Source organism: Microbacterium sp. CH-015, assembly GCF_049707015.1.
Lineage (GTDB): Bacteria > Actinomycetota > Actinomycetes > Actinomycetales > Microbacteriaceae > Microbacterium > Microbacterium aurum.
In genome coordinates this window covers 56,071-104,423 of the sequence record NZ_JBNAFJ010000009.1, presented here as the reverse complement: position 1 = coordinate 104,423, position 48,353 = coordinate 56,071, and the positions used below count along the sequence as shown (strand labels likewise).

36 protein-coding genes and 1 pseudogene (1 of these 37 running past the window's edge) are annotated in these 48,353 nt (G+C 72.1%); 23 read left to right on the top strand and 14 right to left on the bottom strand.

Going from position 1 to position 48,353, the window contains the following annotated elements:
- Positions 1-284 precede the first annotated feature (284 nt).
- Complete coding sequence (locus tag ACPYN4_RS13005) at positions 285-1,319, bottom strand: hypothetical protein (RefSeq protein WP_424446580.1); 1,035 nt, start codon at positions 1,317-1,319, stop codon at positions 285-287.
- A 145-nt stretch (positions 1,320-1,464) separates the two neighbouring features.
- On the opposite strand from ACPYN4_RS13005, the gene ACPYN4_RS13000 reads away from it, so the two are divergent.
- The 15 genes and pseudogenes from ACPYN4_RS13000 (at position 1,465) to ACPYN4_RS12930 (ending at position 28,459) form a co-directional block, all read left to right on the top strand.
- Positions 1,465-1,806 carry a hypothetical protein gene (locus ACPYN4_RS13000; RefSeq protein ID WP_287272061.1) on the top strand — a complete coding sequence of 114 codons (342 nt, stop codon included), beginning with the start codon at positions 1,465-1,467 and terminating at the stop codon, positions 1,804-1,806.
- Between the two features lie 152 nt (positions 1,807-1,958).
- Positions 1,959-4,052, top strand: a complete 2,094-nt coding sequence (recQ, locus tag ACPYN4_RS12995; protein ID WP_424446579.1) for a DNA helicase RecQ — start codon at positions 1,959-1,961, stop codon at positions 4,050-4,052.
- Between the two features lie 102 nt (positions 4,053-4,154).
- Positions 4,155-5,707: pseudogene (locus ACPYN4_RS12990) on the top strand (glycoside hydrolase family 3 protein); the annotation flags it as partial.
- A 313-nt stretch (positions 5,708-6,020) separates the two neighbouring features.
- On the top strand, positions 6,021-8,126 hold the full coding sequence (locus ACPYN4_RS12985) for an acyl-CoA dehydrogenase (protein ID WP_287272057.1): 2,106 nt from the start codon (positions 6,021-6,023) through the stop codon (positions 8,124-8,126).
- Positions 8,127-8,162: 36 nt separating this feature from the next.
- Positions 8,163-8,744, top strand: coding sequence for a DNA-3-methyladenine glycosylase I (locus ACPYN4_RS12980; RefSeq protein WP_287272055.1), 582 nt, complete (start codon positions 8,163-8,165; stop codon positions 8,742-8,744).
- 133 nt (positions 8,745-8,877) lie between these two features.
- Positions 8,878-11,235 (top strand): ATP-binding cassette domain-containing protein, encoded by a 2,358-nt coding sequence (locus ACPYN4_RS12975; protein WP_424446578.1) that lies wholly within the window; start codon positions 8,878-8,880, stop codon positions 11,233-11,235.
- 274 nt (positions 11,236-11,509) lie between these two features.
- Positions 11,510-17,608: an Ig-like domain-containing protein gene (locus ACPYN4_RS12970; protein ID WP_424446576.1), complete on the top strand. Its 6,099-nt coding sequence runs from the start codon at positions 11,510-11,512 to the stop codon at positions 17,606-17,608.
- Positions 17,609-17,648: 40 nt separating this feature from the next.
- Complete coding sequence (locus tag ACPYN4_RS12965) at positions 17,649-18,620, top strand: AAA family ATPase (RefSeq protein ID WP_239281977.1); 972 nt, start codon at positions 17,649-17,651, stop codon at positions 18,618-18,620.
- 56 nt (positions 18,621-18,676) lie between these two features.
- Complete coding sequence (locus ACPYN4_RS12960; protein ID WP_424446575.1) at positions 18,677-19,999, top strand: DUF58 domain-containing protein; 1,323 nt, start codon at positions 18,677-18,679, stop codon at positions 19,997-19,999.
- Positions 19,996-22,395, top strand: coding sequence for a transglutaminaseTgpA domain-containing protein (locus tag ACPYN4_RS12955; protein ID WP_424446574.1), 2,400 nt, complete (start codon positions 19,996-19,998; stop codon positions 22,393-22,395). Before ACPYN4_RS12960 ends, ACPYN4_RS12955 begins: the two co-directional genes overlap by 4 nt.
- Positions 22,392-23,597, top strand: a complete 1,206-nt coding sequence (locus tag ACPYN4_RS12950; RefSeq protein ID WP_424446573.1) for an RDD family protein — start codon at positions 22,392-22,394, stop codon at positions 23,595-23,597. The genes ACPYN4_RS12955 and ACPYN4_RS12950 overlap by 4 nt, the downstream gene beginning before the upstream one ends.
- Positions 23,594-24,424, top strand: a complete 831-nt coding sequence (locus tag ACPYN4_RS12945; RefSeq protein ID WP_239281983.1) for a PP2C family protein-serine/threonine phosphatase — start codon at positions 23,594-23,596, stop codon at positions 24,422-24,424. The genes ACPYN4_RS12950 and ACPYN4_RS12945 overlap by 4 nt, the downstream gene beginning before the upstream one ends.
- Positions 24,421-25,956 (top strand): FHA domain-containing protein, encoded by a 1,536-nt coding sequence (locus ACPYN4_RS12940; protein WP_424446572.1) that lies wholly within the window; start codon positions 24,421-24,423, stop codon positions 25,954-25,956. Before ACPYN4_RS12945 ends, ACPYN4_RS12940 begins: the two co-directional genes overlap by 4 nt.
- On the top strand, positions 25,953-27,680 hold the full coding sequence (locus ACPYN4_RS12935) for a serine/threonine-protein kinase (RefSeq protein ID WP_424446571.1): 1,728 nt from the start codon (positions 25,953-25,955) through the stop codon (positions 27,678-27,680). The genes ACPYN4_RS12940 and ACPYN4_RS12935 overlap by 4 nt, the downstream gene beginning before the upstream one ends.
- Positions 27,677-28,459: a hypothetical protein gene (locus ACPYN4_RS12930; RefSeq protein WP_424446570.1), complete on the top strand. Its 783-nt coding sequence runs from the start codon at positions 27,677-27,679 to the stop codon at positions 28,457-28,459. Before ACPYN4_RS12935 ends, ACPYN4_RS12930 begins: the two co-directional genes overlap by 4 nt.
- A 200-nt stretch (positions 28,460-28,659) precedes the next feature.
- On the opposite strand, the gene ACPYN4_RS12925 is transcribed toward ACPYN4_RS12930, so the two are convergent.
- Genes ACPYN4_RS12925 through ACPYN4_RS12915 form a run of 3 tightly spaced genes read right to left on the bottom strand, consistent with a single transcriptional unit; the run spans position 28,660 to position 31,902 of the window.
- Complete coding sequence (locus ACPYN4_RS12925) at positions 28,660-29,109, bottom strand: dehydrogenase (RefSeq protein ID WP_424446569.1); 450 nt, start codon at positions 29,107-29,109, stop codon at positions 28,660-28,662.
- Between the two features lie 32 nt (positions 29,110-29,141).
- Positions 29,142-30,893: a cation:proton antiporter gene (locus tag ACPYN4_RS12920; RefSeq protein ID WP_239281077.1), complete on the bottom strand. Its 1,752-nt coding sequence runs from the start codon at positions 30,891-30,893 to the stop codon at positions 29,142-29,144.
- A gap of 4 nt (positions 30,894-30,897) precedes the next feature.
- A complete protein-coding gene (locus tag ACPYN4_RS12915) occupies positions 30,898-31,902 on the bottom strand; it encodes a malate dehydrogenase (RefSeq protein WP_239281078.1) in 1,005 nt (334 codons plus the stop codon).
- A gap of 46 nt (positions 31,903-31,948) precedes the next feature.
- On the opposite strand from ACPYN4_RS12915, the gene ypfJ reads away from it, so the two are divergent.
- The 3 genes from ypfJ (at position 31,949) to ACPYN4_RS12900 (ending at position 35,669) form a co-directional block, all read left to right on the top strand.
- On the top strand, positions 31,949-32,815 hold the full coding sequence (gene ypfJ / locus ACPYN4_RS12910) for a KPN_02809 family neutral zinc metallopeptidase (RefSeq protein WP_239281079.1): 867 nt from the start codon (positions 31,949-31,951) through the stop codon (positions 32,813-32,815).
- Positions 32,812-33,798, top strand: coding sequence for a prolyl aminopeptidase (gene pip, locus ACPYN4_RS12905; RefSeq protein WP_239281080.1), 987 nt, complete (start codon positions 32,812-32,814; stop codon positions 33,796-33,798). The genes ypfJ and pip overlap by 4 nt, the downstream gene beginning before the upstream one ends.
- 305 nt (positions 33,799-34,103) lie before the next feature.
- The gene (locus ACPYN4_RS12900) at positions 34,104-35,669 is read left to right on the top strand and encodes a DEAD/DEAH box helicase (protein ID WP_239281081.1); all 1,566 of its coding nucleotides are present in this window, start codon (positions 34,104-34,106) and stop codon (positions 35,667-35,669) included.
- A 91-nt stretch (positions 35,670-35,760) separates the two neighbouring features.
- On the opposite strand, the gene ACPYN4_RS12895 is transcribed toward ACPYN4_RS12900, so the two are convergent.
- From ACPYN4_RS12895 to ACPYN4_RS12870, 6 genes are all read right to left on the bottom strand, one after another.
- Entirely contained in the window at positions 35,761-37,422 is a 1,662-nt protein-coding gene (locus ACPYN4_RS12895) for a GMC family oxidoreductase (protein WP_287272081.1), read from the bottom strand.
- A complete protein-coding gene (locus tag ACPYN4_RS12890) occupies positions 37,415-39,190 on the bottom strand; it encodes an aldehyde dehydrogenase family protein (protein ID WP_424446568.1) in 1,776 nt (591 codons plus the stop codon). Before ACPYN4_RS12890 ends, ACPYN4_RS12895 begins: the two co-directional genes overlap by 8 nt.
- 66 nt (positions 39,191-39,256) lie before the next feature.
- A complete protein-coding gene (locus ACPYN4_RS12885; protein ID WP_424446566.1) occupies positions 39,257-40,720 on the bottom strand; it encodes an MFS transporter in 1,464 nt (487 codons plus the stop codon).
- A 37-nt stretch (positions 40,721-40,757) separates the two neighbouring features.
- Entirely contained in the window at positions 40,758-41,015 is a 258-nt protein-coding gene (locus ACPYN4_RS12880) for a glutaredoxin family protein (protein ID WP_239281085.1), read from the bottom strand.
- The gene (locus tag ACPYN4_RS12875) at positions 41,012-42,145 is read right to left on the bottom strand and encodes a glycosyltransferase (RefSeq protein ID WP_239281086.1); all 1,134 of its coding nucleotides are present in this window, start codon (positions 42,143-42,145) and stop codon (positions 41,012-41,014) included. Before ACPYN4_RS12875 ends, ACPYN4_RS12880 begins: the two co-directional genes overlap by 4 nt.
- 81 nt (positions 42,146-42,226) lie before the next feature.
- Positions 42,227-43,477 (bottom strand): hypothetical protein, encoded by a 1,251-nt coding sequence (locus tag ACPYN4_RS12870; protein ID WP_287272173.1) that lies wholly within the window; start codon positions 43,475-43,477, stop codon positions 42,227-42,229.
- A 146-nt stretch (positions 43,478-43,623) separates the two neighbouring features.
- Between ACPYN4_RS12870 and ACPYN4_RS12865 the strand changes: the two genes are divergently transcribed.
- From ACPYN4_RS12865 to ACPYN4_RS12855, 3 genes are read left to right on the top strand one after another with little or no spacing between them, the layout of a single operon-like run.
- On the top strand, positions 43,624-44,781 hold the full coding sequence (locus ACPYN4_RS12865; protein WP_424446565.1) for a carboxylate-amine ligase: 1,158 nt from the start codon (positions 43,624-43,626) through the stop codon (positions 44,779-44,781).
- Position 44,782: 1 nt separating this feature from the next.
- Positions 44,783-45,088: a hypothetical protein gene (locus ACPYN4_RS12860; RefSeq protein WP_239281089.1), complete on the top strand. Its 306-nt coding sequence runs from the start codon at positions 44,783-44,785 to the stop codon at positions 45,086-45,088.
- A complete protein-coding gene (locus tag ACPYN4_RS12855; protein ID WP_239281090.1) occupies positions 45,085-45,357 on the top strand; it encodes a DUF72 domain-containing protein in 273 nt (90 codons plus the stop codon). The genes ACPYN4_RS12860 and ACPYN4_RS12855 overlap by 4 nt, the downstream gene beginning before the upstream one ends.
- On the opposite strand, the gene ACPYN4_RS12850 is transcribed toward ACPYN4_RS12855, so the two are convergent.
- Positions 45,352-45,675: a TraR/DksA family transcriptional regulator gene (locus ACPYN4_RS12850; RefSeq protein WP_239281091.1), complete on the bottom strand. Its 324-nt coding sequence runs from the start codon at positions 45,673-45,675 to the stop codon at positions 45,352-45,354. The two genes, ACPYN4_RS12855 and ACPYN4_RS12850, sit on opposite strands and share 6 nt — an antisense overlap.
- A 78-nt stretch (positions 45,676-45,753) precedes the next feature.
- The gene (locus ACPYN4_RS12845) at positions 45,754-45,927 is read right to left on the bottom strand and encodes a hypothetical protein (RefSeq protein ID WP_239281092.1); all 174 of its coding nucleotides are present in this window, start codon (positions 45,925-45,927) and stop codon (positions 45,754-45,756) included.
- A 130-nt stretch (positions 45,928-46,057) separates the two neighbouring features.
- On the opposite strand from ACPYN4_RS12845, the gene ACPYN4_RS12840 reads away from it, so the two are divergent.
- Positions 46,058-46,183: a hypothetical protein gene (locus ACPYN4_RS12840; protein WP_275445176.1), complete on the top strand. Its 126-nt coding sequence runs from the start codon at positions 46,058-46,060 to the stop codon at positions 46,181-46,183.
- A 36-nt stretch (positions 46,184-46,219) separates the two neighbouring features.
- Here the strand turns inward: ACPYN4_RS12840 and ACPYN4_RS12835 are convergent, their stop codons facing one another.
- Positions 46,220-46,564: a hypothetical protein gene (locus tag ACPYN4_RS12835; RefSeq protein WP_239281093.1), complete on the bottom strand. Its 345-nt coding sequence runs from the start codon at positions 46,562-46,564 to the stop codon at positions 46,220-46,222.
- 97 nt (positions 46,565-46,661) lie between these two features.
- Between ACPYN4_RS12835 and ACPYN4_RS12830 the strand changes: the two genes are divergently transcribed.
- A complete protein-coding gene (locus ACPYN4_RS12830) occupies positions 46,662-47,342 on the top strand; it encodes a phosphatase PAP2 family protein (protein ID WP_239281094.1) in 681 nt (226 codons plus the stop codon).
- An 819-nt stretch (positions 47,343-48,161) separates the two neighbouring features.
- Here ACPYN4_RS12830 and msrB read toward each other — a convergent pair.
- A protein-coding gene (gene msrB, locus ACPYN4_RS12825) for a peptide-methionine (R)-S-oxide reductase MsrB (protein WP_239281095.1) crosses the window boundary here: on the bottom strand, positions 48,162-48,353 show its 3' portion. 255 nt of this gene lie beyond the right edge of the window; 192 of the gene's 447 nt are visible here — the last part of the coding sequence; its start codon lies off the right edge, out of view; its stop codon occupies positions 48,162-48,164.

The following is a 48,353-nucleotide window of genomic DNA, read 5'->3' as shown; positions in this document are numbered from 1 at the left end:
CCCCATCTCCACTGGCGCGGATGACCCCACCTGCCTCACCGATCTGCCTCTCACGTAGAGGGCCCGAGGAAGCGACCGCGCCTCCCGGGTCGCCCGCTACGTGGTGGAGGCGCGGGAGACGTCACGCCGATCGTCGTCGCTGCGCGAATGAACGGCGCCTCGCCTCGCCCGCACGATCACCTCACGCCCGCAACACCCCCTGACTGCGCATCGCCCGGATACGGATCCCGTCATGGACGTGGGTGAAACAGTCTGCGTCGACCTGTCGACCCGTCAACCCGCAGCTAGCCGTCGAGGTCGGTTGACGGTTCGGTCTTGGGCGTGAGTGGTGAGACTCGTGTTGCCGACCTGGCGTCGGTCATCTCGAGCCCCGCAGTCGTCAGAACACCCTTGATCGCCACGGTCGCGGCCCCGGGTGAGGCGACAGTTCGCACCTCCAAGGTGATTGCGTCGCCCGACGTCGCGCCCGCGCCCGCGTAGATCACCGTGCCGCCCGGATCATGCACTGTCACTCGAATGCCGCCCGCGCCGTCGGGGCGGGTGAATACGAGAAGACCCACCGAGCACGTGACGTGAAAGGGATCGAGCACGCCGACGATCGCCAGAAGTGACGGGCCCTGGAGCAACGTGCTCGGGCCGGCGAGGAGCACGTTGGAATCCAGCGCGAGCAGCATGTCGACGCCCGCACAGGTCATGGTCTTCGTCGCTGCTTGCGTCAGTGCGAGGAGATAGGTCTGTGGGGTGAACATGCCTGAGAGGATCGCGAAGTCCGGGTCGGTCGCCGGGGAGATCTCGATGACGCGGGCATCTTCCCCCAGGGCGAGGTCGAGGATTCGATCTGGCGTGGGGTCGGCGAGTTCATATCCGGTGAGGCCTGCGCGGCAAGCGATGACGGACTGCGCGAACGCAGCCTGCGGCTGAGCATCGGGAACGGTCGCCAGGGCCGCAGTTGCGAGCGCCGGCAGCGCCGCACTGCGCCCGACTTGCTGAAGCGTCAGCCACGCCGCACGAGCGACAACCTCGTCTTGAGCGACCGCCGTTGCGAGCGCGAGCGGTATCGCTGCCTCATCGGCGGGCACAATCGCATCGAGCGCCGCAGCTGCTCGCCCCGGGTCGCCGGCGGCAAGAACGGCCGCTGCGGGGGCGAGAGCTTCGACCGGAACCACCTGCGCGAGTATCTCGATCGCCCGCACGCAGTCGGCGCGGCCAGGGTCCGCGGCCCGCGCCCGCAAGTCATCGAGGTCGTCGAGGTCGAAAGCCAAGAGGGCCGCCGGGATTGCCTCTTTCGCTGCGACCAGCCTGTCGATCCGTTCGGTCACGGGTCTCCTCCTCAGGGCCTGATCGAGCAGTGTGCGAGCATCGCGGATGCCTGTGCAGGAGAGATCCCCACATTCGCCTCGGAGGAGCATCCCCTACCGTGCAGCGCGCACATGCCGATCCGCAGCGTCCTGCGATGATTACCGCGTGAGCCTGCAGCACCACCTGAGCGTGATGCTCGGCGATTGGTTTGCCGTGGAGGGAATGGACGCCGCCGGCTTCGTCATAAGGCCGACCGCGGGTGCTCCCGTTCGAATCCTCGCAACGGAGGCAAGCCTCAGCGAGTACGCCGCTAGAAACGCAGCCGATGGACTGCTGGCGCTCGGTGACGTGGGAGACGACAGCTCCGGCGTCCTGGCAGCGCTCGCTCTTCTTTCGGTGCACATCATGGAGACGATCGAGGCTCAAGATGGCGACGCCGTGACGCTTCTCTCCGTGGCGAACGGTGTGCTGTCAGTGCGGCGCATGCGCAGCGTGGCCCCGGAGTAGGACTCGCCGCTGCCCCCGTACGGTCCCACACCGGCCGAGCAGTCCCTGTGGGCGGCAGGGTCGATGGCGCTGTGGATCTCGTTCGCCGCCCGGATCGCCGCGAAGAGCCTCTCGCCACTGCCCGTGTCCGCTGCCCCGGTTAGCCTGGGAGAGTGACTGATCGGGGAGTGCGCGACGCGGTGTTCGACGACCCGTACGGTGACGTCCCGTGGGATGTCGACGAGCTGACTCCGCCCGACGAGTTCGACGCCCCTCCACCGCCGGATCCCGTTTTCGACGGGTATGGCGGGGCGCTCGCACGCGCGACTCGCAGCGCCTCACAGGACGCGGCGGCTCCCTCGTATCGCCCGACCGCTCCCTCCCCGGCATCCGCTCCTCGCGCGAGCGCCACCGCGAGCGCACCCGTGACCCCGCGCGCCGAGCACACCGGCAAAGACCCGCGGGCCGTGCTCAAGGAGGTCTTCGGATACGACGACTTCCGCGGCGACCAGGCGGACATCGTCGCCCACGTCATCGCCGGCGGCGACGCCGTCGTGCTCATGCCCACGGGCGGCGGCAAGTCGATCACCTACCAGGTGCCCGCGCTCGTCCGACCTGGCACCGGCCTCGTCATCAGCCCGCTCATCGCCCTCATGCATGATCAGGTCGACGCCCTCATCGCCAACGGCGTGCGCGCGGCCTACCTCAACTCCACCCAGAGCCCGACCGAGCGCGCGGGCGTCGAGCAGGCCTTCCTCGCGGGCGAGCTCGACCTGCTCTACGTCGCCCCCGAACGCCTGAGCGGCGCAGCGACCACGCAGCTGCTGCAGCGCGGGCGGCTGAGCGTCATCGCGATCGACGAAGCCCACTGCGTCAGCCAGTGGGGCCACGACTTCCGCCCCGACTACCTGGCGCTCGGCGACCTCGCCGAGCGCTTCCCCGACGTCCCCCGCATGGCGCTCACCGCGACCGCCACCCGCGCCACTCATCAGGAGCTCACCGAGCGGCTGCGCCTGCCCGCCGCCCGCCATTTCGTCGCGAGCTTCGACCGCCCCAACATCCAGTACCGCATCGTCCCCAAGGTCGACCCCCGTCGCCAGCTGCTCGACTTCGTGCGCGCGCAGCCGGCCGCCAGTGCGGGCATCGTCTACGCGCTCAGCCGCAAATCGGTCGAGCAGACCGCCGAGTACCTCCGCACGCAAGGCGTCGACGCGCTGCCGTACCACGCGGGATTGGATGCCGCCATCCGCGCACGCAATCAGAGTCGGTTCCTGCGCGAAGACGGCGTCGTCATGGTCGCCACGATCGCGTTCGGCATGGGCATCGACAAGCCCGACGTCCGCTTCGTCGCGCACATCGACCTGCCGAAGTCCGTCGAGGGCTACTACCAGGAGACCGGCCGCGCCGGCCGCGACGGCGAGCCCGCGGTGGCGTGGATGGCCTACGGCCTCGGCGACGTCGTGCAGCAGCGCCGCCTCATCGACCAGTCACCCGGCGACCGCGCCTACAAGATGCGGCTGGGCCAGCACCTCGACGCGATGCTCGCGCTCTGCGAGACCGTGTCGTGCCGCCGGCAGAACCTGCTGAACTACTTCGGCCAGGAATCCGGCCCCTGCGGCAACTGCGACACCTGCCTCGACACCCCCGACACGTGGGACGGCCTCGTTCCCGCGCAGAAGCTGCTGTCGACGATCGTGCGCCTGCAGCGCGAGCGCGGACAGGCGTTCGGCGCAGGGCACCTCATCGACATCCTCCGCGGCGCGTCGACCGACCGCATCCGCCAACAGGGACACGACAAGGTCGCCACCTACGGGCTCGGCGCCGACCTCAGCGACCAGGACTGGCGCAGCGTCATCCGCCAGCTGCTCGCCCGCGGCGTCATCGTCGCGCAGGGCGAATACGGCGTGCTCGCCGTCGGCGAGGAGGGCGCGGCCGTGCTCCGCGGCGAGGCCGCCGTGCCCCTCCGGCGCGACGTCCTCGGCCGAGGCGGCGCGACACGTGCGAAGGCCTCGCGGCGCGCTCAGGGAGCGACGGATGCCGTGGCCGACGCCGACCGCGACCTGTTCGAGGCGCTGCGGGCGTGGCGTGCCGGCGTCGCCAAGGAGCAGGGGGTTCCCGCCTACATCGTGTTCGGCGACGCGACGCTGCGCGCGCTGGCCGAGCGACGCCCGGCATCCGTCACCGACCTCGAGGGCATCACCGGGATCGGCGCGAAGAAGCGCGACGCCTACGGCGACGCCGTGCTGCAGGTCGTCGCCGCGCACTGAGCGTGCGCGGCCGTCTGACCGGCTCCGGCCCCGGCTGCCTCCGACGTCCCCATCGCTAGAAAACCAAGCATCGCGAACTTCGGCATCGCCTCGAACGAGGACTATGTCGTCGGTCGCCACATGAGCCACTTCAACCTGCTGATGGTCCCCGGCGACGCGACCCTCATCGCGCGCTGGCACAACCGGTTGCAGGAACTCGCGGCATCCACACGTCTCGGCATCCCCGTGACGATCTCCACCGACCCCCGCCACGGCTTCAGCGAGAACCCCGGCGCGGCACTGCTCGCCGGTCCGTTCTCGCAATGGCCCGAGCCGCTCGGCCTCGCCGCCACCGCCGACCCCGAACTCGTCGAACGGTTCGCCGACATCGCCCGCCGCGAGTACACAGCGGTCGGCATCCGCGTCGCTCTGCATCCGCAGGTCGACCTCGCGACCGAGCCGCGCTGGGCGCGGCAGCTGCAGACCTTCGGCGAAGACGCGGACCTCTCGGGCGCGCTCGGCGCCGCCTACGTCCGCGGATTCCAGGGCGAGAGCTTCGGACCCGAGTCGGTCAGCACCATGACGAAGCACTTCCCCGGCGGGAGGACCCCCACTTCGACTACGGCCGCGAGCAGGTCTACCCCGGCGGCCAGTTCGAACTGCACCTGAGGCCCTTCGAGGCCGTGTTCGCGGCGGGCGGCCGCCGGATCATGCCGTACTGCGGGATGCCGGTCGGCACCGAGTACGAGGAGGTCGGCTTCGGCTTCAACAAGGGTGTCCTCACGGGCCTGCTGCGCGAGCGCTACGGCTTCGACGGGATCGTCTGCACCGACTGGGGACACATCACCGATCAGCCCATCATGGGCACCGACTTCGCCGCTCGGGCATGGGGCGTCGAAGACCTCACCCCCGCCGAGCGCATGGTGAAGGTGTTGGATGCCGGGGCCGACCAGTTCGGCGGCGAGCATGACCCCTCCCTCCTCATCGGACTCGTCCGCGACGGCCTCGTGTCCGAGGAGCGCCTCGACGTGTCGGCGCGGCGCCTGCTGCGTGAGAAGTTCGCGCTGGGCCTTTTCGAGAACCCCTACGTCGATGAGGCGGCTGCCGCGTCGATCGTCGGCGCGTCCGAGCATCGCGCCGCCGGCCTCGACGCGCAGCGGGCGTCGATCACCGTGCTGTCGAACGCCGGCGCGCTGCCGTTCGCGCGCGGCGCGAAGCTCTACGTCGAGGGCATCGACGCCGAGGTCGCTGCAACGTACGGCCGGGTCGTCGCGACCCCGGCGGAGGCCGACCTCGCCCTCCTGCGGATCGCGGCGCCGTACGAGCAGCGCTCATCGATGTTCGAGAACTTCTTCCACGCCGGGTCGCTGGAGTTCCCGGACGAGACCCTCGCCCACATCCGCGAGGTCGCGGCATCCGTGCCGACCGTCGTCGACGTGTTCCTCGACCGGCCCGCGATCCTCGGCCCGATCGTCGAGGTGGCCGCCGCCGCCACCGGCAACTGGGGCGCGCACCCGACGGCCCTCCTCGACGTCCTGAGCGGCGCGGCGCCAGCGCGGGGGAAGCTGCCGTCCGACATCCCTAGCTCGATGGCCGCCGTCGAGGCGTCGCGCCCCGACGTGCCGTTCGACACCGCCGACCCGCTGTTCCGGTTCGGCCACGGCCTCTCGCTGTAGCGGGCACCGCGGCATGATGTCGCGAAAGCAGGCTGGATCGACTCCCGCGGGCCGCTGACGGTCGGCAGGATGCGTTTCAGCCTGCTTTTGCGACGTCGGCGGCGCGAGACACCGCCGCGACCGGCGCCCGACCGAGCGCCCCAGCTGCCCCGCGATGACACTGAGTCTCACCCTTCGTGGGTGTGGGTCTCACACAGGAGGGATGCCGTGGCGCGCGCGGTCGTTGTGGACGCTGCGCAACGGGTTTGCGGAGACGTTGTGGCACTCCTACCGTCGACAGTGACTCTCCCTGTCCGCTGTCGAAAGGCCCGCCATGACCGACGCCGCCGTCCGTCCCAAGAAGCCCGCCACCAGCAAGCGCACTCCCGCCGGTGGCGCACCGACCGCCGCGCACTCCGCCGACGAGGCGCACGAAGCCCGCATCCACCTCGACACCGTCACCGACCTGCTGCTCGGGACATGGGGCGAGACCCGCCGCGAGGCCCGCGAGATGATCAAGGACCCCGCGTTCTGGCGCATCGAGGGTCAGCCCATGCCGGAACACCGTGACCGCGTGCTCGGCCAGCTGCGACTCCTCGTCGAGCGGGGCGGCTCGCGCCGCGCGTTCCCGAAGGAGTACGGCGGCCTGGAGAACAACGGCGCCAACCTCGCCGGGTTCATGGAACTCGTGCTCGCCGATCCGAGCCTGCAGATCAAGTCCGGCGTGCAGTGGGGACTGTTCGGCTCCGCGATCCACCAGCTCGGGACGAAGAAGCACCACGACGCGTGGCTGCGCGACGTGATCGACCTCGAACTGCCGGGCGCGTTCGCGATGACCGAGACGGGGCACGGCTCGGATGTCGCGGCCATCGGCACCACCGCGACCTACGACCCCGCCACCGAGGAGTTCGTCATCCACACGCCGTTCCGCGGCGCCTGGAAGGACTACCTCGGCAACGCCGCGCTCCACGGCAAGGCCGCGACCGTCTTCGCGCAGCTCATCACCGGCGGCGTGAACTACGGCGTGCACTGCTTCTTCGTGCCGATCCGCGATGACGAGGGGAACTTCCTCCCGGGTGTCGGCGGTGAGGACGACGGCGTCAAGGGCGGCCTCAACGGCATCGACAACGGTCGGCTGCACTTCGACCACGTCCGCATCCCGCGGTTCAACCTGCTCAACCGCTACGGCGACGTCGCCGCCGACGGCACGTACTCGTCCGAGATCCCGAGCCCCGGCCGCCGCTTCTTCACGATGCTCGGCGCCCTCGTGCAGGGGCGCGTGTCGCTGGACGGCGCGGCGACCACCGGCACGGCGCTCGCCCTCCACATCGCCGTCACCTACGCGAACCAGCGTCGCCAGTTCGACTCCGGGGCCGGCACCGACGAGGTCGTGCTGCTCGACTATGGAAAGCACCAACGCCGCCTCCTGCCGCGGCTCGCGCAGGTGTACGCCCAGTTCTTCGCCGGCGACGAGCTGCTGCGCACGTTCGACGGCGTCTTCAGCGGCCGCGCCGACACCCCCGCCGAGCGCGAGAATCTCGAGACCCTCGCCGCGGCCCTGAAGCCCCTGTCGACCTGGAACGCCCTCGACACCATCCAGGAGTGCCGTGAGGCGTGCGGCGGCGCCGGCTTCCTCGCCGAGAACCGGCTCGTCGGCCTCCACCACGACCTCGACGTCTATGTCACGTTCGAGGGGGACAACAACGTGCTGCTGCAGCTGGTCGGCAAGCGGCTGCTCAGCGACTACGCGAAGCAGTTCAAGGGGGCGGATGCCGCGAAGCTCGCCTCCTTCGCCGCTCGCCAGACCGCGGGCAGGGTGTTCCACGGCGCGGGCCTCCGCCAGTTCGGTCAGGCCGTCGCCGACCTGGGCTCGACCGCGCGCTCGGTCGAACTGGGACTGCGCGCCGAGCAGCAGCACGACCTGCTCGCCGATCGTGTGCAGCAGATGATCGCCGACATCGCCGGGCGGCTGCGCCCGGCATCCAAGGCCTCTCCGGCCGAGGCCGCCGAGATCTTCAACGCGAACCAGGCCGAGCTCATCGAGGCGGCCCGGGCTCACGCGGAGCTGCTGCAGTGGGAGGCGTTCACCGACGGGATCGCCCGCGTCGACGACGAGGGCACGGCGCAGGTGCTCACCTGGCTGCGCGACCTCTTCGGGCTGTCGCTCATCGAGAAGCACCTCGCCTGGCACCTCATCAACGGACGGCTCTCGACCCAGCGCGCCGCGTCGGTGTCGAAGTACATCGACCGGCTCTGCCGCCGCCTGCGCCCCCACGCGCAGGATCTCGTCGACGCGTTCGCCTTCGCGCCCGAGCACGTCCGGGCGCCCATCGCCTCGGGCGCCGAGCGCGCGCGGCAGGACGAGGCGCGGGCGCACTACGCCGACCTTGCGGCATCCGGTTCTGCGCCCGTGTCGGAGAAGTCGCTCAAGAAGAAGTGACGCGGGCGCGTCGGCGCCCGTGGATACGCTGGCCGGGTGAACGACCTGCGCATCGGCCCCGACGGACTGTCCCGCTGCGGCTGGGTCGGTGACGACGCGGAGTACCGCAGGTATCACGATGAGGAGTGGGGTCGGCCGCTGCACGGCGACCGCGCCCTGTTCGAGAAGATGAGCCTCGAGGGGTTTCAGGCCGGACTGTCATGGATCACGATCCTGCGCAAGCGCCCGCGCTTCCGTGAGGTGTTCGCCGGGTTCGAGCCCGCTGCCGTCGCCGCGTTCGAGGACGCGGACGTGGAACGGCTGATGGCGGATGCCGGCATCATCCGCAACCGCGCGAAGATCCTCGCCACGATCGGCAACGCTCGCCTGGTCGTGGCGATGGCGCCGGGGGAGCTCGACGCGCTGATGTGGTCGTTCGCCCCCGCGCCGCGGGCCGAGGCCGACCGGCCGCGGGCCTTCGCCGACGTGCCGGCGGTGACCGCGGCATCCGACGCCCTATCGAAGGCGCTCCGGAAGGCGGGCTTCCGCTTCGTGGGATCCACGACGATGTACGCGCTCATGCAGTCGGCCGGGATGGTCGACGATCACCTCGTCGGCTGCCATCGCGCGCGGGCCTAACTCAGTCTGCCGCCCGCGCGCGGCGGCGCGCGGGCGCATGATTCCGCGGCGGCTCCCGCTGCCGCAGCGCGGGCGGACAGAGTTACGCACGCGTGACCCCCGAGACCGCGGCCGGGCAGGGCAGACTGTCGCCATGGCACCCGAACCGCAGCCCGCGCACATCGCCGACTCGCACGAGGTCATCCGCGTCATCGGCGCTCGCGAGAACAACCTGCAGGGCATCGACGTCGAGATCCCCAAACGCCGGCTGACGGTGTTCACGGGGGTCAGCGGCTCCGGCAAGTCCAGCCTCGTGTTCGGGACGATCGCGAACGAGTCGCAGCGCCTCATCAACGAGACCTACCCGACGTTCGTCCAGCAGTTCATGGGGCAGCTGAGCCGCCCCGACGTCGACGCGCTCGAGAACATCAGCCCCGCGATCGTCGTCGACCAGGAGCGGATGGGATCCAACGCCCGCTCGACGGTCGGCACCGCGACCGACGTGCACGCGATGCTGCGACTCCTCTTCAGCCGCATCGGCGTTCCCCACGTCGGCTCGCCGCAGGCGTTCTCCTTCAACGTGCCGTCGGTCTCCGGCGCCGGCGCGGTCACGTTCGAGAAGAGCGGCCAGAAGGTCAAGGAGCGCCGCTCGTTCGAGATCACCGGCGGCATGTGCCCCGCGTGCGAGGGGCTCGGCCAGGTCAGCGACATCGACCTCGATGAGCTCCTCGACCGGTCGCTGTCGCTCGCGGCGGGCGCCATCCGCGTCCCGGGGTACAACCCGGACGGCTGGATGGTGAAGGGCTTCACCGAATCGGGGTTCCTCGACCCCGACAAGCCCATCGCCGACTACACCGAGGCCGAACTGCACGACTTCCTCCACAAAGAGCAGACCAAGGTCAAGATCGCCGGCATCAACATGACCTACGAGGGACTCATCCCCAAGGTCACGAAGTCGATGCTGCAGAAGGACCGCGACAGCCTGCAGCCCCACATCCGCGCCTTCGTCGACCGCGCCGTCAAGTTCATGCCCTGCCCGGCATGCGGGGGAACGCGCCTGAACGACGGCGCGCGCTCGTCGAAGATCGCCGGAGTGAGCATTGCGGATGCCGCGGCGATGCAGATCACCGACCTCGCCGCCTGGGTCGCCACGATCGACGACCCGGCCGTGGCGCCCCTTGTCGCCGGCCTCACCCAGGCGCTCGACTCCTTCGTCGACATCGGACTCGGCTATCTCTCGCTCGACCGCTCCAGCGGGACGCTCTCGGGCGGCGAGGCCCAGCGCACCAAGATGATCCGCCACCTGGGATCGAGCCTCACGGACATGACCTACGTGTTCGACGAGCCGTCCACGGGTCTGCACCCGCACGACATCCAGCGCATGAACGACCTGCTGCTCCTGCTGCGGGACAAAGGAAACACCGTCCTCGTCGTGGAGCACAAACCCGAGGTCATCGCGATCGCCGACCACGTCATCGACCTCGGGCCCGGCGCCGGCCGTCACGGCGGGCGCATCATGTACGAGGGCGACGTCGCCGGGCTCCGCGCCTCCGACACGGTCACCGGCCGCCATGTCGACCACCGTGCGCAACTCAAGCCCGCCACCCGCACCCGCACGGGCGCGATCGAGATCCGCGGTGCGAACCTCCACAACCTCAAAGACGTCGACGTCGATGTGCCCCTCGGCATCCTGACCGTCATCACGGGCGTCGCCGGATCCGGCAAATCGTCGCTGATCCACGGCAGCCTGCCCCCGAGCGCCGAGGTCGTGGTCGTCGATCAGACCCCCATCAAGGGGTCGCGCCGGTCCAGTCCCGCGACGTACACCGGCATCCTCGACGACATCCGCAAGGCGTTCGCGAAGGCGAACGGCGTGAAGCCGGCGCTGTTCAGCGCAAACTCCGAGGGCGCGTGCCCGGCCTGCCGGGGGCTCGGTGTCATCATCACGAACCTCGGCTTCACCCAGAGCGTCGAGACCCGGTGCGAGCTGTGCGAGGGCTCCGGGTTCAGCGACGACGTGCTCGAGTACACCCTCGACGGCCGCACCATCGCCGAGGTGCTCGCGATGAGCGCCGACGAGGCGGCGGCGTTCCTGGGGAAGGGCCCCGCCCACACGACGCTCCTCCGCATGATCGACGTCGGGCTCGGCTACATCACGCTCGGCCAGGCGCTGAACACCCTCTCCGGCGGCGAGCGGCAACGCCTCAAGCTCGCGATCTCGATGGCGAAGACGGGCGCCGTCTACGTCCTCGACGAGCCGACGACGGGCCTGCACCTCGCGGACGTCGACAACCTTCTGGCGCTCCTGGACCGGCTGGTGGATGCCGGCAACTCCGTCATCGTGATCGAGCACCATCAGGCGGTCATGGCTCACGCCGACTGGATCATCGACGTCGGCCCCGGTGCCGGCCGCGACGGCGGCACCGTCGTGTTCGAGGGGACCCCTGCCGACCTGGTGTCTGAGGGTGAGACGCTCACGGCCCAGCATCTCGCCCGGTACGTGGACGCCTGAGCGGTCCGGTCCCGCCTCGCTCACCCCGCCGAACCCTCCCTCCCGGGACGAACCCTTATCTCCGGCACGCTCTGGGAGTGAGGGGTCGGTCCAGGGGCGAGGGTTCGCGCAGGGGGGCGGATGCCGGGGGATGGGCAGTTCTCCCCATGCCCGGCGTTTCGGTGCGCGCGGGAGTGTGACGTAGGCTAACGGCGTCTGCACGAGTGTGCGCCTGCTTCAGCACCAGGTCCCGACGCCACGCAACAACCGAGTCCGGAGGGGGAGCCGAGCCTCAATGAAGTCCTTTGCGTGGCTTCGCGCGCGTCCGCGCGCCCTCGCCTCGGCCGCTGTCGTCACCGCTGTGGCGCTCACCGTCGGCTACTTCGCCTACGCCTACGAGGGCAAGCCCACCACCGAGGTCGACCTCAACGACGGCGGCGTGTGGGTCACGAAGCAGTCGAGCCTGCTCGTCGGACACTTCAACCACTCCTCCCGCGTCCTCGACGGCGGACTGCGCACCGGCTCCGCGGATTACGACCTGCTGCAGAGCGGCTCGCGCGTGCTGGTCGTCGACGGCACGGCATCCTCCATCTCGGCGATCGACCCGGCGCGCGTCATCATGTCCGACTCCGCCGACATCGCCCCCGGCTCCGAGATCGCGATGGGGTCGGGCACCGTCGCCGTCCTGGAGCCGTCCGGGTCGCTGTGGGCGAGCCCGTTCACTGCGGTCAGCGGCATCGGCGCCGAGGGCAGCGAACCGGTCGCCGACGTGGGCGAGAACGCCCAGGTGGCGGTCGGTGTCGACGGCACGGTCTACGCGGTCTCCGCCGAAGACGGCGCCCTGCGCTCCTACGGCCCCGGCGACGAGGGCGCGACGGTCGAGAAGTCCTCGCGCACCCTCGAGGGCGTCGCGAAGGACCACGAGCTGTCGATCACCGTCGTCGGCACGATCGCGTTCGTGCTCGATCACGACACGAACACGCTCTACGGCAGCGACGGCTCGCGGGTCGAGGTCCCCGCCGATGCCGTGCTGCAGGAGCCCTCCGGCACGGCGGATGCCGTGACGCTCGCGACCCCGACGGCGCTCGTGCGCGTGCCGCTCGGCGGCGGTGACCCGGTGACGACGGATGCCGGCGGCGCCAAGGGCACGGCCGCGCAGCCCGTCTACGTCGCCGGGTGCGCCTACGGCGCATGGTCGGGGTCCGGCCGCTACGTGCGCGACTGCCCGGGCGAGGCGGACGACGTCGTGCAGGAGGTGCCCGGCATCGAGCCGACGAGCATCCTGCGCTTCCGGGTCAACCGCGACGTGGTCGTCCTCAACGACGTGTTCGGCGGGGCAGCGTGGATGGCGTCGGACTCGATGCAGCGCGTCGACAACTGGCAGGACATCACGCCGCCGGAGGGCGAGGGCGAAGAGGAGGAGGAGACCACCGAGGAGACGGTGCAGACCACCCTCCCCGAGCGCACCGACCAGAACACGCCTCCCGTCGCGCAGGACGATGAATACGGCATCCGTCCCGGCCGCACGACGGTGCTCCCGGTGCTCGACAACGACACGGACGCCGACGGCGACGTCCTCGTCGCGGCGGTCTCGCAGGTCCCGGGCTTCGGCACGGTCGAGCCGATCCACAACGGCGCCGCCCTCCAGATCACGACGCCCGACGACGCCACCGGGTCCACGAGCTTCCGGTACACCGTGCAGGACGGCCGCGGCGGCGAGGCCACGGCATCCGTCACCCTCACCGTCCACCCGTTCGACGTGAACTCCGCGCCGGTGCAGAAGCGCACGACTCCCATCACCGTCGAGTCGGGAGGCACGGCCTCGTACAACGTGCTGCCGGACTGGATCGACCCCGACGGCGACGACATCTTCCTGCTCGACGTGGTCGCCGATGGCGGTGACGAGGCCGACTTCACCTCTGACGGGCAGATCACCTACCGCGCGATCGGCGGCGTGCAGGGGCGCAAGGACGTGCCGATCGTCGTCTCCGACGGCACCGATCGCGGCGCCGGCGTCGCCCGCTACGACATCCGCCCGCTCGGCACGACCGTGCCCATCACCAACGCCGACCACGTCGTCACCCGCGTCGGGCGCTCGGTGACCGTCGCGCCGCTGACCAACGACACCAGCTCGGGCAGCGAGCAGCTGCGCCTGACCCGCGTCGACGAGGTGCCCGGCGCCACCATCACGCCCGACTTCGCCGACAAGACCTTCACCTTCACGGCGGCCGCCCCCGGGACCTACTACGCCCAGTACCTCGTCTCCGCGGGGCCGAACTCGGTGCCCGGTCTCGTGCGCGTGGACGTGCTGCCGGAGTCCAACGAGGATCTGCCCCCGGTCGCGGTGCGCGACGTCGCCCTGCTGCCGAGCGGCGGCGAGGTGCTCGTGAACGTGCTCTCCAACGACACCGACCCCGCGGGCGGCATCCTCGTCGTGCAGTCGGTCACGGTCGACTCCGGCACGGGCGTCGCCGCGGCGGTCCTCGGTCACGAGACCATCCGCATCACCGACCTCGCGTCGATCGACACGCAGGTGCGGGTCGGCTACACGATCTCCAACGGCTCGCAGTCCGCCGACGGCGAGATCGTCGTGATCCCGGTGCCCGCCCCCGCGCGACTGCGGCCGCCGGTGGCCAACGACGACCAGGTCGTCGTCCGCGCCGGTGACACGGTCACGATCCCGGTGCTCGAGAACGACTACCACCCCAACGGCGACACCATCCATGTCGAGCCGGACCTCGTGCCGCCGCTCATCGACGCCGCCGACGGCGAGGCGTTCGTGTCGGAGGACACCATCCGCTTCCGCGCCGGCGACGAGCCGAAGACCGTCTACGCGACGTACCAGGCCGTGGATTCCACGGGCCAGCACGATGCCGCCTACGTCACGATCCAGATCCTCCCGCGCAACGACGAGGCCAACTCCGCCCCGCGCCCGCGCGACCTCACCGCCCGGACGCTCAGCGCGTCTCGCGTCGAGATCCCGGTGCCGCTGGACGGCATCGACGAGGACGGCGACTCCGTCGAGCTCGTCGGCATCGCCGACGCTCCGAAGAAGGGCCGCATCGCCGAGACGACGTCGAACAGCTTCACCTACGAGGCCTACGACGACGCGATCGGCTCCGACACCTTCACCTATCGCGTCCGCGACCGGCTGGGCAAGGAGGGCACCGCGACGATCCAGGTGGGCATCGCCCCGGCCGCCTCGACCAACCAGGCGCCCTACGCGGTGCGGGATGCCGTGGTCATGCGCCCCGGGCGCGAAGTGGCGCTGCCGGTGCTCGCGAACGACACCGACCCCGACGGCGACGAGGTCGGCTTCGCCCCCGACGACGCCGTCACGGTGCCCGACGGTGTCCCCGGCCTGAAGGCGAAGACGAGCGGCAAGTACCTGCTGATCACCTCGCCCGACGAGGAGATGAACACCTCGGTCCAGTACGCGATCACCGACGAGCGCGGACTGCGCGCGACCACGAGCGTGCAGATCACCGTCGACGAGGACGTGCCGCTGGAGCGCCCCATCGCCCGAGACGACCGTGTCCGCGCCGAAGACGTGCAGGACGATGGCACCGCCGACGTCGCCGTGCTCGACAACGACGACGACCCCGACGGCACCAAGAGCGCCCTCACCGTCACGCTCGGCGCCGGCGGCGACGGCGCCCGGGTCCTCCGCGACGGCACGGTGCGCGTGACGCTCGGCGAGACCGCGCAGCTGATCACCTACACCGTCACCGACGAGGACGACCAGTCGGCATCCGCCTTCATCCGCGTTCCCGCCCTCAGCGAGCTGCCGCCGAGCCTCATCTCCACCAACGCCGTCGAGGTCAAGAGCGGCGAGACGATCGAGCTGCCGCTGAAGGACTACGTGCGCGCCGCGGGAGGAAAGGACGTCGTCATCACCGAGGCCGCCAAGGTCACGGCCGCGCACGCGAACGGCGACCAGCTGTTCACCGACCAGCGCACGCTCGTCTACACCTCCGCCGACCGCTACTTCGGCACCGATGCGCTGACGTTCGAGGTGACCGACGGCGACGGGCCGGACGATCCCGCCGGCCGCAAGGCCACGCTCACGATCCCGATCACGGTGCTGCCGCCCGACAACCAGTCGCCGACGATGGTGGGCGCCTCGATGAACGTCGCGCCGGGCGAGGAGGCGTCGGCGCTCGACCTCGCCGCGCTCGCGACCGACCCCGACCCCGAGGACCAGGGCAACCTGACGTTCGAGCTGAAGGGCTCGACCCCCCAGGGGCTCACGGCCGATGTCGACGGTACGACGCTGCGGGTCTCCGCCGCGGCGAACACGGCGAAGGGCACACGGGCGCTGCTGACGGTCACCGCCGACGACGGCGAGACCGAGCCGGCCGAGGCGACGATCTCGGTCGAGGTCACGGCATCCACCCGCCAGCTCGCGAGCGCGAACGACGACGTCATCGAACAGTCCGACCAGGGCTCGACCGAGTCGGTCGCCGTGCTCGCCAACGACGTCAACCCGTTCCCCGACAAGCCCCTCACGCTCGACAGCGCCGTGCTCGAGACCGGTGAGGCCCAGGTGACGCTGAAGGGCGACCGCGTCGAGGTCACGAGCAACAAGACCTACGTCGGCACCGTCGTGGTGCGCTACCGGGTGATGGATGCCACGGAGGACGCCGACCGCGCCGTCGAAGGCCGCATCCGCATCACGGTGCAGGGGCGCCCCGACGCGCCCGGCAAGCCCGTCGTGTCGAGCGTGCAGAGCCGCACCGTCGTGCTGTCGTGGACGCCACCCATCGACAACGGCTCGCCGATCACCGGCTACACGGTGACCTCGACGACCGGCGGCTACATGAAGCAGTGCGCCTCGACGACGTGCACCCTCGATGGGCTCACGAACAACGTCGAGTACAACTTCACGGTCATCGCGACCAACAAGGTCGGCGCCTCCGACCCGTCGGTGCCGTCGGAGACGGCGCGCCCCGACGTGCGCCCCGACACACCGGCCCCGCCGACCCTGAAGTTCGGCGACCGCAGCCTCACCGTCACCTGGGTGCCGCCGCGCACCGAGGGGTCGCCCGTCGAGTCGTACACGCTGGAGATCTCGCCGGCGCCGCCGTCGGGCATCGTGCAGAAGACGGGTGTCACCGGGACGAGCCTCACGTGGGACGGCCTGGAGAACGGCTCGTCGTACCAGGTGCGAGTGCGCGCCCACAACCGCGCGCCCGACCCCAGCGAGTTCAGCCCGTGGTCGGCAGCGATGGTCCCCGCGGCGCCTCCCGCGGCCCCCAACGCCCCGACGACGGCGCTCGTCGACCCGGTCGGCAACCAGGCGCAGATCCAGGTGAAGTGGAATCAGCCCGCGAACAACGGCGACGCCATCGCGGGGTACGAACTGCGCGTCAAGCAGGGCTCGACCGTCGTGAAGACCGTGCCGGTAGCGGCCGGGCAGACCAGCCAGAACGTCGTGGTCGACACGTCGACGACGAACTACACGTTCGATGTGCGGGCGGAGAACAAGGCGGGCTGGGGTGCGTACAGTGCGACGTCCGCGCCGCGCCGCGGCGTCACGGCGCCGGGTGCTCCGACGGGTGTCGCCGCGACGGCGGGCAACAACTCCGTCGGCGTGACGTGGACGGCGGGCGCCGCCAACGGCGCGACCGCCGGCGAGATCCAGTACCAGTACTCCGTCGAAGGCGGCGCCTGGAGCGGCAACTGGGCGTCGGGCGGCACGAACGGCTCGGGCACGATCTCGGGCAGCCAGGTCGCCAACAACGGCAGCTACTCGGTGCGCGTGCGCGCCGTCTCCACGGTCGACGGCTCGCAGTTCGCCAGCGGCGCCTCGAACACGTCGAACAAGGTGGCGCCGTACGGGCCGATCGGCAACCCGAAGGCCTCGGCCTCGGGCGGCAACCGCACGATCACGATGAGCTGGAGCTCGCCCGCCCGCAACGGTCGCGACATCACGACGCAGATCAACACCGACGACGGTCGGGGCTGGCGCACCGTCGCGGCGAGCGGCAGCGAGAGCTACAGCGTCGGCTACAGCGTGACCCGCACGATCTCGGTGCGGACGACCGCCGAGGGCCAGACGACGACGGCCTCGGCCTCGGCCACGAGCGACCCGAAGCCGGCGCCGCGGATCTGGGTGACCCGGGGCAGCTTCGAGAACGCCGGCTGCGTGAACGGCTGCTACCACTTCGTCGTCAACTGGCAGAACGCGGAAGACCTCGGCACGAAGGACGTCCGCTGCCAGGCCTCGACCGGGCGTGTCGGCTCGTACGACAACCCGGTCAACTTCAGCGGCGGCAGCGGCTCGCAGGAGCTCACCTGCTACCTCGGAGCCGACGGCTACGACGTGTGGGTGGATGTCCTGGGCTGGGGCAGCTCCGTCGACACCGAGAAACGCAACTGGCCACGCAACTAGTGCGCCGCCCATCGACCCCCGAGAACGAGGAAACCCCGACATGAGCATGACCCCGGAACAGGCGGCGTGGTTCCGCGACACCTTCACGCGCCTCGTCGACAACGTCGACCAGGCGCTGCTCGGCAAGCGCGAGGTGGTGGGCCTCGTGCTCTCGGCGATGCTCGCCGAAGGCCATGTGCTGCTGGAGGACGCGCCGGGCACCGGCAAGACGAGCCTCGCCAAGGCGATCGCGGCGAGCGTGCAGGGCACGAGCACCCGCATCCAGTTCACGCCCGACCTGCTGCCCTCCGACGTCACCGGCGTCACGATCTACGACCAGCAGAACCACCGGTTCGAGTTCCACCGCGGCCCGGTGTTCGCCTCGATCGTGCTGGCCGACGAGATCAACCGTGCCTCGCCGAAGACGCAGTCGGCCCTGCTGGAGGTCATGGAGGAGTCCCGCGTCACCGTGGACGGCGTCGCGCACGAGGTGGGCAGGCCCTTCCTCGTCATCGCGACGCAGAACCCCATCGAGCAGTCCGGCACGTACAAGCTGCCCGAGGCGCAGCTGGACCGCTTCATGCTGAAGACCTCGATCGGCTATCCGTCGCTCGCCGTGGCCGAGCGGATCCTCGCGGGCGCCGTCGACCGCAACCCCTCGGCGAGCCTGTCGCCGGTCATCACGACCGGTGCCGTCGCCGACATGGCCGACCTCGCGGCATCCGTCCACATCGATCCCGCGGTCGCGCGCTACGCGGCGCAGCTCGTCGAGGCCACCCGCGCGTCGGAGGCCACGCGTCTCGGGGTCTCGGTGCGCGGCGCGATCTCGATGATGCGGGTCGCGAAGGTGTACGCCGCCTCGCAGGGCCGCCACTTCGTGATCCCGGACGACATCAAGACCCTCGCCGTCCCGGTGTGGGCGCACCGTCTCGTGCTCGACCCCGAGGCGGAGTTCTCCGGCACCACCGCCGAGACCGTCGTCCAGCGTGCGCTCACGGCGGTCGAGGCGCCGCTCGCGCGGGCCGCGAGCTGATGACCCAGGCGCCGGAGACCCTGGCCCCGTCGCGCCGTGCGCGACGGGATGCCGGCGTGTCCGGCGCACCCGTCGCACCGGAGCCGCAGCCGGCGGACGAGGTCGCCGAAGAGGCGACGGATGTCGGGACGACCCTCGTCGCGCCGCGCGAGGCGACCCGCGGTGAGAAGTGGCGGGAGCGCGTCGAGTCGGCATGGCGGTCCACCGCCCGCGTCGGCCGTGCCGTCGCCGAGGTCATCCGCCCGCTCGGCTGGGTGCTGATCGTCGCGACCGTCGTGGTCTGGTGGCTCGCGCTCGCGTTCGGCTGGGAGGAGTTCCTCGTCGCCGCCGCCGTGCTGTCGGCCGTCATCGTGCTGTGCATCGCGTTCCTGTTCGGGCGCACGAGCTACGACATCGAGCTCGATCTCACCCGCACGCACGTCGTCGTCGGCGAACGGGCGGTCGGCGGTCTCACGCTCGTCAACAACACCTCCCGCACGATCCTGCCGTCGGAGGTCGTGCTGCCCGTCGGCGCCGGCCGCGGCGTCTTCCAGGTGCCGCGTCTCGCGCCCGCGCAGGAGCACGAAGAGGTCTTCGCGATCCCGACCTCGCGCCGTGGCGTGCTGTCGGTGGGGCCGGTCAGCGTCCGCCGGGGCGATCCGCTCGGCCTCTTCGAGCGCACCAACGACCGGCGACAAGCCGTGGACCTGTACGTGCATCCGCGCACGACGAGCCTCGACGGGCTCTCGCTCGGGCACCTGCGCGACCTCGAGGGCCTGCCGGCGCAGCACCTCTCCCGCGACGACGTGTCGTTCCACGCCCTGCGGGAATACCAGCCGGGCGATGACCTCCGCCACGTGCACTGGAAGTCGACGGCCCGGGTCGGCGAGGTCATGGTCCGCCAGTACGAGGAGACCCGTCGCTCGCACTTCGTCGTCGGCCTGTCGACGCACCCCGACGAGTACCGCGACCCGGAGGAGTTCGAGGTCGCGATCTCCGCCGCGGCGTCGGTGGGTCTGCGGGCGCTGCGCGACTCCCGCATCCTCGATGCGCGCACGCAGCACGGTCCCGTCCGCTCGATCACGGCGCGGCGCTTCCTCGACGAGCTGTCGATGCTCGAACATTCACGTCCGCGCTCCGGCGGCGTCGTCGCGCTCGCCGGGTCGATCGCCGCGCACGCCCCGCAGGCGGCGGTCGTCGTGCTCGTGACCGGATCGAAGACGGATGCCGCCGACCTGCGCCTCGCGTGCTCGCGGCTGCCGCTGGGCGTGCGCGCCCTCGCGATCGTCGCGGACGCCCGCGTGGACGCGCCGGCCCTCAAGCGCATCGGCGAGGCCGACGTCGTCACGATCGGCGACCTCGACCAGCTGCCGCGCGCCGTGCGGAAGGTGCTGTCGTGAGAGTCGCCGCCCGGTCCTCCCGCTCGACCCGCATCGTGCTGGTCGACCTGGCCGCCGCCGCGCTGATGCTGCTCGTGTCGGTCATCGGCTTCGCGCCCACGTTCGACTCGCCCCAGTACCTCGTGGCCGCCCTGGGCGGCCTCGCGCTGGGTCTCGCGCTGGCGTGGGTGGGCGCTCGTCAGCGGTGGGGGATCCTGAGCCTCGCCGGTGCGACGGTGGGCGCGTACATCGTGTTCGGCGGCGCGCTCGCGCTGCCCCACACCGCGCTCCTCGGCATCGTCCCCACCCTCGACACCCTTCAGCAGCTGGCGCTCGGCACCGTCACGTCCTGGAAGCAGCTGCTGACGACGGTGCCGCCGGTCGCGGCATCCGACGGTCACCTCATCGTCCCCTTCATCCTCACCCTCGTCGGAGGCGTGCTGACCGGCTCGCTCGCGCTGCGCGCGCGCCACGCCGCCTGGGCGCTGCTGCCGGCGGCCGTCGTGCTGGTGGCGACGATCCTGCTGGGTGTCGCGCAGCCGGCGGCGCCGATCGTGCAGGGCGTCCTCCTCGCCGTCGTCGCCATCGTCTGGCTCGCGCTGCGTCGCGCGTGGGAGCACGATCGCGCCGCCGTCCGCGTCGAGTCGGCAGGGGCGTCGGATGCCGAGTCGGTGAGGAGCTCCCGCACGCGCCGCCTCGTGGCCGCCGGTGCCGTGCTGGCCGTCGCGACCGGCGTCGGCGTCACGACCGCCGCCGTCGCCGCGCCGCCGGTGCCGCGCTACATCCTGCGCGACTTCGTCGTGCCGCCGTTCGACATCACGCAGTATCCGAGCCCGCTGCAGAGTTTCCGCGGCTACGTCCGCGACGACGCCGACACGACCCTGTTCACCGTGACCGGGCTCCCCGAGGACGGCCGAGTGCGGCTGGCGACGATGGACGCGTACGACGGCATCGTCTACAACGTCTCCGACGACGGCGCCGGCTCCTCCAGCGCCTTCACCCCCATCCGCTCGAACATGTCGCCGGCCGCGGAGGGCACGCCCGCCACGGTGCGTGTGGAGATCGGCGAGCTCGCCGGCGTGTGGGTGCCCGATGTCGGGTCGGTCCGCTCGTTCGCCTTCGACGGTCCGCGCGCCGCGGAGCTGGCCCGCACGACGCACTTCAACGACGCGACCGGCACCGCCGTGGCCCCCGGCGGTCTCGCCGCCGGCGACGCGTACACGATGACCACCGTCGTGCCCGAGCAGCCGTCCGACGCGGCACTGGCCGACGTGCCGTTCGCCGCGCTGAAGATGCCCAAGCAGACCGGCATCCCGGAGAAGATCGCCGATCTCGCGTCGAAGGCGGTCGCCGACGCCGAGACGCCCATCGAGCGGGCGCGGGCGCTGGAGAGCTGGCTGCACACCGACGGGTTCTTCAGCCACGGTCTCGCCGACGACGTCCTCTCGCTCTCGGGGCACGGGGCGAGCCGCATCACGACGCTCTTCGGCGGCGACCAGATGATCGGCGACGACGAGCAGTACGCCGTCGCGATGGCGCTCATGGCGACCCAGCTCGGCATGCCGGCGCGCGTCGTGATGGGGTGGCACCCGGGTGAGGACGGCCAGGCCGGCGCCGTCTTCACGGCCACCGGCGACAATCTGCACGCCTGGGTCGAGATCGCGTTCGAGAACGTCGGCTGGGTCACCTTCGACCCGACGCCCGACGAGGACAACCAGCCCAACGACCAGACCACCAAGCCGCGGGCCAACCCGAAGCCGCAGGTGCTGCAGCCGCCGCCGCCCGCGCAGGAGCCCGCCGACCTGCCGCCCGCGATCGCGGAGGACCGCGAGCAGGAGGACGACGAAGCCGCCGGCATCGACTGGCTCGGCCCGGTGCTGCTGTACGGCGGGATGAGCCTGGGCGTGCTGCTGCTGCTTGCCGCCCCCTTCATCGTGATGGGCGTCGTCAAGGGCGCGCGCCGCGCCCGCCGACGCAGCGCCGCACGCACCGCCGACCGCATCTCGGGCGGCTGGGACGAGCTCGTCGACTCGGCCGTCGACCTGCGTGCCCCCGTCGTCGCCGGGGCGACCCGCAGCGAGAGCGCCGCCGTCGTGGGGGCGGCATTCGCCCAGCCGCGGGTCACCGAGCTCGCCAGCCGCGCCGATCTCGACGTCTACGGCCCCGGCGATCCCGCGCCCGAGGACGTGGAGGCGTTCTGGCGCGAGGTGGACGATATCGTCGGTGAGATGAGAGGGTCTACGTCGCTGTGGCAGCGCCTGCGCGCGCGGCTGAGCCTGCGGTCGCTGCGTCGCGGCGGCACGGCGAGTCGCCCGGCCGACCTGTGGCGCGCGGCCGCCAGCGGCATCGGCGGCGCGGTGGGCGGATTGCGCACGCGCGCGCAGGGGGCGTGGGCGGCGCGGAAGGGCCGCCGATGAGCGCGCCGGATCTCGCACGCCGCCCGGCCCTGCTTGGCCGGCGCATCGGGGCGTACCTCATCGACGGTGCGGTGGCCCTCATCGTGCTGCTGGTGGCGGCCGCCGTGCTCGGCGGCATCTCGCTGGGCACCGAGGGCGGATTCCCGCTCATCGCCGCCAGCATCGGCGCCTACGTCATCGCGATCGGCTGGTTCCTCGTCTCTTCGCTCATGCAGGGCGGCGGGGGATCGATCGGCATGCGCGCGCTCGGCCTGCGGCTCGTGCGCGAGACCGACGACGCCCCGCTCGGCTTCGGCCGCGCCCTGCTGCGCAACGTCATCTGGGGCCTCGGCTCCGCCATCATCGTGGGCATGTTCTCGCCGCTGTTCGACCCGACGCCCTGGCGTCGCGGCTGGCACGATCAGGTCTCCGGCGCCGTCATGACCGACATCGCCGGTCACGGCGCGGCGGTCGCGGCGCCGGCGACGACGGCGAGCGGAGCGGAAACGACGACGGATGCCGGGGCCACCCCGCGCACCGGCATCCCCGGTCCCCTGGGGGCGCCCGCCTCGTACCCGGCGCCGTACCCCGCCCGGGCGATCGCAGCGGATGCCGCGGCCGAGCCCGACGAGCGCACCGTCATCAGTCCCGCCACGGCCGCCGCCGCACCCCCGGCCGGTGTCATCTCGTTCGTGCCGGGCGTCACCTCGCCGGGACGGCCGGCGACGGTGCCCGGTGCGGCAGGGTCCGTCGTCCCGACGGTGTCGGCTCCCGCCGCGACACCCCCGGCGGCGCCTGTCCCGCCGGCTCCCGCCCCGGCATCCGCCCGGCACCCCTCGGTCCTGCCGGATCTCGTCGACCAGACGCGCTTGTCCACGGGCGAGAAGGTCCTCGCGCGACTGGCGTGGGACGACGGCGCGACGCAGGCCGTCTACGGTCGCACGCTGTTCGGCCGCAACCCCGTGCCCGAAACCGGCGCCATGGTCTGTCCGATCCGCGACGAGACGCTGTCGCTGTCCAAGACGCACTTCGAGCTCCTCCCCGCGCCCGACGGCGACGTCGATCCGGCGCTGTGGGTCATCGACCGTCACTCCACGAACGGCGTCGTCGTGCGCCGCGGCGCCGAGCGTCGGCCGGCCGTGCCGGGTGAGCCCACCCGGGTGCGGATGGGCGATGTGCTCGAATTCGGCGACCGGCAGGTGCGGATCGAGGTCGCCCCATGATCGATGCGCCCATCCACGTGCGCGCTGCCGCCGCCTCGCACACCGGGCTCCGGCGCCGCGTCAATGAGGACTCCTTCCTCGCCGACGCCCCGCTGTTCCTCGTCGCCGACGGCATGGGCGGACACGACGCGGGGGACCGGGCCAGCGCTGCGGTCGTCGCGGAGTTCGCGCAGCTCGTGGGGGCGCCGAGCCTCGGCATCGACCAGGTGCGCGCGGCGCTGCGCCGGTCGCGCGCCCGCGTCGAGGCGATTGCGAGCGACGGGCGGGCCGCCGGCACGACCCTCACCGGTGTCGCCATCGCGGAGGTCGGCGGCGTCGGATACTGGCTCACGGTCAACGTGGGCGACTCCCGCACGTACCGCTTCGCGAACGGCCTGCTGGAGCAGATCAGCGTCGACCACTCCGTCGTGCAGGAACTGCTCGACGCGGGGCTCCTCTCCGGAGAGGATGCCGTCACCGACAGTCGGCGCAACGAGATCACCCGGGCGATCGGGGCGGGCAGCGACGGGCAGGCGGACTACTGGATGGTCCCCGCCGAGCCCGGCGACCGCATCCTGGTGTGCTCCGACGGTCTGTCCGGCGAGCTGTCGGCCGCGCGACTGCGCGACATCCTCGCCGACGAGGCCGACCCGGCCGATGCGGCCACCCGGCTGATCCACGAGGCGCTCGTGCACGGCGGCCGCGACAACATCACGGCGGTCGTCGTCGACGCGCTCGCCGTCACCGGCTACGACGACGTGTTCGACACGGCCCCCGCTGGTGCACGCCGCGGCGACGCCGACAGCGACACCCGGCCGCGCGCCGGGACGAGGGGAGACGGTCGATGACCGAGCGAACGCTGGTGCGCTACCGCCCGGCCGCGACCGGATGGTGGGTCGCCGCCGAGAACGGCGCGGTCGCGGTGCTCGCCCCGGCGGTGTCGGCGGGGACAGCGACGGCGGTGTGGCGCAAGGTCGGCGGAGGTGGCATCGGCGCGGTGATCGAAGCCCTCACCGGAGCGTTCGGCACGTCGCTCAGCGCGATCCCGCCGTTCGCGCTGGCCGTCGCCGAAGCCGGCGGCGTGCGCGTCGCGGTCCGCGGCGCCGTCGAGGTGGTCGTCGAGGGCGACGGCGGAGCCGAGTCGGTCTCCGGCGAAGGCGTCGCGACGTGGACGGAGCGGTTCCTTCCCGGCGCGACGCGCATCACGATCGTCCCTGAGCCCGCGGCCGACGCGGGCGGGGACGCGGGCGTGGGCGGGGGCGCCGACGCGGCCGATGAGAACGTGCCGCTGCGCTCCGGCGTCGTCCGCGCCGTCATGATCGTCGCGGACCTGCCCGCGGTGGTGGGCGGCGCGGCCGCGGCGGTGCCGGCGCCCGCGGCGGTGCCCGCGGCGGCGGGGGAGGCCGGGGCGGCGGCGGTTTCGGTGCCTGCGACGGCGACGGCGGCGGCCTCGGAGGCGGTGCCCGCCGCGGGGGAGGCCCGGGCGGCGGCGGTTTTGCCTGCGACGGCGGCGGCCTCGGAGGCGGTGCCTGCGGCGGCGGATGCCGAAGAGTCGACGGATGCCGGTGCGCCGGGGGACGGCGAGGAAGCGGGGGCGGCGGCGCCGAGCGAGACCGCGACGGAGACCGTCAGCCACACGCAGGATGCCGCCGACACTCTCCTGCCGATGGCGACCCAACCGCCGAGCGACGTCGACGAGCGCATGCTGTGGGGCGAGACCGTCGCCCGGCCGTCCGCGGTCCTGCCCGACGCCGGCGGTGACCACGGCGATCAGGTCGCCCTCGACGAGGGCGACCACGACGGCGAGACCATCGCGGCATCGGGCCGCCCCCGCGGTCTGCCGCCGGCACCCGTGTTCGCACCGGCCGCACCCCCGCTTGCCACGCCCGCACCGGCATCCGCGTCCGCGCCCGCACCTGCCGCGGTCGCGCTGGGCGACCACGACGGCGAGACCATCGCGGTCGCGGACATGCGGGCGATGCGCGCCGCCGAGCCCGACCGTTACGAGTCCACCGACAGCGTCCCCGCCCGGCATCCTGCACGCGGCCGCATCCGGCTGTCGACCGGGCGGGTCGTCGAACTCGAACGCCCCGTCATCATCGGCCGCCGCCCCAAGTCGACGCGGACCTCGGGATCCGACCTGCCGACCCTCGTCGCCGTCGACAGCCCGGAGCAGGACATCTCGCGCAGTCACGTCGAGATCCGCGCCGAGGGTGAGCATGTGCTCGTCACCGACCTCGACACGACGAACGGCACAGTGCTGCTGCGCGGCGGCCAAGAGCCGGTGCGGCTGCATCCGGGTGAGCCGACCATGGTGATCACCGGTGACGTGCTCGACCTCGGCGACGGCGTCACGGTCGCCTTCGAGGATCTGCCGTGAGCGCCGCGAAGCGTCCGCCCGCGCCGCCGCCGGCACTCGCGGGTTTCACGTACCTCGACGTTCTCGGGTCCGGCGGGTTCGCCGACGTCTACCTCTACGAGCAGCACCTGCCACGGCGTCGCGTCGCGGTGAAGGTCATGCTCGAGGGACGCATGGCGGGAGGCGCGGCAGAGCAGTTCACCGCCGAGGCGAACGTGATGGCGTTGCTGTCGACGCACCCGGCGATCGTCACGATCTACCAGGCGGGGGTCTCCGACGACGGCCGTCCGTACCTCGTCATGGAGTACTGCCCGCGCCCGAATCTGCAGGTGCGCTCGCGCGCCGCGGCGTTCTCGGTGGCCGAAGCGCTCCGCGTCGGCGTGCAGGTCGCGGCGGCCGTCGAGACGGCGCACCGCGCCGGCATCCTGCATCGCGACATCAAACCGGCCAACATTCTCGTCACGGAATACAACCGTCCGGCGCTCACCGACTTCGGCATCGCGAAGAAGGCGGATGCCGTGGAGTCGTCCGCCGGCATGTCGATCCCGTGGTCGCCGCCGGAGTCGTTCACCGACCAGCCGGAGTCGGGCGTCGCGACCGACGTCTACGCCCTCGGCGCGACGGTGTACACCCTGCTGGCCGGCCGGTCGCCGTTCGAGCAGCCCGGCGGCCGCAACGGCGGCGCCGATCTCATCCAGCGGATCGAGAGTCAGCCGGTGCCGCGCCTGGAGCGCGCCGACGCCCCGGCGTCGCTGCAGGCGGTGCTCGAGCGAGCGATGGCCAAGCGCCCCGGCGACCGCTTCGAGTCCGCCGTCGCGTTCGCCCGCGCCCTGCAGCGCGTGCAGATCGAGCTCGCGCACTCCGTCACCCCGATCGACATCCTCGACGACGCGCCCGAAGAGGACACGCAGGACCCGGATGCCGACGGCGAGCTCACCCGCGTCCGCGGCATCGTCTCCATCGAACCGCAGACCGGTCCGGCCGCAGGCCCCACCCGGCGGCGCGACCACCCCGATGCCCACGCCGCCGCGACGGCATCGTGGGCGCCGCCCGTGACCGACGCCGGCGACACGGCCGACCCGACGGTCCTGCGCGGTCCGGTCTCGATCGTGCCGGAGGCGACCGTCGCGGACACCGGGTTCGCTCCGGCATCCGCCCCCGGGGACGCGATCGACGCCGGGACGGTCCGCCGCCAGCCGACGGCCCCGCCCGCGCCGGCGACCCCGGGCTCCCCGGGTGGCCCGGGTGGCCCGGCATCCGCCGCGCCCGTCGCCCCGGCAGCACCCGACGGCACCGCCGCCGGAGCGCCCGCCGGTGGACCGGCCGCGCCGCGGTCACGTCGCGGCCTATGGATCGGCGGCGGCATCGCCGCGGCGATCGTGGTGATCGGCGGCATCGCGCTCGGCGCGAGCCTCATCGCCCCGGCGGTGCAGGAGCCGGTCGAGAGCCCCACGGCATCCGTCGCCCCGCAAGACCCCATCGGCGACGTCGTGCCGGCCGTCGCCGATCTCACCGGCTCGGTGCAGGGCGCCGATGCCGTGTTCACCTGGACGAACCCCGATCCGCAGGAAGGTGACGCCTACCTCTGGCACGTCGTCACGCTCACCGGCAACGGGCAGGACGAGCGCGTCGAGGCGACGACGGTCACCCTGCCCGCCGACCCCGGCGGCACCACCTGCATCGAGGTCACCCTGCTTCGTTCGACCGGGCGCGCCGGCCCGGTGACCCGGGAGTGCACATCGTGACCGACGTCGAAGACACCGTTCCCCCCGCAGGCGTCGCCGAGCCCGGTCCCGGCCAGGCCGACGTGACCGTCGAGTTCGCCGGCGAGTACGTCACGGTCCCCTCCGGCACCCGGTTCACGATCGGTCGCGAGGGCGACCTCGCGATCGACGACAACCGGTTCCTGCATCGTCACTTCCTCTCCCTCGAGCAGGCCGGCGGGCTGTGGTGGCTGATCAACATCGGCGCGCGACTGTCGGCGACCGTCACCGACACCGAGGGGCGCGTGCAGGCGCAGCTCGCGCCGGGCGCGCGGCTGCCGATCGTCTTCGGCGTGACGACGGTGGTCTTCTCCGCCGGCGCGACGACCTACGAGTTGTCGGTGCACTCCGCGCAGCCGGCGTTCCGCGAGACGCCGCGCCAGGTCGACGACGGCGGGCTGTCCACCATCGGGGCGGTGCCGCTGACGCCGAGTCAGAAGCTGCTCATCGTGGCGCTCGCCGAGCCGGTGCTGCGGCGCGAGGGCACCGGCATGAGCGAGCTGCCGACCTCGGCCGCGGCGGCGCAGCGCCTGGGGTGGAGCATCACCCGCTTCAACCGCAAGCTCGACAACGTCTGCGACAAGCTCGACCGTCAGGGCGTGCCGGGGCTCCGCGGCGGCGTCACGTCGTCGGCGACCAACCGCCGCGTGCGCCTGGTGGAGCACGCCGTGTCCTCGCGCCTGGTGACCCGCAACGACCTCGTGATGCTCGACGATCCGGAGCGCTACGCCTCCGAGACCCCCGCCGCCTCCCGCCCCTGACCCCGCGCCCCTGCCCTCGCCCCGCCCCGCGCCTCTCGCCCCGCGCCTCTCTTCTTCGAGTGCGCCCCTTCCCGCCGAGAGGGCCCGGTGCAGACCGTCCATAACGGGCGCACTGGGCGAAAATGGGCCCGGTCGGCGAGACCCGCGCAGCGCGCCAGCCGCGCAACCCGCGAGCCCGCGCACCCCAGCGCCGCAACCCGTCAGCCGCGGGAGTGGCCGAGGACCTTCACGATGATGCCGCGGCGGCGCAGCTCCGCGATCGCGTGCGTCTCCTCGTCCACGGTGCGCCCGAGCGCGTGCTTGTCGGCGACGACCACGACGTCCCCCGCGGTCAGGCGTCCGAACGGGCGCGTGAGGCGCTCCGACCACGTCTCGCCGGTCTCGGGGGCCGGATGCCGGAACCCCTCGATCGGCACCCCGAACCCCGCGAGGGCGTCGCGCTGCGCTGACACCGGCGGCAGATCGTCGCGCGCGACGACGAGGCCGACCAGGCGCGACCCGGCGGGGCGAGCCGCCCACCAGTCGTTCTCCGACACGATGACCGGGACGGCCTCGGTCGTCGCCGGCAACGCGACCGATTCGGCGTAGTCGGCCGGCGTGCGGCCCCCGGCATCCGCCGCGGGGGACGCCGAGACTGGTCCGTCGGTCATGAAAGCTCCTTCGCCCGGGATCCCATTCTCACCTACGCGTCGTCATCGTCGCGCAGGCGCAGCTCGAGGCTCAGCTGGTCGGCGTCGAGCTCGGCCATGCGGTGGCGCAGCGCCGCTGTGCTGAAGGTGCCGCCGGCGGAGACGGCGATGAGGCGCGTGCGCATCACCTCGATGATCGCGAGCTGCCGTTCGAGCAGTTCCCGCGCATGCGCGCTCCAGTCCTCGCTGTGCGGCTCGGCGTAACGCAGCCCCGTCCGCTGCAGCAGTTCAGCGTCGAAGGGCGTCCCGTCGGGCCGCGCGAGGTGCGCCCCCGTCGCGACGGCCGCGGCCGCCGCGGTGCGCAGCTCGTCATCGAGCCGCTCGCGCTCGTCGCTGTCGGACGCCTCGGCGGGCTCGCTCAGCCGCAGCTTGCGCACGACCCACGGGAGCGTGAAGCCCTGCAGCATGAGACTGACCAGCGCGACGACGAAGGCGATGTAGATGAGCTCGGGACGCGATTCGACCGTCCGCGGGATGGTCTGCGCGGCCGCGAGGGTGACGACCCCGCGCATCCCCGCCCACACGATGACGGTCCCGTGCTTCCATCCGAGTGGCGACGACTGGTAGTAGTCGAGGTCGGCGAGGGCCCGCGACACGCGCCCCCGCATCGAGGTGAGCCGGCGCTCGGCCTGCTGCGGACTGGGCGTCTTGCGCAGGCGTCCGCGGGGTGCCGGGCGCTCCGGCCACCCCTCTTCCGCGATCTGATCGAGACGCGCATCGAAGCTCTCCAGCCGGGAGCGGTCGGCGCGCTGTCCGCGCCGTCGCCCCGCCCACAGCAGGAACGCGACGTAGCCGGTGCGCACCAGCAGGATGATGCCCAGCGCCCCGAACGCGAGCACGGTCGGCAGCCCGATGCCCTCGTGGCGCTCGATGACGGCGTCGACGATCTGATCGAGCTCGAGCCCCATGATGAGGAAGATCCCGCCTTCGAGCACGAGCTCGACGGTGCGCCAGTTGACCTCGTCCGACAGGCGCTGCTCGGGGGTGAACCAGCGCTGCGCGCCTTGACCGGCGACGAGCCCCGCGACGACGGCGGCGACCAGGCCCGACCCGTTCAGGTGCTCGACGGGAAGGTACGCCAGGAACGGCACCGTGAAGCCGATGGCGGTGGATGCCGGGGAGTTGCGCACCCACGAGCGCAGCCGCATCGCGAGCCAGCCGATGACGGCCCCGATGGTGACGGCGATGAACACCGCCCACGCGAACGCGCCGACCGCGGAGCCGAACGAGAACACCCCGGCGGCGACAGCCAGCAGGGCCGTCCGCAGCAGCACGAGGGCGGTCGCATCGTTCAGCAGGCTCTCGCCCTCGAGCATCGTCACGACGCGCGGCGCGATGCCGAGGCGTTTCGCGATCCCTGTCGCCACGGCATCCGTCGGGCTGAGGATCGCACCGAGCGCGATGCCGAGCGCGAACCCCACTCCCGGCAGCAGCAGCGAGAAGAAGAGGCCGAGCACGAGGGAGGTCACGACGACGAGCACGACGGCGAGCCCCGCGATCGGTGTGAAGTCGCGCCGGAACTCGATCGCGGGCAGGCGCACCGCCGCGGCGTACAGCAGCGGCGGGAGAATTCCGACGAGGATCCACTCCGGGTCGATCTCGGGGACGTCGATGAACGGCATGAGCCCGATCGCGAGTCCCAGCGCCACGAGCAGCAGCGGGCCGGCGACGCCGAGCCGCTGCGCCAGCGTCGTGACGACGGCGACCGCGACCACGCCGATGAGGATGACCAGCAGCAGGTCCATCGGGTCAGATCACGCCCAACTCGCGCACGGCGTCGCGCTCCGCGAGGAGCTCGGCGACCGACGCGTCGATGCGGGCGCGGGCACGGGCGTCGATCTCCAGCCCGTCGACGATGCGGTATCCGCCGCCGTCGCTCGTCACCGGGAACGACGAGTACACGCCCTCCGCGACGCCGTACTCGCCGTGCGAGAGCACGGCGGCGCTCGTCCAGCCCGACCCCGTGCCGAGCACGCTGTCGCGGACGTGGGCGATGGCCGCGTTCGCCGCTGACGCCGCGGATGACGAGCCGCGGACGGCGATGATCTCCGCGCCGCGCTTCGCGACCCGGGGGACGAACTCGTCGTCGAGCCAGGATGCCGCGGCATCCGCCCCGCCGAAACGCTCGGCGAGCGCGTCGGGCACCGGCCGTCCGTCGACGGTCGCGTGCGACACGTCGGGGAACTGCGTGGCGGAGTGGTTGCCCCAGATCGTGACGTTCTGAATGCCGGCGCTTCCGGCGCCGAGGGCGGCGGAGAGCTGCCCGACGGCGCGGTCGTGGTCGAGGCGTGTGAGGGCGGCGAAGCGGTCGCCCGGGATGTCGGGGGCCGCCGCCGCGGCGATCAACGCGTTCGTGTTGGCGGGATTGCCGACCACGACGACGCGGATGTCGTCTGCGGCATGCGCGTTCAGCGCGGCGCCCTGCGGGCCGAAGATGCCGGCGTTGGCGGCGAGCAGATCGGCGCGCTCCATGCCCGCGGTGCGCGGGCGCGCGCCGACGAGCATCGCGATGTTCGCGCCGTCGAAGGCGGTGGCCGCGTCGTCGGTGATCTCGACGGACTGCAGCAGCGGGAACGCGCAGTCCTGCAGTTCGAGAGCGGCGCCCTCGGCCGCCTTCAGCCCCTGCGGGATCTCCAGCAGGCGCAGCCGCACCGGACGATCGGCTCCGAGCATGTCGCCGGCGGCGATGCGGAACAGCAGCGCGTAGCCGATCTGGCCGCCCGCGCCGGTGACGGTGACTGTCGTGGCATCCATGGATCCGAGCCTACGGCTGTGCTGTCACAGGCGGTACGGTGAGCGCATGACATTCAACAGCAACGCCGACGTGAGCGGGAGCGGCGCGAAGCGGCGCGGCCCCGGCGGCGGAGCGGTCGCCGGCGGCGTCGGCGGGCTCGGCGCGATCGCCGTCATCCTCTTGCAGCTGTTCACGGGCGGCGACTTCTCGAGCCTGCTGGGCGGCTTCGGCGGCCAGGCCTCGCCGGCGCAGGAGACGGAGATCTCGGACTGCGAGACGGGCGCCGACGCCAACGCCAGCGACGCCTGCCGGCTCGCCGCCGGCTCGAAGGCCATCAACAGCTTCTGGGCGTCGGTCGTCCAGGGCTACCGCCCGCCGCAGCTGATCATCGTCGACGGCTCGACCCCGACCTCGTGCGGCACCGCCTCCAACGCGACCGGCCCGTTCTACTGCCCGCCGGAGGAGACGGTCTACATCGATCCGACGTTCTTCGACGTGCTCGCACAGCAGTTCGGCGACGAGGCGGGGCCGCTCGCGCAACTGTACGTGCTGGCCCACGAATACGGCCACCACATCCAGCAGATCACCGGAACCTTCGACCAGTACCCGAACAACGGCACCGGACCGACGAGCAACGGCGTGCGCACCGAGCTGCAGGCCGACTGCTTCGCCGGGGCCTGGGTCGCCAACGCCGCCCAGCAGACCGATGCGAAGGGCGTCCCGTTCCTGCAGGCGCCGACGGAGGACCAGATCCGCGATGCGCTGGATGCCGCGGCCGCCGTCGGCGACGATCACATCCAGGCGCAGTCCGGTCAGGTGAACCCGGAGAGCTGGACGCACGGCTCCAGCGAGCAGCGGCAGCGCTGGTTCGCGACCGGCTACAAGAGCGGTGTGTATGCCTGCGACACCTTCGCAGTGGGGAGCAACCTGTGAGCTCATCCTCCGGACCGGCGCACCTCGACGGCATCCTCTATCCCGAGATCGAACCGTACGAGACCGGCTTCCTCCTCGCCGGCGACGGGCAGCGGGTGTACTGGGAGCAGTCTGGCAACCCCGACGGCAAGCCGGTGGTGTTCCTGCATGGCGGACCGGGCGGGGGCACGTCGCCGTGGCAGCGGCGGTTCTTCGACCCGGAGCGCTACCGGATCGTGCTGTTCGACCAGCGCGGCTGCGGCCGCTCGACGCCGCACATGAGCGCGCCCGACGCCGACTTGCGCTTCAACACGACGTGGCATCTCGTCGCCGACATCGAGCTGCTGCGGCGCAACCTCGGGATCGAGCGGTGGCAGGTGTTCGGCGGGTCATGGGGCTCGACCCTGGCCCTCGCGTACGCGCAGACCCACCCCGAGGCCGTCACCGAGCTCGTGCTGCGCGGCATCTTCACGCTGCGCCGCCACGAGCTGGAGTGGTTCTACGAGGGCGGCGCGTCGGCGCTGTACCCCGACCTCTGGGAGAGCTACCTGGCCCCCATCCCGGTGCTCGAGCGCTCGCGTCTCATCGAGGCGTATCACCGCCGGCTGTCCGACCCCGATCCGGCGGTGCATGAGCCCGCGGCGGTCGCCTGGACGACGTGGGAGGCCTCGACGCTCACCCTGCTGCCCGACCCGGAGCTCGTCGCCTCGATGGCCGAGCCCACGGCCGCGGTCGCGTTCGCCCGCATCGAGAACCACTACTTCATGCACGGCGGGTGGCTCCGCGAGGGGCAGCTCATCGAGGACGTGGGGGCGATCCGCGGCATCCCGGCGGTCATCGTGCAGGGCCGCTACGACGTGTGCACCCCGATCATGACCGCGTGGGACCTGCACCGGGCGTGGCCGGAGGCCGAGTTCGTCGTCGTGCCCGACGCCTCGCACTCGGCGACCGAGCCCGGGATCGCCCGCGCGCTGCGCGCGGCGACCGACCGCTTCGCCTCCTGACCGCCGCTTCGCCCCCAGGTCCCGCCGAACCCTCACGTCCCGGCCGACCCCTCATCTCTGTGCGCGCGTGGACGTGAGGGTTCGGCGCAGGGGTGAGGGTTCGGCGACCTGGGAACGCCGTGCCTGCGCGCGGCACGCTAGACTGGACGGACTTGCCGCACCGAATCCGGTGCGCTCGCGTCGTAGAGCGCTTCCCTCGCCGCCCGGCCCCGTCCGGATGATCGGCTGACATTCCTTGTACGGCGACCCTGTGCGCATACGCGCAGAGGCCACCGATCCGGGCGCACCTGCCCAGAAATCCCCTCATGTCTGACATCACCTTCGGCGCGCTCGGCGTGCCCGCCCCCCTGCTCGACGTCCTCGCGAAGGACGGCAAGGCCACGGCCTTCCCGATCCAGGTCGACACCCTGCCTGACACGCTCGCCGGCCGCGACGTGCTCGGCCGCGGCAAGACCGGATCGGGCAAGACGCTCGCCTTCTCCATCCCCATGGCTGCGCGCCTCGGCGGCGCTCTTGCCGGCGGGTCGCGCCGCGCCGGCCGCATCCTCGGCCTCGTGCTCGCCCCGACCCGCGAGCTCGCGACGCAGATCAACGCGACCCTCGAGCCGCTCGCCGCGGCGTATGGCCTCAAGACCACCACGATCTTCGGCGGCGTCAACCAGAACCGCCAGGTCGCGGCCCTGAAGGACGGCGTCGACATCGTCGTCGCGTGCCCGGGGCGGCTGGAAGACCTCATGAAGCAGGGCTTCGTGAAGCTGGATGCCGTGGAGATCACCGTCATCGACGAGGCCGACCACATGGCCGACCTCGGCTTCCTCCCGTCGGTCACGCGCATCCTCGACAAGACTCCGCAGGGCGGTCAGCGCCTGCTGTTCAGCGCCACGCTGGACAACGGCGTCGACAAGCTCGTGGGCCGCTTCCTGCAGAACGAGGTGCTGCATTCCGTCGACGAGGCCAACTCTCCCGTCGCCGCGATGACCCACCACGTCTTCCACGTCGCGGGAGCCGACGAGAAGAAGGAACTCGTCCGCACGCTCGCGTCGGGCACGAGCCGCCGCATCCTCTTCATGCGCACGAAGCACCACGCCAAGAAGCTCGCCCAGCAGCTGACGGCGCAGGGGATTCCCGCGGTCGATCTGCACGGCAACCTGTCGCAGCCGGCACGCGACCGCAACCTCGCCGCGTTCAGCTCGGGCGCCGCGAAGGTGCTCGTCGCGACCGATGTCGCCGCCCGCGGTGTGCACGTCGACGACGTCGAGCTCGTCATCCACGTCGACCCGCCCATGGAGCACAAGGCGTACCTGCACCGCTCGGGCCGCACCGCGCGTGCCGGCGCCGAGGGCTCGGTCGTGACGATCGTCATGCCCGGCCAGGAGAAGGACGTCAAGGACCTGCTCCGCAAGGCCGCCATCTCGGTGGCCCCGGTGCGGGTGTCGGCGACCTCGTCCGAGGTGACCGAGCTCGTCGGCGAGGTCGCCGCGTACGTGACGCCCGCGCCCAAGGTCGAGCAGCCCGCTCGCGGTCAGGGCGGCGGCCGCAGCCAGGGAGCGAACGCCCAGCGCAAGCGCGCCGCGCGCGAGGGCCAGGGTGCCGCCCGCGGCGGTCAGGGCGCCGGCCGCGGCGGTCCGTCCGCGCAGCGCGCCGACCGCTCGGGTCGCCCCGCCGCCGCTCGCGACCAGGTGCGCCACGACGGCTCCGGCCGTCCCGCCGCCGACCGCACGCACGGCTCGGGTCGCGCCGCGGCGCAGCCCGCCGCGGGCAACGCCCGCACCACCGGCCGCCGCGCCTCCCACGGCGGCGCGTCCGGCGGCAAGCTCATGGTCGGCTCGGTCGTCCGCACCAACGGCGGAGGCCAGCGCCGCGGGCGCTGACCTCAGCGCCGCGGGCGCTGACCCCGGCTCCGCGGGGGCGCTGCCCCCGCCTGCCGGGGCCACCGCCTGCCCGGGCCCCCGCGGGACCTCGTCAGCGACCCCGCAGAAGGTCGGCCGTGCGCTCGCCGATGACGATCGCGGGCGCGTTGGTGTGGCCGCGGATGACCGTCGGCATGACCGACGCGTCGGCGACCCGCAGCCCCGCCACGCCCCGTACGCGCAGCTCGGGGTCGACGACGGATGCCGCGTCCTCTCCCATGCGCGCGGTCCCGACCGGGTGGTACAGGGTGTGGGAGTAGCGCCGCAGCGACAGCTCGATCCGCTCCTCGGGCGTCATGTCCTCGCCGCCGGCGGGCTGCACCCAGCCGCCGGTGGTGACGGACCGAAGGGCGTCGGTGGCGATCAGCCGCTCGCACTCCGCGAGTCCTGCCCGCAGCGTCGCCGCGTCGATGCCGTCGGGGTCGGTGAGGTAGCCGGGGTCGATGACCGCGGGCTCCGCCGGATCGGCGGAGGCCAGCCGGATCGTGCCGCGGCTGCGCGGCCGCAGCAGGATCGCCCCGACGGTGATGCCCTCCGCGGGCAGCGGCACGAGACCCTCGCCGACGTACGGGGCCGCCGCGAAGATGATCTCGATGTCCGGAAGGCCGGCGGCGGCGCCGACGCGGTCGGCGACCTCCGTGCGCGCGAACCCGTACGCCTCGGCGACGTTCGAGGTCAGCATGCCCCGTCGCGACGACAGGTAGCGGGCGAGCTGCGCCGGCTTCTCGGCGCCGTACAGCGTGCCGCCGCGGGCGGCGGGCGCGAGGCCGGCGACGAGATGATCCTGCAGGTTCTCTCCGACGCCCGGGGCGTCGACCCGCACCGCGATGCCGTGCGCGGCGAGGTGCGCCGCGGGGCCGATGCCGCTCAGCATGAGCAGCTGCGGGGTGTTGATCGCCCCGCCGCACAGGATCACCTCGCGCCGCGCCCGCACGTGCCGCGTGAGGCCCGCGAGGTCGACGTACACCCCGGTCGCCCGCGGCTGGAAGCCTTCGCCTGCGTCGGGGTCGGCGAAGGTGACCCGCCGCACGAGGGCGTCGGTGAGCACTCGCAGGTTGCGCCGCCGCGCCGCGGGGCGCAGGTACGCGTCGGCCGTCGATGCCCGGGCGCCGCGGTGCTGCGTCACCATCGTCTGGGAGAATCCCTGCCCCGCGGGCAGGTTGGCGGGGGTAACCGGATGCCGGAGCTCGCGCGCCGCGGCGAGGAACGCCGCCGTGTGGGGGCGCGGGTCGCGCTGGTGCTCGACGGCCTGCGGGCCGGTGACGCCCTGTGTGGCGTCGGCCGGGTCCTGGGTGCGTTCCACGCGCGCGAAGTACGGCGCCAGCGCCTGCCACGACCACGTGTTGCCGGCGACCGTCGCCCATTCGTCGTAATCGGCAGCGAACCCGCGCACCCACATCATGGCGTTCAGCGACGACGATCCGCCGAGCGTCCGGCCCCGGGGCCAGTAGACGGTGCGTCCCTCGAGTTCGCGCTGCGGGACGGTGTCGTAGTTCCAGTCGTAGCGGCCGCGGAACAGCTTCGAGAACGCCGCCGGGATGTGAAGCTCCAGTGCCCGGTCCACGGGCCCGGCCTCCAGCAGGATCACACTCACGGCGGCATCCTCACTCAACCGTGCCGCGAGCGTGGCTCCCGCCGACCCCGCGCCGACGACGACGTAGTCGGCCTCGAGCGCCGGCGCGCCTCGGCGCCGGCCGCGGGGGCGATCAGGCACCGAACGCCTTCACGAGCGTGACCGCCATCTTGGCCCAGTCGCCGTCGATGCGGAATCGCGTGAACCCCTCGCACACCGCCGCGCCGGTGCGAGACGTGACGAACCACGGCGGTTTCGGCAGCACCGAGCCCTGCGACAGCGCGCGGCCGCCGACCATCGACGACACCGATCGCGGGAACGGTCGGAAGGGACCGCGGACCACCGTGCGCTCCACGCCGTCGAGCAGGAACGCGTTGTGGACGACGCCCATGCCGCTCGGGGCATGTTCCAATGTGCCGCCGGGGTAGGCGCCCCACGTGGCGGTCGGCGTGAGGAAGCCGAACGCGGTCCAGGCGTTCAGGGCGACGGTCCCGTAGCGCAGCTCGGCGATCGCGTGCTCCACGCCGTCGCCGAGCGCGGCCTGCGTGACGGGGTCGATCAGGACGTTCGCGCCCAGCGTCCCGGTCAGCCGGTCGTTGGCGTGGCGGACCGCGGCGTCGAAGAACTCCTGCCCCGTGCCCGGCAGTGTGACCACGCCGAGCACCGGCGCGAAGTACTCGGTGGTCTCCAGGTCGGCGGCGTCGGTCTCGGTGGTCTCCACGAGCGCGCGCGTCCCGCCGCCGCACCACGCGGCATCCGGATACGAGGCGCGCGCGGTGTCGAGCCGGCTCTGGCTGTGCGGGTACCAGACCGGGCGCGAGGGGGCCCGGTCGTAGGCGGTGCGCAGTTCATGCAGGAACTCCCGCCGCTGCGGCCAGTCCGCCGAGATCAGCACGACCTGGCCGGCGATGCAGTTGTGCCCGCTGTTGTGCAGGCGCATCGTCACGATGTGCTCGGCCTGGAAGCGCAGGTCGGCGCGCGACCACGATCCGGGCACCACGATGATGGGCGAGACGCCGCCGAGCTCCGCCGAGATAGGCGCCTTCAGCAGGGGTCGCCCCTCCCGCCGCCGACGGGTCGCCGCGCCGCCGGTTCCCCAGACGATGGCGCGGAAGGTCGCCTCCGATCCGGTGATGTGCACGTGCGAGATCGACGGATGCTGCGTGAGATAGGCGCCGATATCGCCGCCGCCGCGAACGATGCGCAGGAAGCCCGGCTCGATGAGCGGCGCGAGCGCCCGCTCGAAGATCGGCACCATCGCGTCCTGCGTCGGGTTCACCTTGAGGATCGACACGCGGTTGAAGGCGACCAGCTCGTACAGCACGTCGAGGTACGGGATCGAGGTGATGTTGCCGGCCCCGAGCACGAGGCCCACGCCGCCGGAGGCGGCGGGCTCGCGCTGTCCGAGCCCGGCGGTGCGTCGCGCCTCGGCGGCCGTGACGCCCGGCTGCAGCCAGACCTCGGTGGAGTAGCCCGACAGCAGCAGCCGGTCGGTCGCCGTCAGCGGCGACGTGTGGACGACCGTGCGCCCGCCGGGGGCGGTGCCGAGCCGTGCCTTCTCGATCGGCGAGCGGCCCGCCGCGAGGGCGCCGAGCGTGTCGGCATACGCGTCGAGCGCGACGAGCGCCGCGTACGGCCCCGACAGCCACTCCTCGCCGCGCAGCGGATGTCCGGGGGCGAGTCCCTTGGACATCGCCGCGGTATCGGCCCACTCCGCGGCGACGGCCGCGGTGGACACCCGCAGCCGCTGCATCAGCGTGCGGCGCTGCCCGAGGCTCAGCAGGCTCCAGGCGCGGGCGCCGGTCTGCAGCTCGGTGATCGCGGCGTCCAGGGGTGCGCGCACGTCGGCCGCGAGCTCCTCGTCCGCCGCGCGCTGGGGTGCCTTCGTCGTGTGTCCGCTCGTGGCCACGGCTTCTCCTTCGATTCCGTTCGCGCCGCTGCCGGCGCGCTCAGTCTACGTCGGCGGCACTACGTGTCAGCCGGCGTGCGACTCGATGTCGTCCCGCCGCAGCCGGTACCGGGCGAGGGGGATGAGGCTGAGCAGCACGAGGGCGGCCGGCAGCACGCTGAAACTCAGCACGATGCCCGCGACCGCGGCATCCGGCTGGGTCACGTTCTCGCCCGCGGTCCGCTCGACGTAGCCGGACGCCGCCAGCACGACGGCGAGGACGGTCGCGCCGAGCGCGAACCCGGTCGTCTCGCCCGCCGTCCACACCCCGCCGAACGCCCCCGCCCGACCCGGGCCGTGCAGGCGCGCGTCGTGGCTGATGACGTCGGGGAGCATCGCCATCGGCAGCGACTGCATGCCCGCGTAGGCGATGCCGGCGACGGCAACCGACGCGTAGAGCCAGGTCCCCGGCGCCCACAGCGCGACGACCGTGGAGCCCGCCGCGACGAGGAAGAGCGTCGCCGCGAGCGTGAACGCACGCTCCTTGCCGATACGGCGCGCGAGCACGCCCCACGCGGGAGCGGCCACGAGGGCCGGGGCGATGAGCGCGACGAACAGCAGCGTGACGGCGTCTTCGCTGCGCAGCACCCACGTCGCCAGATACTGCGCCCCGGCGAGCATGAGACCGGTGGCGAGCGCCTGCAGAACGAAGGTCAGCAGCAGCGCGCGGAAGGGCTGGCGGCGGCGGAGGGTCTCGAAGGCGGCGCGGAAGTTGTCTCGGATGCCGCCACCCGGCGTCGAGGCATCGCGCCCGATCGGGTGCACCGGTGCGTCCCCGACGCTGTCCGCGACGAGGGTCGCCTGCTCGGCGGCGCTCGTGCCGGCGGCGGCCATCGCGGAACGGGCGCGCAGTCCTCGCTGGGCGACGGCGGTGGCCACCAGCATCCCGACTCCGATCGTGACACCCGCCACGACACCCATCAGGAGGTACCCCGTCGTCGGGTCGCCGGTGGCCTTGCGCAGGAGCGGCCCGCCGGCGCCGAACAGCAGGATCGCGAAGGTCAGCACGACGACGCGCCAGGTCAGCAGCCGCGTGCGCTCGTCGTAGCGGTCGGTGAACTCGGCGGGCAGGGCGATGTACGGCACCTGGAACAGGCTGAACGCCGTCGCGGTGAGGACGAACGCGACGAGCACCCAGACGGCGCCGGCCGCGGGGGCGAGGGCGGGCGGCACCGCGAAGGTGAGGGCGAACAGCACCGGCAGGCTGATCGCCCCGACGAGCATGAGGCGCCGGCGCGAGCCGTGGCGCGCGAGGTCGGCGTCGCTCAGCGCGCCGACGACGGGGTCGATGACGACGTCCCACACCTTCGCGACGGTCACGATGACGCCGGCCATGAGGGCGGCGACGCCGAGGCTGTCCGTCAGGTAATAGGTGAGGACGAGGCCGGGCAGGGTCGCGAACCCGCCGGTGCCGATCGAGCCCGCGGCGTAGGTCGAGATGGTCGCGCGCGAGAGCCTGCCCCCGCGCAGGACCGGTGCATCGATGCCCATGCGGCCACCCTAACGGTCACCGCGCGGGCCGCCGCGGTCAGATGAGGGAGAGCTCCCGCAGCTTCGCCTCGACGTCGGCGTTGGTCGGCTCGACGTGGTGCGACGCGTCGGGGTACACGACCACGGGGATGTTGGTGCGCCCGGAGATCTCGCGTGCGACGTCGGCGGCGGCCGGGTCGGCGACGAGGTCGACGTACGTGTAGGCGATGCCCAGGTCGTCGAGTTGCTTCTTGGTGCGGATGCAGTCGCGGCACCAGTCCGCGCCGAACATCGTGATGGGGGTGTCGGAGGTCATGACTCCAGCGTACGTCCGCCCGCCTGGGCGACGGCCGGTTCGGCGGCCGCCACCGCGGCCATGCGCTTGGGGGCGTAGACGACGAGGGCGTGGAAGACGAAGCGGACGACGAACGCGGCGAGGAGTGTCAGGGCGGCGGCCAGGACGCTCGGCACGTGCGCGCTCTCGACGAGGACGCTCATCACCGGGATGCGCACGAGGGCCTCGATGTTGTTGAACGTGAACGACTTGATGAACCGCGACCGCATGCGGCCGGACTCGGCGCGCATGTCGGCGAAGACGAGGTACTCCAGCAGCAGGAAGTTCGCGATGATCGTGATCTCGCTCGCGATGATCGCCGCGACGACGTACTCCATGCCGAGGCGGATGAGCCCCCACATGATGATGAGGTTGGCGATCGCCCCGACGCCGCCGACGAGGGCGAAGGCCGACATGCGGCCGAACCGGAGCATCGCGAGCTGCGTGAGGAAGCGGATGCCCTGCGTGAACGACGCCTTCGACTCGCCGGCGAAGCGGGTCGCGAACGCGAAGGGGATCTCGCCGACGCGCATCTGCCGGCGGGCGAGGATCTCCAGCAGGATCTTGAACCCGCGCGGCCGCAGCTGATCGAGCTCCACCGCGTCGCGGTCGACGAGGAAGAACCCCGTCATCGGGTCGGAGCAGCCGTGCAGCTTCCGCGGGAACATCGACTTCGTCAGCGCCGTCGAGGCGCGCGAGACCGCCGTGCGGGTCGCCCCCGCGAGGCCTCCCGAGGTGCCGCCGGCGATGTAGCGGCTGGCGACGACGACGTCGACGTCGCCGCGAGCGGCGCGGTCGACCATGCGGGGGATGTCCTCGGGCGGATGCTGCAGGTCGCCGTCCATGACCAGGCACCACCGCGCCCGCGCGGCGTGGAAGCCCTCCAGCACGGCTCCGCCGAGGCCCGCGTCGGGGGCATCGCGGTGGATGAGCCGGACCGGGAAGTCCGCGGCATCCGCCACCTGAGCGATGACATCGGGGGTCTCATCGGTGGAGTCGTCGACGAAGACGATCTCGAAGTCCGTCCCGGCCAGGGCCGCTCCGATGCGACGGACCAGCTCGGCGACGTTCGGCCCCTCGTTGAAGGTGGGGACGATGACGGACAGTTCCATGTCGGCGGCTCACGATCGTCTGGGGGACGGGATCGTCTCAGCGTAACGGCCGGTCTTACGGCCTGTCCTGTGTGTGATCTGTCAGTTCGTTATGCGACACGCAGGTGTCACCTGTCGTTCACCACGGCCGCGGCGGGTGCCGCGGCTCACCCGATGAGGTCCTTCAGAGCGGCCACGCCCATGCCGAAGTTGATGCGCACGCACGGCAGCGCGAGCTTGTCGGAGCCGACCGAGACATAGCCCTGCTCGATCGTCCGCGCCATCTCGAACCCGGCCATCGTGAGGCCCTGCTTGGAGCGGTCGTCGTAGTGCCCGTACGGGTAGGCCATGATCTCGGTCGCGCCGGCGGTGACGCCGATGCCGCGCAGCGCCTCGGCGGAGACGGTCATGTCGGCGGCGATCTCCTCGGGGGTGAGGTTGACCATCTGGCCTTTGCCGTTGGCGCCGGCGGTGTGCATGTTGGGCGGTGTGCATGTTGTTCGTGTGCGAGCGGGGCAGGATGAACCGGTTCTGCGGCACGGCCCCATCGCCGGTGATGTCGAAGGAGGTCGCCATCACCTGGAGCTGCTCGTTGATGGGTGAGGCCATCGTGAGCCACGTGGGGTCGGCGTCGTCGTCGGTGATGATGACGGAGTGGTCGGGCAGGTACAGGGCGCCGTCGATGAAGGCACTGAGTTCGTCCCACGTGGGCAGGTAGAACGCCTGATCCTTGATGTACTGCATCGAGGCGCGGTAGTCCTCGATGTAGGAGTAGTTGCCGCGCAGCCATCCGCTCTCGCCCTCGGGCTTGTCGGTGAACTGGTGGTACATGAGGATCGGGATCCGCGCCTTCGCCGCGGTCACCGCGTCCGGCGTCGTCCACGCGCCGTAGAGCGTCACCTGCTGATCGGTGCACGCGACGAGGTTGGAGCCGTTGACGCGCGTGGCGGGGTTGCCGGCGCCGGTGGCGGGGTCGGCGGATGCCGCGGCCGCCGCCCCGGCATCGGGGTACCAGCCGGCGAAGGCGCGGCCGTCGGCGCGCGGGATCGGCAGGTGGTCGTAGAGCCGGTCCTGGATCTGCAGCTGCGGGTCGAGGGTTGCCCCGTCGAGCGTGAAGCTCACGGCGCACACCCCCGGGGTGGCGGCGTTGTCGGCCAGCAGCTGCTCGGCGGGCGTCAGCGGCGTCGGCGTCGGGGTCGGCGACGGCGCTTCGGCGCTCGGTGCGCCGGTCGCGGGATCGGCCGAGTCGGCGGCGCACGCCGCGAGGGCGGTGCCGGCGAGGGCCAGCAGGATGCCGCAGGTCAGCGTGCGGCGCAGCGCCCCGGCCGTGCGGCGGTCACGGATCGTCGTCATGTCGTCCCCTCACGGCGCCCCAGCGCCCGGCTCATCGTACGGCCTGCGGCGGCCCGAATCCCCGAGGCTCGGGCGCGTCCGTGGTCGCCGCCGGACCGCGTGTCAAGTCCCTGGTGCGGCCGGGGCCGATCGCGTGTGCTGGAGGCATGGCGGAAACGGGGCTGGGGGTGCGCGGGGACCGGTCTGCGCGGCAGGCGGAGCACGCCGGGCTCGCCGCTGAGGGCCGCGTGCCGGGCGAGGCGGATGCCGTCACCTTCGGCATCGAAGAGGAGTTCGTCTTCCTCGACCGCCGCACCCTGTGCACCGTCGACGTCGGCGTCGTGGCCGTCGCCGACCTCGGCGAACCGGGATCGAGTGCCGTCGTACGCGAGTTCTTCCCGTCGCAGATCGAGTTCGCGACGCCGATCTGCACGCGGGGTGCCCAGGCGCTCGCCGCGCTGCGGGAATTCCGGGGGCGCCTGGCGGAGTGGGCGGACGATGCCGACGTGCTGGTCGCGGCATCCGGCACGCCTTTCCGCACCGTCGTCGGGCCGGCGACGTGGCACGGCCGCTACGCCGTCATCGCCGACGACATCGCCGGGCTCGCGCCCGAGCATCAGCTGAACGGGCTGCACGTGCACGTCGGCATCCCCGACCGCGACGCGGGGGTGCGGGCGTCGAACTTCCTGCGGCCGTGGCTGCCGGTGCTGCTGGCGCTGTCGGCGAACTCGCCGTTCTGGCAGGGGCAGGACACCGGATTCGCCAGCTGGCGCGCGATCCACAGTCGCCGGTGGACCACGCACTCCACGCCGCCGTACTTCGCCGACGCGGCCGAGTACGACGAGGCGCTGGAGCGGCTCGCGGGGGTCGGCGCGACGTCGGATGCCGGGACGATCAACTGGTACGCGCGGCTTTCGCGGGCCCACCCCACGCTGGAGGTCCGGGTGTGCGACGCGCAGCTCGACCCGACGTCGTCAGTCGCGCTCGCCGCGATCATCCGGGCGCTCGTGGCCACCGGGTTCACGCGCGAGACGCCCCGGCCGCAGCGGTATGAAGGGTTCGACGCGGCGCAGTGGCATGCCGCGCGGCACGGCATGGCGAGCACCCTCGTCGACCCGGTCACGGGGCATCCGGTGCCGGCGGTGGTCGTCGTCGAGGCGCTGCGCGAGCTCGTCGCCGCGCACCTCGACCCGGCGGAGGCGCGCGCCGTCGACGGGTTCCTCGCCCATATCGCCCGCTTCGGAACCGGGGCGGCGCGGCAGCGCCGCGCACACCATCGCCGGCAGCTGGCGGAGTTGTATCGCACACGACTGGCGGGGGAGTGAGATGACCGAAGAGCTCGGCACGGCGCTGGAGACGCCGGCGGTCACCTGGCACGAGCCGGAGGCGCCCCGGCATCCGCTGGTCCACACGCCGGCGTCGCCGCCGGTGCGCGGGCTGGTGTGGGAGCTCATCGACCTCGACTGCTACGCCGTCGGCCGTGACGGGGTCGCGCTCGGGTTCGTCGATGTGGTCGGCCGCGTGTACGTGTCGCTGGCCGGGGCGCGGTACTGCCGGGCTGTGGAGGTGGCGCAGTCGCTGAGCTTCGAGCGCGCCGTCGCGGCGGTCGTGGCGGCTCACGGCGGGCGATGACCGGGCTCGAGCCCCGCGCGGTGCGGATCGGGACCTCGGGGTGGAGTTACGACCACTGGCGCGGGCACCTGTATCCGCCCGGGACGACGTCGGCGGGCCGGTTGGATGCGTACACGGCGGCGTTTGGCGACGCCAATCTCGACTGGTGGGCCGAACGCATCGCCGAGTGGCGCGGCGCGGGGCACGCCGTGGTCGCCTACTTCAACAACGACGGCGCCGGCCACGCCGTTCACGACGCGCGGAGGCTGGTGGCTCGGCTGATGTCATGAGGCGTGCGCGGCGACCGGGCACGAGGCGCAGGATGCCGCGTGGGGGACGACCTCGAGGCGGGCCGGAGGGATCTGGCCGCCGCATCGCGCGCAGATGCCGTAGGTCCCGGCATCCGCCCGGTTCAGCGCCGCCGTGATCTGCTCGATGACGGCGCGGTGCGAGGCCGCGGTCTGGTAGGCGACGGGGTCGACTGTCGGCAGCGCCTGCGGTTCGAGCTCGCGGAGGATGTCGAGACGCTCCTGGAGGTTGTGTTCGAGCAGCTGCTGGAAGAAGGCGACGTCGATCACGTCGCCGTCGACGCGGGTCTGGGGTGTCATGGCGTACTCCTTGGGGACGAAAAAACGCGCCGCAGGTGCGACGCGCTGGGTGACCGGAGGATCCTTGGGTGCAAGGGATTACGGAGGTCCAGCGCGGGAGGCCGACCGCACGAGCGAGCCGCGGCCGTTGGGCTGGGTGATCCGCCGGGGCGGGAGCACCTCGTGGCGTCCGCCTGCGATGTCGGCCGCACCGGTGAACACCGCAGCGTCGCAGGGACGCTCGGAGAGCACGATGGGGGCCGCCATGGTCATGGCCATCACCATAGCCGGGACCGCAGAAAAGGCAAGTCGCGGGGTTTTTCTGCGTCAGTTGACTTCCTCTGGGAAGTGGTTATGGTCGGGGGTTCACCCGCCAGCCAACAACCAGGGGAAGCAGGTCGTCATGTCCGGTAAGTCGCCGAACGCACGCGGAACGAAGAAGGTCGCGCAGGCCTCGATCAAGGAGAAGAGGGCCGCCAAGCGCGCGAAACGCGAGTCGGACCTCATCAAGCCGCGCAAGGGGGCGTGACCGGCGGCGCGGTGCCCACCGACCTGCCCCCGGGAGCTACGGCACTCGTGCGCCGGGGCGCTCGCAGTGGATCGCCCCGACCGGCCGGAGACCGCGTTCCGCGCGGCGGTGGACCTCCATGACGCGGAACCCGGCATCCTCGAGCGCTCGTTCCAGAAGGTACGCGGGCCAGCGGTAGGCGGGCGCGATCGCGTGATCGAACGCCTCGAGCGCGTCGCCGTCGAAGTATCCGAGCAGGAGGCTGCCGCCGGGGCGGAGCGTCCGCGCGAACTCGGCGAGGGGAACGCCGATGCGTGACGGGCCGTGGTGGATGGTCGAGAACCACGCCAGGACGCCGCCGAGAGCCCCGTCGGGCTCGTCGATCGCGTCGATGCTCGCCACGTCGAAGCGGATGCCGCGGTGGGTGGCCCGGCGAGGCGGCGGTCGTGTCTGTCACAGAGCGAGGCTATCGAGGGCGCGTCCGCAGTAGTCTTCGGGCATGTCGTTGCTGCGCACCGTCGTGTTGCCCGCGCTCGGCGCGATCGCGGTGCTCACGGCCGTGGGTCGGACGATCCGGTTGCTCGACGGTGACGATCCGCGTGAGGATCAGGCGGTACGCGCGATGCAGACCGCGTTCGGGCACGTTCCGGCCGGCGCGGATGCCGGGTCCGTGGATGCCTCTGATGCCACCGGAAGGCGCGAGCCCGTCGACCGCGTCACGGCACCCTTGTCGTGGTACTCCGGCGTGCCGCAGACGATCGCGAACGGGGCGATCTGGAGCGGCGTCACGTGGATGCTGACGCGCAACGGCCGCGCGGCGGCCGCACCCGTCGCGGCGCTCACGCTCGAGACCGCGTGCTTCGTGGCATCCGCGGCTCTCGTGCGCCGGCCGCGACCCGAGGCCGTGTGGCGTCCTGAGCAACCGCACGCGACGTCGTCGTTCCCGTCGGGGCACACAGCGGCCGCGTTCGCGCTCCACGGCACACTCGCCAACCTGCTCGATCGCCGCGGCGCCCGCGGCGCGCGGTTGGTCGGCCCGCTTCTGCGGTGCGGCGTTCCCGGGGCGATCGCGTTCTCGCGCGTGTACCGAGGGCAGCACCACATCTCGGACACCGTTGCCGGTGCGCTGCTGGGGATATGGAGCGCCGCGGTCGTGCGGCGGACGCTGCTCTCGTCGTAGATCAGCGAGAGAAGGAGAGTCCCCCGGTGGACATGTTCGAACCGGAAATCCGCCCTCACCGGGGCAAAGCAAAACCCCGCCATGTAGAAGCTAGGCGAGGGTGGGTGTCAGTTGATGCTCGATTGCCGCACGATTCCGCGGAAGTCGTGCTCGTTGGTGATGGCTAGTTCTCCATGGTCTCAACCGAGTTCCCGGCCCGTGACCGGCACTCGTTTGCCAGCTCCGATCTTGGAGGTACGAGCCGCGGTACAAGAGGACCGGCCCCGCGGACGACTGGGAGGAGCGGCCGAACAGCTTCGATGTCGTCGTGTACGCCTTCCTCGTCCATTTGATCGATGAGCGGGATTACGAACTCATCGCCCGACATCACGAACAGGAGGACGGGAGAGCTCGATAGACCCGCGGACCTTCGCTCTGATAGTGGAGTTAGGGCCGAGGTCGCGCTGCGTCGGCGTGCTCAATCTCCCCCTCGGCGGCGGACGTTGCGCACCAGGTCGCGTCAGGTGGCACCCCGGCACTGGTGTGTGCCGAAGAAGCAGTCCCTCACTCCTTCGGCCGATTCGCAGGGCAACTCGCCTATCGCCGCCTAAGTATCCGCAAGATCAGGAGTAAGACGTCACTTCGCGAGGTGAGTGAGAGCCGCGCGCACCAAAGCTGCGGTTGTCATCTCCTCGGCGATTCGAGGGTCGGCCGTGAGGATGCACCCGAGCGCATCATTGGCTGTGCGCTGCGTCCAGCCGAGGGGGACCTTTATCTGCGGTTGGGGTTCGCGATCGGGGAGTTCTCGGACTGATATCCCTCAGAGGCCGACCGTGGCCATCATCGGCCGTCGAATAGATGGCGATACTCTGCGTAGCCGGCGGACTCGAGGTCTGCGAGCGGGACGAACCGCAGCGCGGCGGAGTTGATGCAGTAACGCAGCCCGCCGGCATCCGCGGGCCCGTCGTCGAACACATGGCCGAGGTGGCTGTCGCCGTGGGCGGAGCGGACTTCGGTCCGCTTCATCCCGAA

Coding starts and splice junctions, on each gene's coding strand:
- ACPYN4_RS12920 (WP_239281077.1), bottom strand. CDS start 30,893: ATGGACCTGCTGCTGGTCATCCTCATCGGCGTGGTCGCGGTCGCCGTC.
- ACPYN4_RS12830 (WP_239281094.1), top strand. CDS start 46,662: ATGTCGTTGCTGCGCACCGTCGTGTTGCCCGCGCTCGGCGCGATCGCG.
- ACPYN4_RS12885 (WP_424446566.1), bottom strand. CDS start 40,720: ATGGGCATCGATGCACCGGTCCTGCGCGGGGGCAGGCTCTCGCGCGCG.
- ACPYN4_RS12865 (WP_424446565.1), top strand. CDS start 43,624: ATGGCGGAAACGGGGCTGGGGGTGCGCGGGGACCGGTCTGCGCGGCAG.
- ypfJ (WP_239281079.1), top strand. CDS start 31,949: ATGACATTCAACAGCAACGCCGACGTGAGCGGGAGCGGCGCGAAGCGG.
- ACPYN4_RS12975 (WP_424446578.1), top strand. CDS start 8,878: ATGGCACCCGAACCGCAGCCCGCGCACATCGCCGACTCGCACGAGGTC.
- ACPYN4_RS12970 (WP_424446576.1), top strand. CDS start 11,510: ATGAAGTCCTTTGCGTGGCTTCGCGCGCGTCCGCGCGCCCTCGCCTCG.
- ACPYN4_RS12940 (WP_424446572.1), top strand. CDS start 24,421: ATGACCGAGCGAACGCTGGTGCGCTACCGCCCGGCCGCGACCGGATGG.
- ACPYN4_RS12925 (WP_424446569.1), bottom strand. CDS start 29,109: ATGACCGACGGACCAGTCTCGGCGTCCCCCGCGGCGGATGCCGGGGGC.
- ACPYN4_RS12850 (WP_239281091.1), bottom strand. CDS start 45,675: ATGACACCCCAGACCCGCGTCGACGGCGACGTGATCGACGTCGCCTTC.
- ACPYN4_RS12985 (WP_287272057.1), top strand. CDS start 6,021: ATGACCGACGCCGCCGTCCGTCCCAAGAAGCCCGCCACCAGCAAGCGC.
- ACPYN4_RS12845 (WP_239281092.1), bottom strand. CDS start 45,927: ATGACCATGGCGGCCCCCATCGTGCTCTCCGAGCGTCCCTGCGACGCT.
- ACPYN4_RS12880 (WP_239281085.1), bottom strand. CDS start 41,015: ATGACCTCCGACACCCCCATCACGATGTTCGGCGCGGACTGGTGCCGC.
- ACPYN4_RS12840 (WP_275445176.1), top strand. CDS start 46,058: ATGTCCGGTAAGTCGCCGAACGCACGCGGAACGAAGAAGGTCGCGCAG.
- ACPYN4_RS12855 (WP_239281090.1), top strand. CDS start 45,085: ATGACCGGGCTCGAGCCCCGCGCGGTGCGGATCGGGACCTCGGGGTGG.
- ACPYN4_RS12950 (WP_424446573.1), top strand. CDS start 22,392: ATGAGCGCGCCGGATCTCGCACGCCGCCCGGCCCTGCTTGGCCGGCGC.
- ACPYN4_RS12945 (WP_239281983.1), top strand. CDS start 23,594: ATGATCGATGCGCCCATCCACGTGCGCGCTGCCGCCGCCTCGCACACC.
- ACPYN4_RS12900 (WP_239281081.1), top strand. CDS start 34,104: ATGTCTGACATCACCTTCGGCGCGCTCGGCGTGCCCGCCCCCCTGCTC.
- ACPYN4_RS12860 (WP_239281089.1), top strand. CDS start 44,783: ATGACCGAAGAGCTCGGCACGGCGCTGGAGACGCCGGCGGTCACCTGG.
- ACPYN4_RS12875 (WP_239281086.1), bottom strand. CDS start 42,145: ATGGAACTGTCCGTCATCGTCCCCACCTTCAACGAGGGGCCGAACGTC.
- ACPYN4_RS12870 (WP_287272173.1), bottom strand. CDS start 43,477: ATGACGACGATCCGTGACCGCCGCACGGCCGGGGCGCTGCGCCGCACG.
- ACPYN4_RS12965 (WP_239281977.1), top strand. CDS start 17,649: ATGAGCATGACCCCGGAACAGGCGGCGTGGTTCCGCGACACCTTCACG.
- ACPYN4_RS12915 (WP_239281078.1), bottom strand. CDS start 31,902: ATGGATGCCACGACAGTCACCGTCACCGGCGCGGGCGGCCAGATCGGC.